At 65.6% G+C, this 57,354-nt stretch carries 46 protein-coding genes and 2 pseudogenes (2 of these 48 only partly in view); 22 read left to right on the top strand and 26 right to left on the bottom strand.

The genetic code is table 11. The features are described 5' to 3' along the window. The 3 genes from AC56DV_RS03355 to mdlC all read right to left on the bottom strand — a co-directional run. On the bottom strand, positions 1-1,304 hold the 5' portion of the coding sequence (locus AC56DV_RS03355) for a benzaldehyde dehydrogenase (protein ID WP_496312883.1). It extends 178 nt beyond the left edge of the window; 1,304 of the gene's 1,482 nt are visible here — the first part of the coding sequence; it begins with the start codon at positions 1,302-1,304; its stop codon lies off the left edge, out of view. Between the two features lie 45 nt (positions 1,305-1,349). Continuing rightward, a complete protein-coding gene (locus AC56DV_RS03350; protein ID WP_496312882.1) occupies positions 1,350-2,483 on the bottom strand; it encodes an alpha-hydroxy acid oxidase in 1,134 nt (377 codons plus the stop codon). 102 nt (positions 2,484-2,585) lie between these two features. Continuing rightward, positions 2,586-4,205 (bottom strand): benzoylformate decarboxylase, encoded by a 1,620-nt coding sequence (mdlC, locus tag AC56DV_RS03345; RefSeq protein ID WP_496312881.1) that lies wholly within the window; start codon positions 4,203-4,205, stop codon positions 2,586-2,588. Between the two features lie 112 nt (positions 4,206-4,317). Here mdlC and AC56DV_RS03340 point away from each other — a divergent pair, with 112 nt between their 5' ends. Next, a complete protein-coding gene (locus tag AC56DV_RS03340; protein ID WP_496312880.1) occupies positions 4,318-5,232 on the top strand; it encodes a LysR family transcriptional regulator in 915 nt (304 codons plus the stop codon). 35 nt (positions 5,233-5,267) lie between these two features. Here the strand turns inward: AC56DV_RS03340 and AC56DV_RS03335 are convergent. From AC56DV_RS03335 to AC56DV_RS03325, 3 genes and pseudogenes are all read right to left on the bottom strand, one after another. Beyond that, positions 5,268-6,053: pseudogene (locus AC56DV_RS03335) on the bottom strand (class II aldolase/adducin family protein). A 113-nt stretch (positions 6,054-6,166) separates the two neighbouring features. Beyond that, positions 6,167-7,561, bottom strand: coding sequence for an MFS transporter (locus AC56DV_RS03330; protein WP_496312879.1), 1,395 nt, complete (start codon positions 7,559-7,561; stop codon positions 6,167-6,169). Between the two features lie 678 nt (positions 7,562-8,239). After that, positions 8,240-8,398: pseudogene (locus tag AC56DV_RS03325) on the bottom strand (transposase); the annotation flags it as partial. Between the two features lie 371 nt (positions 8,399-8,769). Between AC56DV_RS03325 and AC56DV_RS03320 the strand changes: the two are divergent. From AC56DV_RS03320 to AC56DV_RS03305, 4 genes are all read left to right on the top strand, one after another. Continuing rightward, the gene (locus AC56DV_RS03320; RefSeq protein ID WP_496312878.1) at positions 8,770-9,309 is read left to right on the top strand and encodes a hypothetical protein; all 540 of its coding nucleotides are present in this window, start codon (positions 8,770-8,772) and stop codon (positions 9,307-9,309) included. A 154-nt stretch (positions 9,310-9,463) separates the two neighbouring features. Then, complete coding sequence (locus tag AC56DV_RS03315; RefSeq protein WP_496312877.1) at positions 9,464-10,219, top strand: SDR family NAD(P)-dependent oxidoreductase; 756 nt, start codon at positions 9,464-9,466, stop codon at positions 10,217-10,219. Between the two features lie 10 nt (positions 10,220-10,229). Next, complete coding sequence (locus AC56DV_RS03310; RefSeq protein WP_496312876.1) at positions 10,230-10,784, top strand: flavin reductase family protein; 555 nt, start codon at positions 10,230-10,232, stop codon at positions 10,782-10,784. 66 nt (positions 10,785-10,850) lie between these two features. Continuing rightward, positions 10,851-13,841 (top strand): sensor histidine kinase, encoded by a 2,991-nt coding sequence (locus tag AC56DV_RS03305; RefSeq protein ID WP_496312875.1) that lies wholly within the window; start codon positions 10,851-10,853, stop codon positions 13,839-13,841. Here the strand turns inward: AC56DV_RS03305 and AC56DV_RS03300 are convergent. Next, complete coding sequence (locus tag AC56DV_RS03300; protein WP_496312874.1) at positions 13,838-14,473, bottom strand: response regulator; 636 nt, start codon at positions 14,471-14,473, stop codon at positions 13,838-13,840. The genes AC56DV_RS03305 and AC56DV_RS03300 overlap by 4 nt on opposite strands. 146 nt (positions 14,474-14,619) lie before the next feature. Between AC56DV_RS03300 and AC56DV_RS03295 the strand changes: the two genes are divergently transcribed. From AC56DV_RS03295 to wrbA, 3 genes are all read left to right on the top strand, one after another. Continuing rightward, positions 14,620-16,011: an ester cyclase gene (locus tag AC56DV_RS03295; protein ID WP_496312873.1), complete on the top strand. Its 1,392-nt coding sequence runs from the start codon at positions 14,620-14,622 to the stop codon at positions 16,009-16,011. Positions 16,012-16,226: 215 nt separating this feature from the next. Beyond that, positions 16,227-16,997, top strand: coding sequence for an SDR family oxidoreductase (locus AC56DV_RS03290; RefSeq protein WP_496312872.1), 771 nt, complete (start codon positions 16,227-16,229; stop codon positions 16,995-16,997). A 43-nt stretch (positions 16,998-17,040) separates the two neighbouring features. Further along, positions 17,041-17,640, top strand: a complete 600-nt coding sequence (gene wrbA / locus AC56DV_RS03285) for an NAD(P)H:quinone oxidoreductase (protein WP_496312871.1) — start codon at positions 17,041-17,043, stop codon at positions 17,638-17,640. Here wrbA and AC56DV_RS03280 read toward each other — a convergent pair. From AC56DV_RS03280 to AC56DV_RS03265, 4 genes are all read right to left on the bottom strand, one after another. After that, entirely contained in the window at positions 17,637-18,590 is a 954-nt protein-coding gene (locus tag AC56DV_RS03280) for a LysR family transcriptional regulator (protein ID WP_496312870.1), read from the bottom strand. The genes wrbA and AC56DV_RS03280 overlap by 4 nt on opposite strands. Before the next feature lie 68 nt (positions 18,591-18,658). After that, a complete protein-coding gene (locus AC56DV_RS03275; RefSeq protein ID WP_496312869.1) occupies positions 18,659-19,405 on the bottom strand; it encodes an SDR family oxidoreductase in 747 nt (248 codons plus the stop codon). Positions 19,406-19,531: 126 nt separating this feature from the next. Next, on the bottom strand, positions 19,532-20,386 hold the full coding sequence (locus tag AC56DV_RS03270) for a helix-turn-helix domain-containing protein (RefSeq protein WP_496312868.1): 855 nt from the start codon (positions 20,384-20,386) through the stop codon (positions 19,532-19,534). A gap of 11 nt (positions 20,387-20,397) precedes the next feature. Continuing rightward, a complete protein-coding gene (locus AC56DV_RS03265) occupies positions 20,398-21,003 on the bottom strand; it encodes an NADPH-dependent F420 reductase (protein WP_496312867.1) in 606 nt (201 codons plus the stop codon). Positions 21,004-21,545: 542 nt separating this feature from the next. Between AC56DV_RS03265 and AC56DV_RS03260 the strand changes: the two genes are divergently transcribed. Further along, complete coding sequence (locus tag AC56DV_RS03260) at positions 21,546-22,472, top strand: AraC family transcriptional regulator (RefSeq protein WP_496312866.1); 927 nt, start codon at positions 21,546-21,548, stop codon at positions 22,470-22,472. Positions 22,473-22,478: 6 nt separating this feature from the next. Here the strand turns inward: AC56DV_RS03260 and AC56DV_RS03255 are convergent, their stop codons facing one another. The 4 genes from AC56DV_RS03255 to AC56DV_RS03240 form a co-directional block, all read right to left on the bottom strand. Then, entirely contained in the window at positions 22,479-22,727 is a 249-nt protein-coding gene (locus AC56DV_RS03255; protein ID WP_496312865.1) for an Atu4866 domain-containing protein, read from the bottom strand. Between the two features lie 24 nt (positions 22,728-22,751). After that, the gene (locus AC56DV_RS03250) at positions 22,752-23,621 is read right to left on the bottom strand and encodes an oxidoreductase (protein ID WP_496312864.1); all 870 of its coding nucleotides are present in this window, start codon (positions 23,619-23,621) and stop codon (positions 22,752-22,754) included. Between the two features lie 141 nt (positions 23,622-23,762). Continuing rightward, complete coding sequence (locus AC56DV_RS03245) at positions 23,763-24,509, bottom strand: substrate-binding periplasmic protein (protein ID WP_496312863.1); 747 nt, start codon at positions 24,507-24,509, stop codon at positions 23,763-23,765. A 66-nt stretch (positions 24,510-24,575) separates the two neighbouring features. Further along, on the bottom strand, positions 24,576-25,742 hold the full coding sequence (locus tag AC56DV_RS03240) for a diguanylate cyclase domain-containing protein (protein WP_496312862.1): 1,167 nt from the start codon (positions 25,740-25,742) through the stop codon (positions 24,576-24,578). An 88-nt stretch (positions 25,743-25,830) separates the two neighbouring features. Between AC56DV_RS03240 and AC56DV_RS03235 the strand changes: the two genes are divergently transcribed. The 8 genes from AC56DV_RS03235 to AC56DV_RS03200 all read left to right on the top strand — a co-directional run bounded on the left by AC56DV_RS03235 (position 25,831) and on the right by AC56DV_RS03200 (position 33,556). After that, positions 25,831-26,163: an ArsR/SmtB family transcription factor gene (locus AC56DV_RS03235; RefSeq protein WP_496312861.1), complete on the top strand. Its 333-nt coding sequence runs from the start codon at positions 25,831-25,833 to the stop codon at positions 26,161-26,163. Positions 26,164-26,171: 8 nt separating this feature from the next. Then, on the top strand, positions 26,172-26,429 hold the full coding sequence (locus tag AC56DV_RS03230; protein ID WP_496312860.1) for a hypothetical protein: 258 nt from the start codon (positions 26,172-26,174) through the stop codon (positions 26,427-26,429). 25 nt (positions 26,430-26,454) lie between these two features. Continuing rightward, positions 26,455-27,201, top strand: a complete 747-nt coding sequence (locus AC56DV_RS03225; protein ID WP_496312859.1) for a DUF4386 domain-containing protein — start codon at positions 26,455-26,457, stop codon at positions 27,199-27,201. Between the two features lie 21 nt (positions 27,202-27,222). Continuing rightward, a complete protein-coding gene (locus tag AC56DV_RS03220) occupies positions 27,223-27,504 on the top strand; it encodes a type II toxin-antitoxin system TacA family antitoxin (protein WP_496312858.1) in 282 nt (93 codons plus the stop codon). Beyond that, positions 27,501-28,013, top strand: coding sequence for a GNAT family N-acetyltransferase (locus AC56DV_RS03215; RefSeq protein ID WP_496312857.1), 513 nt, complete (start codon positions 27,501-27,503; stop codon positions 28,011-28,013). The genes AC56DV_RS03220 and AC56DV_RS03215 overlap by 4 nt, the downstream gene beginning before the upstream one ends. 132 nt (positions 28,014-28,145) lie before the next feature. Further along, positions 28,146-30,728, top strand: a complete 2,583-nt coding sequence (locus AC56DV_RS03210; protein WP_496312856.1) for an MXAN_6230/SCO0854 family RING domain-containing protein — start codon at positions 28,146-28,148, stop codon at positions 30,726-30,728. A 120-nt stretch (positions 30,729-30,848) separates the two neighbouring features. Next, complete coding sequence (locus AC56DV_RS03205; RefSeq protein ID WP_496312855.1) at positions 30,849-32,576, top strand: esterase/lipase family protein; 1,728 nt, start codon at positions 30,849-30,851, stop codon at positions 32,574-32,576. Between the two features lie 98 nt (positions 32,577-32,674). Beyond that, positions 32,675-33,556, top strand: a complete 882-nt coding sequence (locus AC56DV_RS03200) for a T6SS immunity protein Tli4 family protein (RefSeq protein WP_496312854.1) — start codon at positions 32,675-32,677, stop codon at positions 33,554-33,556. On the opposite strand, the gene AC56DV_RS03195 is transcribed toward AC56DV_RS03200, so the two are convergent. From AC56DV_RS03195 to AC56DV_RS03170, 6 genes are read right to left on the bottom strand one after another with little or no spacing between them, the layout of a single operon-like run. Then, entirely contained in the window at positions 33,553-35,460 is a 1,908-nt protein-coding gene (locus AC56DV_RS03195; RefSeq protein WP_496312853.1) for an MFS transporter, read from the bottom strand. The genes AC56DV_RS03200 and AC56DV_RS03195 overlap by 4 nt on opposite strands. Before the next feature lie 13 nt (positions 35,461-35,473). After that, positions 35,474-36,577: an N-acetylglucosamine-6-phosphate deacetylase gene (locus AC56DV_RS03190; protein WP_496312852.1), complete on the bottom strand. Its 1,104-nt coding sequence runs from the start codon at positions 36,575-36,577 to the stop codon at positions 35,474-35,476. A 3-nt stretch (positions 36,578-36,580) separates the two neighbouring features. Further along, positions 36,581-37,348, bottom strand: a complete 768-nt coding sequence (locus tag AC56DV_RS03185; RefSeq protein ID WP_496312851.1) for a DeoR family transcriptional regulator — start codon at positions 37,346-37,348, stop codon at positions 36,581-36,583. A gap of 35 nt (positions 37,349-37,383) precedes the next feature. Further along, complete coding sequence (locus tag AC56DV_RS03180; protein WP_496312850.1) at positions 37,384-38,751, bottom strand: D-tagatose-bisphosphate aldolase, class II, non-catalytic subunit; 1,368 nt, start codon at positions 38,749-38,751, stop codon at positions 37,384-37,386. Positions 38,752-38,756: 5 nt separating this feature from the next. After that, positions 38,757-39,740 (bottom strand): ROK family protein, encoded by a 984-nt coding sequence (locus AC56DV_RS03175; protein WP_496312849.1) that lies wholly within the window; start codon positions 39,738-39,740, stop codon positions 38,757-38,759. Further along, positions 39,727-40,875 (bottom strand): AgaS family sugar isomerase, encoded by a 1,149-nt coding sequence (locus AC56DV_RS03170; RefSeq protein WP_496312848.1) that lies wholly within the window; start codon positions 40,873-40,875, stop codon positions 39,727-39,729. Before AC56DV_RS03170 ends, AC56DV_RS03175 begins: the two co-directional genes overlap by 14 nt. A 329-nt stretch (positions 40,876-41,204) precedes the next feature. Between AC56DV_RS03170 and AC56DV_RS03165 the strand changes: the two genes are divergently transcribed. The 4 genes from AC56DV_RS03165 (at position 41,205) to AC56DV_RS03150 (ending at position 49,382) form a co-directional block, all read left to right on the top strand. Then, positions 41,205-44,516, top strand: coding sequence for a TIM-barrel domain-containing protein (locus AC56DV_RS03165; RefSeq protein ID WP_496312847.1), 3,312 nt, complete (start codon positions 41,205-41,207; stop codon positions 44,514-44,516). 97 nt (positions 44,517-44,613) lie between these two features. Next, complete coding sequence (locus AC56DV_RS03160) at positions 44,614-47,583, top strand: TonB-dependent receptor plug domain-containing protein (protein WP_496312846.1); 2,970 nt, start codon at positions 44,614-44,616, stop codon at positions 47,581-47,583. Between the two features lie 38 nt (positions 47,584-47,621). Continuing rightward, positions 47,622-48,986, top strand: coding sequence for a Gfo/Idh/MocA family protein (locus tag AC56DV_RS03155; protein ID WP_496312845.1), 1,365 nt, complete (start codon positions 47,622-47,624; stop codon positions 48,984-48,986). Between the two features lie 162 nt (positions 48,987-49,148). Beyond that, positions 49,149-49,382, top strand: coding sequence for a hypothetical protein (locus AC56DV_RS03150; RefSeq protein ID WP_496312844.1), 234 nt, complete (start codon positions 49,149-49,151; stop codon positions 49,380-49,382). Here the strand turns inward: AC56DV_RS03150 and AC56DV_RS03145 are convergent. After that, a complete protein-coding gene (locus AC56DV_RS03145; protein WP_496312843.1) occupies positions 49,379-50,539 on the bottom strand; it encodes a zinc-dependent alcohol dehydrogenase in 1,161 nt (386 codons plus the stop codon). The genes AC56DV_RS03150 and AC56DV_RS03145 overlap by 4 nt on opposite strands. A 204-nt stretch (positions 50,540-50,743) precedes the next feature. Between AC56DV_RS03145 and AC56DV_RS03140 the strand changes: the two genes are divergently transcribed. Continuing rightward, on the top strand, positions 50,744-50,968 hold the full coding sequence (locus tag AC56DV_RS03140; protein ID WP_496312842.1) for a hypothetical protein: 225 nt from the start codon (positions 50,744-50,746) through the stop codon (positions 50,966-50,968). Positions 50,969-51,028: 60 nt separating this feature from the next. On the opposite strand, the gene AC56DV_RS03135 is transcribed toward AC56DV_RS03140, so the two are convergent. The 4 genes from AC56DV_RS03135 to AC56DV_RS03120 form a co-directional block, all read right to left on the bottom strand. Next, positions 51,029-52,162 carry a branched-chain amino acid ABC transporter substrate-binding protein gene (locus AC56DV_RS03135; protein ID WP_496312841.1) on the bottom strand — a complete coding sequence of 378 codons (1,134 nt, stop codon included), beginning with the start codon at positions 52,160-52,162 and terminating at the stop codon, positions 51,029-51,031. A gap of 93 nt (positions 52,163-52,255) precedes the next feature. After that, positions 52,256-53,017 carry a substrate-binding periplasmic protein gene (locus tag AC56DV_RS03130; protein WP_496312840.1) on the bottom strand — a complete coding sequence of 254 codons (762 nt, stop codon included), beginning with the start codon at positions 53,015-53,017 and terminating at the stop codon, positions 52,256-52,258. A gap of 130 nt (positions 53,018-53,147) precedes the next feature. After that, positions 53,148-55,058 carry a hypothetical protein gene (locus AC56DV_RS03125; RefSeq protein ID WP_496312839.1) on the bottom strand — a complete coding sequence of 637 codons (1,911 nt, stop codon included), beginning with the start codon at positions 55,056-55,058 and terminating at the stop codon, positions 53,148-53,150. Between the two features lie 89 nt (positions 55,059-55,147). Continuing rightward, positions 55,148-57,354 carry the 3' portion of a glycoside hydrolase family 3 N-terminal domain-containing protein gene (locus AC56DV_RS03120; RefSeq protein WP_496312838.1) on the bottom strand. 181 nt of this gene lie beyond the right edge of the window, so the window shows 2,207 of its 2,388 coding nt (coding positions 182-2,388); its start codon lies off the right edge, out of view — the gene reads right to left on this strand; it ends in the stop codon at positions 55,148-55,150.

The raw sequence follows: 57,354 nt of genomic DNA, 5'->3' as shown, positions 1-57,354 counted from the left end.
AGGCGCTGCGCCATCGCGGTGGCGCGACCGATGGAACGGCTGTGGATGGCGGCGGCCAGTCCGTAGTCCGAGCTGTTGGCCAGGGCCACCGCCTCGTCGTCGTCGTCAAACACGGTGATCGGCGCAACCGGTCCGAATAGTTCCTCGCTGAAGGCCGGCATGTCCGGCGTGACGCCGGCCAGCACGGTGGGACGGTAGAACAGGCCTTGGTGGGTGCCGCCGCTGAGCAATTCCGCGCCGGCTTGCACGCTGGCCTGCACGATGCCGTCGATGCGCTCGCATTGCCTGCGGTTGATCAGCGGTCCCAAGTGCACTTGGGCGGTGTGCGGATCGCCGACCACCAGCCTGGCGGCGCGCGCGGCCAGCTTTTCCGCGTATTGTGCCGCCACCGAGCGGTGCACCAGGTGGCGCCCGGCCTGCATGCAAATCTGCCCCTGGTGCAGGAAGGCGCCCCAGGCGCCGCTGGAGCTGGCGGCGTCGACGTCGGCGTCGTCGAGCACGATGATGGCGTTGTTGCCTCCCAATTCCAGCGCCACCTTCTTCAGCAGTTGGCCGCAGGCCTGGCCGATGGCGCGGCCGACGGCGGTCGATCCGGTGAAGGAGATCATGCCGCTGTCCGGATGGCGCACCAGCGCGTCGCCCGTTTCCGGCCCGCCCGGCAGCACATGCAGCACGCCGGGAGGCAGGCCGGCATCCTCGAACAGCTGCGCCAGCAGCAAGCCGCCGCAGACGGCGCTTTGCTGGTCCGGCTTGAGCACCACGGCGTTGCCCAGCGCCAGTGCGGGCGCCACCGAGCGCAGCGCCAGCAGCAGCGGAAAGTTCCACGGCGCGATCACGCCCACCACGCCGATGGGCAGTTGGCGCCACATATTGCGCCGGCCCGGCATGGACGAGGGGAACAGCAGGCCGTCCGGCTGCATCGGCAGGGCCGCCGCCATCAGCAGCTGTTCGCAACTGGCGTCCAGTTCGAATTCGGCCTTGGCCGGGATAGAGCCGCACTCGCGGGTATTCCAGTTGTTGAATTCGGCTGAGCGCTGGCGCAGCAGGCGGGCCGCCTCGCGCATGATGTGGGCGCGCCGGTCGAAGGGGGTATCCGCCCAGGCTTCCTGGGCCAGTGCGGCGCTGTGCACGGCGCGGTCCACGTCCTGCGCCGAGGCGATGCCGCTTAGACCCAGCACTTGGCCGGTGGCCGGTTCCAGCACTGGCGCGACGCCGCCGCCCGGCTCCTGCCAGCCGTCCGAGTAAATTTTTCCGTCCCACGCCGGGGTGGCGTGGCTGCCGATGTTATCAAGTGCAGCATTCATCTGTATTGCTCCCTATGTCATGCGTGTTGAAGAATTTATGCTGCATCAGCGTCGATCTCTGGCCAGACCGTGCAGATCCGGGATCCGGGCGGCGCCCAGCAGCGTCATGGTGCGAACCAGTTCGTCGAGGAATGTGTCCAGCACCGCGTCGACGCCGGCGCGGCCGTCCGAAGCCAGTCCGAACAGCACGGGCCGGCCCAGGAACACCGCCGTGGCGCCGAGCGCGATGGCCTTGGCTATGTGGCTGCCTCGGCGGATGCCGCTGTCCATGAACACCGGTATCCGTCCGGCCACCGCCGCGGCCACGCCTGGCAATGCCGAGATCGCAGATGGCGCGGCGTCGAGCTGGCGGCCGCCGTGATTCGATACGATCAAGCCATCGATGCCGTGGTCGAGCGCACGGCGTGCGTCGTCCGCGTGCAGCAGTCCCTTCAGCAACAGCGGACCGCTCCAGTTGGCGCGCAGCCAGCCCAGCGTGTCCCAGACTAGGCTGCGATCCATCGCGCGCGCCAGTAGCGCGGCCTGCATGCCGGCCGATCCAGCATCGGCGCCGTCGGCCGTGAGGTTGGCGAAGTCTGGCGCGCCCGCGCTGGCCGCCCGCAGCGTCCAGCGCGGGTGCGTCAGCAGATCCCAGGCCAGCCCGGCGGTCGGTTTGAACGGCATGCGGAAGCCGTTGCGCAGGTCGAGCTCGCGCTTGCCGCTGACGGGCACGTCGACGGTCAGCACCAGCGCCTGGTAGCCGGCCGTTTGCGCGCGCCGGACGATACGCTCGGCCATGTCGCGCTGCATCACGTAGAGCTGCATCCATTGCACGCCATCGGGCGCGGCGGCGCGCACTGCCTCCAGCCGCATATTGGAGGCGGTCGACAGTGTGAACGCGGCGCCTATCCGCTGTGCCGCCTCCGCCAGCATGGCGTCGCCGCGCGGCCTGATGAGGCCGTTCAAACCGGTCGGGGCGATGCCGAACGGCACGCGCCAGCGTGCGCCGAACACGTCGACCGACGTGTCGACGACGGTGGTGTCGCGCAGCACCTGCGGCGTCAGCATCAGCGCGTCGAGATCGGCGCCGTTGTGCCACGCGCATTGGCCGTCTTCGGCCGCGCCGTCGATGTAGTCGAAGACGAAGCGGGGCAGGCGGCGGCGCGCCGCGCGCCGGACATCGTCGGCATTCAGCAGCATGGCGCAGGCCCCGCTGCGGCCGGCGCTACCGGCACGGCTATGGTTGTCATGGCAAGTCTCCGCAGGGTGAAGGGGATATGGAAGCTAAGAGGGCGGGGCGGCTCACTCGATCTCGATCTCGACCAGGGTCGGGCCGGTGCCGCGCAGCGCCTGCTGCAGCGCGTCTTTCAAGCTGCCCGCGTCGCTAACGCGTATCGCCTCGCAACCCATGCCCAGGGCGAGCGCGACGAAGTCCAGCTGCGGCAAGTCCGTGCCCTGCACCGTCTCGCCGGCGGCAAAGCCGAACACCGGCGCGAATTCTTGCAGCGCGGCGTAGCGGCGGTTGTTCAATATCAGGTAGGCGATCGGCAGCTTCAGTTGGGACGCGCTCCACAGTGCCTGGATCGAGTACATGCTGGAACCGTCGCCGATGATGCCGATGACGCGCCTGCCTGGCTGGGCCAGCGCGATGCCGACCGCGGCCGGCATGCCATAGCCGAGGCCGCCGCTATCCATCGTGTAGAAGCCAGCGCTGCGCGTGATCGGCAGATAGTCCTGCATCGCCTTGCGCGCACTGGGTGCCTCCTCGACGACGATGTCCGCTGCGTCGCGCACCTGCGCCAGCATTTGCATGACGCACGCGGCCGACAGGCGCGGCGTCGGCGGCACCGGCGGTCGTGCGGCGCGCGGTGCCGGCATTGGCCGTGCGGTGGGCGCCGGTCGCGCCAGCAAGTCTTGCAGCGTCAGCCGGCAGCTGCCCAGGGCAGTGATGCAGGCCGGGGACCAGGCGGCGGAATCGGGTTCGTCGATCAGCTGGCACAAGGTGGTGCCGGCCGGCACGTGGGGGCCGGTGCCCTCGATGTGGTAGGTGAACGCCGGCGCGCCGATGGCGACGATGACGTCGTGCCCGTCGAGCAGGGCGACGAGCTTTTCGCGGATGGCAGGCAGGAAGCCGGCAAACAGGCGATGGTCTTCGGGAAAGCTGCAGCGGCCCGACAACGGCGCGGCCCAGACACGGGCATTGTGCCGTTCGGCCAGCCGGATCACCGCGTCCCACGCTTCATCGCGGTCGACGGCGGCGCCGACCACGAATGCCGGACGACGGCTGGCGTCGAGCGCGGCGCCGATCCGATCGAGCAGCAAGGGATCAGGGCGCAGACGCTTGCTGACCAGCCGCTCGGCGACGCAGGAGGCGGGCTGGTCCCAGTCGTCGACCGGTACCGACACGAAGACCGGGCCCCGCGGTGGCATCATGGCGATGTAGTAGGCGCGGGCGATGGCCAGCGGCACGTCGGCGGCGCGCGCCGGTTCAATGCTCCACTTGACGTAGGGCTTGGGCAGTTCGGTCGCCTGCGCCGAAGACAGAAAGGGATCGAACGGCAGAATCGAGCGCGCCTGCTGTCCGGCGGTGATCACTAGTGGCGTCCTGTTTTTGTGGGCGGTGAAAATGTTGCCCATCGCATTGCCGACGCCGGCGGCCGAATGCAGGTTGACGAACGCGGCGTTGCGGCTGGCCTGGGCATAGCCGTCGGCCATGCCGACGACGACCGCCTCCTGCAAGCCCAGCACGTAGCGGAAGTCGGCGGGAAAGTCGCGGAACATCGGCAGTTCCGTCGATCCGGGGTTGGCGAAGACCGAGGTCATGCCGAAGCGGCGCAGCAGATCGAAAACGGCGTCGCGCACTGTCGTCGCGCCAGCCTGCGTTGTACCTGCTCGTGTTGAGAGTGGGGTGCTGCCGGTCATGTCGGGCCTCCTGGGCAATCGCGCTGCGCGCCGTGTTGTTGATGGGGACAGTATGGAAGCCTGGGCCTTGGCGGGAAATTGCTTTTTAGAGGGAAAGTCATTACATTTGGGTATGACATACGATCTGAAACAACTCCACGCTTTTGCCACCGTCGCCGAAACCGGCAGCTTGGGCCGCGCCGCGGCCGCCTTGAATGTGACCCAGCCGGCCCTCAGCCGTAACGTCAAGCGGCTGGAAGATCAGGTCGGCGCCGTGCTGTTCGAGCGCCACACCAAAGGCATGCAGCTCACCGACATCGGCCGCGCACTGCTGCCGCACGCGACGCTGCTGTTGCACGAGTCGCAGCATGCGATCGAGGAGATCAACGCCATGCGCGGCCTGGGCAAGGGCACGATACGGGTGGGTGCGGTGGGCAGCATCGCCTGCCTCACGCTGCCCCAGGCCATCGACAGCGTGCTGGTGAAGTGGCCGAACTTGCGCGTGAAGGTGGTCGAGGGGGTATGGGACCGCCTTGCCGATGCGCTGGTCAAGCACGAGGTGGATCTGGCGCTGGCGGTGGCGCTACCGGACACGGACGAGATCGTGGCGATCAAGGATTGCCGCTGGGAAGACCACAGCCATATCGTCGCTGCGCCGGACCACCCGCTGCGGGGCAAGGCCGGGCTGCAACTGGCCGATGTGATGGGGCAAAGATGGGCGACCGCACCTCGGGGCACGGCGCCCTATGCGCACATGGAAAGCGTGTTCGCCGCGAACGGCCTGGGCCTGCCCGACATCATGGTTGAGACGCGCTCCGTCATCGTCTTGAAGAGCCTGGTCACCCGCTCGGGTTTCCTCAGTTGGATGGCCGAACCGATGTACGAATCGGAAAGCAAGGCGGGGCTAATGGACACGCTGGCCATTCCCGGCGCCGATGGCGTGCGCCCCTTGACGGCATTCCGCCGGCGCATGGGCATCTTGCCAAATCCGGCTGTGAAACTGCTCGAGGAATTGCGTTTGCTTACGGCCGGCAAGGGAGGGCGATAAGCGCTTGCGCGGCGCGCTCGCGTCCCTCCTGCCGCCTAATCCCGGTAGGACGGATCGGTGCGGTCGAGTAGGCGCAGCAGGGCGCGCCAGTCGCGCCCCTGCAGGAAGGAGGCGTCGCCGTCGAATTGGCGCGCCGTGTGCTCGCGCACCGACAGCGGCGGCAGCGTTAAGGTCTGGCCGCCGGCCAGTGCGGCGACTTGAATCTAGCACGCGCGCTCGAGAAAGAACATTTCCTTGAACGCGTTGGCGACGCTCGTGCCCATCGTCAGCAAGCCGTGGTTTCGCAGGATTAAGACATTTCTGGCGCCGATGTCGCGCACTAGGCGGCGCTGCTCGTCAAGGTCGAGCGCGATACCCTCGAAGTCATGGTAGGCCACGCGGTCATGGAAGCGCAGGGCGTGCTGCGAGATGGGCAGCAAGCCCTGCCCCTGCGTCGACACGGCTACGCCGGCGGCGGTGTGCGTGTGCAGCACGCACATGGCGTCGGGGCGCGCTTCATGGATGGCGCCATGGATGATGAAAGCGGCCGGGTTGACTTCAAAGGGCTGGACGTCGACCAGGTTGCCGTGGACGTCGACCTTGACCAGGTTCGATGCCGACACCTCTTCATACAAGAGGCCGAAAGGGTTGATGAGATAGTGCCCGGGCGAACCCGGAATGGCTGCCGAGATGTGGTTGTAGACCCAGTCCGTCATGCAGAAATGCGCCACCAGGCGGTAGCAAGCGGCCAGTTCCACCCGCATGGCCCACTCGGCGGGGGCGATCGTGTGCGCGTTGCGGCGGCACTCGGCCAGCGCAAGCAGCAGTTCAGGGTTAGACATCGACATCTGTGTATTTTTCAATATTGGTTTAAAGGGAAGCTGAGGGATGTGCCGCAGCGTGGCGCTGCGGTGCGACCGGTGCCTGCAAGGCTGGCCGCATGCGGGAGCGCTGCTTACTCGTTCACGGCGGCAGCGACTGGCTCGGCCGGCGGCCCGGCCTTGGCCTGCCTTGGGATGTGGCGCCGGACGGCCAGCAGCGCGATACAGGCGAAGAACATGGCCGAACCCAACAGGGACAGGTAGGCCGACGCGCCGCCCGCATTGATGACGATCGCACCGGCGAAGGCGCTCAGGATGGCGCCCAGGCGGCCGAAGGACAGTCCTCCGGCGGTGCCAGTGGCTCGAATGCCGGTCGGATAGATATAGGCGCATAAGGCGTAAAGCGTGCACTGGACGGCATTGACGAACATGCCGAGCACGCCCAGCCCGAAAATCAGTAGATTCGTATTCTGACCGACGTCGATGCTTTTGAGCAGGAACGCCGTGGCGACGGCGCCGGCGCTGGCGGCGGCCATCGGCCAGCGCGAACCGGCGCGCGTGATGAGCGTGGCGCAAGCCAGTCCGCCAATGATGCCGCCGAGGTTCCAGGCGGTCAGGCCGGAGCCGGCGATGTGGGTTGGCAAACCCTCGGCGGAGAGCATGGTCGGCAGCCAACTGAAGGCGCTGTAGACCGTCAGCAGGGACATGAAGAACGCCGCCCAGAGCGCCAGCGTGTCGCGCGCCTGGCCGTTTTCGAATAGGGCGCCGAAGCCCGCGCGCTGTTCGACGGCCTGCTCCGTCAGGTCGGTGAAGGCCGTGTGTGCCGTGGTCGGACGATCCATCCGCGCCAGCAGTCGCCTGAGTTCCGGCCAGCGCGCGTCGTGGCGGGCGAGAAAGCGCGGCGACTCGGGCAACTTCAGCAGCAGCAGCACGCCCGCAAACATCGGGATCGCGCCGCCGATGAAGAAGAGGCCGCGCCATCCGTAGAGCGGCAATACGGCGCTGGCGAACAGGCCGGCCAGCATGCCGCCAAGGGGGACGCAGACAATCGTCGCCGTGACCGCCAAGGTGCGGCGACGCGCCGGCGTGAACTCTGCCGTCATTGTGGTCGAGGTCGGCAGTGCGCCGCCGATGCCCAGGCCCGCCAGGAAGCGCAGCGCGGCAATGGTGATCACGTTCGGCGCGAAGCCGATGGCGCAGGTGGCGGCGCCAAAGAGAAATACGCTGGCGACGACGGTCATGCGCCGGCCGAACCGGTCGGCGAACAGGCCGGCGCAGGCGCTGCCAATGCCCATGCCGATCAATCCGGCCGCGACCGTCGGCGCGAACGCGCTGCGGGTGATGCCCCATTCCTTGATCAGATCGGGGATCGCGTAGCCGATCAGTTGACCGTCGAAGCCGTCCAGAACGATGGCAAGCGACACCAGCAGTACCACGAACTTTTGAGTGCTCGTGAACGGACCTTCATCGAGTACATGGCCGATGTCGATGGATGTAGCCGCTTGCGTGGCGGCGGGCTTCATTGCCATCCCCCGTTTGCATGGCCTTGCGGGGTGGGGTGAGGGACGATGCTGCTGTCGCCCGGTATGGGCGCGGGGATGCCGCCAAGTGTGATGCCAATCATGATGATGTCTCCTTGGGTGAACGCTCGAATGAAAATACGGCGCTTGTCGGGGCTGCAACTCAGTATGAAATCTCGACCCTGAGATTGAAATTGCTTTTTTACGAAAATGCCATGTTCATTCGACATGACTTGCGATGAGTGAGGGCGTACGCGCTCAGGCCCGAGCGCCTGGTGAATCGCTACGTCCCGCCGTACCGGAATACTCCTCCATATCCCGATCCACCATATCGCGCGACTTACCCAAGGTCGGCCCCTGTGCGGTAGTGCCGCTCGTAGGGATCTGTGGGGCAGGTGACTTCCGTCCTTGCCGCGCCCCTGCCCAACTTGGATCCATGCGGGTTTGCGGGCTCCGCAGATCGAATACCTGGGCCTGACCGTGCCCGACCCGGATGCCAAGTTCAATCCGGAAACCGGCCACTACGACTGAGTTGGAAATGTAGTCTAGAACCGTTCCCCGCCGAGCCACCAGTACCGCCTTGTCGAGCCGCTCGGTGCGGCCGCTGTCGGTCACGACTGCGAAGTTGCGGTCTTTCAGCTTGGTTCCCACCAATTCGAGGCTGACGCCGACGCTTTACAGCGTGTGCATGAAATTGATGACGGTACGGAAGCCTCGGGCGGCGGTCTTGGTTCGATGAGGTAAGCCGTTCATGGCCTGGACGTGCGCATTGCTGCGGCCATCAAGCAGGCCGCGCACCACGCCGGGCAAGCGCTCCTTGATGGTCGGCGCCAGGTGTTTGAAGGGCGTAGGGATGCAGCTTGGCGGACCATCATGCACCATCGCGACAGGGTAAATTTAGTGCAAAAATCGCATGTGCCTAGCACTTTTTATTTTGGCGGTACTTTTGGCGGTACTTTTCAAAAAATGGCAGAAATCCCCCTCTGTAGTGCGGTTCCGGTCAGCGCCAGTAGGAAGAAAAAGGGTTGTATGCGCGAGCATGCAGCCCTTTTTTCATTTTCCCCTCCGTTTTCCTCCCCCAGTTTGCACCTCTAGAGGATTAGGCAAGAAGTATCCAGTATTCCATCACGCAACAGAATCAGGTTTTCCTATAGTTCTGTTCATGACTGATCGGAATTCATCGGCATATTTTTAACCCTATCCTAGCGAGGTAAAAAATGTTCAAAGTTGCCCTGGCCCTGGCTGCCGCCTTCCTCAGTGCTCCATCGTTCTCCGAGGAGCTCTCCACCAACTGCCCAACCAGCGGTAAAGACGGCGTCGCGGCGTTGCACCGCGACTGGCTGATGATCGGCTGGGAGCGCGATGCTGGCGATCCCGCCTTTAACTTCAAGCAAGACCTGGGGAAATATTATGACTTCACCCGCCAAGATCTGAACCTGTTCGACGATTTCGACCCGGCGCTGAAAGTCCGCCACACGGCCGAAGACTACGGCACGATCTGGTATGGATTGGTCCCCAACTTCAAAAGCGTTCATCATAAAATCACCGAAGGCCCTAACGTCGTCGCAGCCGGCCCATCTTACAGCCACTCGGTCATGGAGTTCGCGTTCGAGGTCACGGCAAATAACGGCACGGTGTCTCACCTGATCTCGCGCACTTCCGTGTTGTGGCGTTGCGGCCCGGATGGCTGGAAGATTTTCAAGGAACATAACTCTGCGCGCCCGCTGAGTGCCGCCGCTTATCGCGCGTATCGGTAGGCTGACCTGCCGACGCGCTGCGGCACTGGAGACTGGCGCTGCAGTCATAGCAATATCGCGCCAGAGACAGCAATCACGCGACGGACGGTATCACGCGGCTATTGCATCATGGACCCAGCTTCACAGCCCATTTAGCCCATGAAAGGAAATCAAAATGAACATTTCTCCCGTCAACGAAGTCGAAGGCAAAGTCGCGATTGTTACTGGTGCCGCCAGCGGCATCGGCCGCGCCACCGTAGAGCTGCTGCACGCGCGAGGTGCGCTCGTCATCGCCGAAGACATTGATCCACAGGTCAATACACTGGAGCGACCCGGCATCGTGCCGTTTGTCGCCGATGTCACTGTCGATGGTGTCGCGGAGCGCGCGGTTCAACTGGCGCTGCAGCACTTCGGCAAGCTGGATATCCTGGTCAACAGTGCCGGGCGCATCATCTACAAGGACCTGGTCGATATGACCCGCGAGGACTGGAACTGGCAGATGGAGACCAATGTCACCGGTGCGTTCCTGCATTCGCGCGAAGCGCAGAAAGCGATGATGCCGGCGCGCTCGGGCGCCATCGTGAACATCGCTTCCTATGCGTCCTACTTCGCGTTCCCGGGCATTGCGGCCTACACCGCGTCCAAGGGCGCGCTGGCGCAACTGACGCGCACCCAGGCCCTGGAGGCAATCGATCACGGCATTCGCGTGAACGCCATCGGCGTCGGCAACGTGGTGACCAACCTGCTCAATCACTTCCGTGACGACGGCCGCGAATTCCTGGCCGAGCATGGCAAGGCCGCGCCGATCAAGCGCGCCGCAACGCCCGAAGAAATTGCGGAGATCGTGCTGTTTCTCGCCTCCGAACGCGCCAGCTTCATCGTCGGTTCGGTGGTCATGGCGGATGGCGGCATGAGCGTGGCGATCGGCTAGGAGGACAGCAATGTTCAGCGAACTCGCGCCTGAGAAGGCGTATCGGCTGCTCGAATCGGGACCGGTCGTCATGCTCACGACCAATTCGGACCGGGGACCCAACGTGATGACCATGGGCTTTCATATGATGCTGCAGCACGAGCCGCCGCTGGTGGGCTGCGTGATCGGCCCTTGGGACTACAGCTACGCTGCCCTGGCCGATTCCGGCGAGTGCGTGCTCAGTCTCCCGACCGTGGAGATGGCGGAGCTGGTGACGAAGATCGGCAACTGTTCGGGGAGCGATGTCGACAAGTTTCACGCCTTCGGCCTGACAGCGCGCCGTGGCGCCACGGTGGATGCGCCCCTGGTGGCGGAATGCCTTGCCAACCTCGAATGCCGGGTGGTGGATCGTACGCTGGCTGCCCGGTACAACTTTTTTGTGCTCGAGGTGACCAGGATATGGGTCAACCAGGACAAGTCGGAGCGCCGCTTGATTCACCACGCAGGCGACGGGGTCTTCATCGCCGACGGGGAGACGGTCGACATGTCCAGGCATATGAGCCGCTGGCGTTACCTGATGGACTGACTGGCTCGAAATTGCTATAACGCAAGAAGTGCCAGCGCGACGCTGGCCTTTTTACAAAGGAGAACTATGCGTGGTCGTGGTCGTCCGGGCATTTGCCTGGTGTTGCTGGCATTGCTATTGGTTTGCCTGTGCGCGCGCAGCGCGGAACTGGTGTTGGCGCAGCTGCACCACAAAGCCTGGCGCGTGCATGACGGGACCCCGTCAGATGTGCGCATGCTGGCGCAAACAAGCGACGGCTACCTGTGGCTTGGGACGGCTGCAGGCTTGTATCGCTTCGATGGCGTCGGCTTTGAATCACTAGAGGCAGCGTATCAGGTCGCCACCGCGTCCAACGACATCAGCGCACTGATGGCCACGCCTGACGGAGGATTGTGGATCGGTTACCGGTTCGGCGGCGCAAGCTATCTGAAGGACGGCAGGATCACCCACTATCAGCGCGATTTGAAGGGCAACAACTGGTTTCCCGGCAGCGGCTCGACCCGGTGGTTCGCCCAGGAGCAGGACGGCACGGTGTGGAGCACCGGCGATAGCTTGAATGTGTTCCGCCATCAGAAATGGCAAGCGGCGGACGATAGTCTGCCCAAGGGGAGCACGTCAGGGGTGCTGGTGGACCGCCTGGGCGGCGTGTGGGCGGGCCTGCGCGACGGCCTGTACTGGCGCGCGCGCGATGCCAAGAAATTTATCAAAGTAAGCGATCGTTCAAGTCTGACCTTTTTTGCGGAGGGGCCGGACGGCTCGGTATGGGCCGTGTCCAACGGCATCGGCCTGTCGCGCTTTGATCCGCAGACCGGCTCGCCGCGCGAGATGCCCAAGGGCGTTGCGGAAGCCATCCACGAAGGCCGGATTAGCTTCGACCGGCAGGGCAATCTGTGGTCGGCGACCACCGACGCTCTCCTGGTGCGCCTGCCGGCCAAGGCACTTGCCGAAGGAACGGGGCCAGGGCATCACCCTGTTCAGTTATTTTCCGAAAAAGACGGGCTCACCGGCGGGGCGGTCTACGCCGTCCTGGAGGACAGGGAGGGCAGCGTCTGGGTCGGCACCACCAACGGGCTGGACCGCTTTCGCGAAAGCCGCGTGGTGCCGCAACTGCTGCCGACGGCGCAAGCGGGCGGCATGTTGGGCATGGCCGCCGCGGAAGGCGGCCAGGTCTGGTTGTCGGACTGGGCTGCGGGTGTTTTTCTTGCCGGCAGCAGCGTGGAAGCGGCGGACGCCGGTTTGCAGCACGTGACGATGGCTTACCGCGCGCCGTCCGGACGGGTCTGGATGGGCAACAAGGCGGCGCTGTGGCTGCGCGAAAACGGCCAGATGCGCCGCATCGCCTGGCCGGTGCGCTCGGCGCAGCTGGTGCCGCAGGCGGCGACCGAAGACCGCGAGGGCGGACTGTGGGTAGCGCTTGCTTTCGACGGCGTGTTCCGTTATCACGATGGCGCCTGGGTCGACAAGACGCCATTGTTCAAGCTGGGCCAGAAGACGGCCTACGCCATGGCCACAGATGCCAAGGGGGCGGTGTGGATAAGCTATGGGCGCAACACCCTGCTCAAGGCCGTCGGCGACAGCGTAGACCAGTATGGCGCCGCGCAGGGACTCGACCTGGGAACCATCCTGGCGATCGTGCCGTCCGGCGGACAGCTCTGGCTGGGCGGCATCAATTCGGTGATGCAGCACGATGGCGAGCGCTTCCGCCACCTTGTTGGCCGGGGCGCGCACCGCTTCAACGGGGTGTCGGGTATCGTCGCCACCGCGCAGGGCGATCTCTGGTTGAACGGCGACGATGGGATCATCCATATCGGCTCGGCGGAGCTGGCAAAATGGCGCGCCAGCCCGGATTACGGTGTTGCCTACACCACGCTGGATTTTCTCGATGGCGTTGAAGGAAAGCCCGCACATGCGCGCCCGCTGCCGACCGCATTGGAGGGCAGCGATGGCCGGCTCTGGTTCAGTTTTGAAAAGCGCATCGTCGCCGTGGACCCGTCCAGGGTGCTGTTCAATGCGCTTCCGCCGCAGGTGAAGATCACGCAAGTAAATATCGACGGTGTGAGGGTAAGGCCGGGAGCCCCGGTGGTGCTGGCGCCGGGCGCGCAGCGCATTGAAATCGACTTCGCGGGGCTGAGCCTGAAAATACCCGAGCGCAACCGCTACCGCTACCGGCTGCTCGGCGTCGACCGGGACTGGATAGTCGGGCGGCGGCAGCGTTCGGTGTCCTACACCAATCTGGCGCCCGGCAGTTATCGCTTTGAAGTCGACGCCGCCAACAACGACGGCGTATGGAGCACGGCTCCTGCGCAATTGTCCTTCGAGGTGCAGCCAGCCTTCTATCAGACGTGGTGGTTCCGTGGCGCCGTTGTGCTGCTGCTGATGGCGGCATTGTGGCTGGCATACCGGCTGCGCATGAAAGTGCTCACCCGGCGCATCTCCGAGCGCCTGCAGTCGCAGCAGATGGAACGGGTCCGCATCGCCCGCGAATTGCATGACACCCTGCTGCAAGGCGTGGGCAGCCTGTCGCTCATGGTGCATGGCGCGATGGCCAGGGTCGATCGCGAGCACCCGGTGGTGCCCTTCCTGGCGGATGGATTGAAGCAGGCCGAATCGGTGATCGCGGAGGGGCGCGAGCGCGTGGCGCGGCTGCGCGTGGCGGTCGAGGCGGGCGATGTTCTGATCGACGAACTGGGCATCCTTGGCCTGGAGCTGACTGCCGGCAGCGCAACCCGTTTTGCATTGTCAGTGCAGGGGCATACCCGATCGCTGGAGACCCGGGTGGCGGAGGAGTGCCGCGCTATCGCGCGCGAGGCCATCTGGAATGCGGTACAGCATGCCAACGCGGGCACCATCACGCTGGCGATCGACTTTGGCCGCCGCATGTTGACGCTGCAAGTGGGGGACGATGGCTGCGGACTGCCGCTGGAGGTGGTGGCCGGCGGCGGCAGGGAAGGGCATTGGGGCATGCCGGGCATGCGCGAGCGCGCCGGCCGCATTGGCGGGCATGTGGAGCTGCTGTCCGGCGCCGGCACCACCGTGCGGCTAAGCGTGCCGGCCAGTCTGGCCTACAAGAAGCGTTAATTGACCAGGATGCCGCGCCGGCGCGCCACGCGCACCGCCAGAATGCGGTCACCGACGCGCAGCTTGGACAGGATGTTCGCCACGTGGCTCTTGGCAGTCTCCATGCTGATGCCGAGCCGCGTGCCGATCTGCGTATTGCTGCAGCCATCGGACACCAGCTTGAGTACGTCCAGCTCGCGTTCGGTCAGCTCGGATTCGCCCATGTATTCCGCCAGCCTGGTGGCGACCGCCACCGGCAGGTAGCGCCGGCCATCGTGCACGGCGCGTATGGCGTGGGCGATGTCGTAGCCTATCATCGACTTCAGCAGATAGCCCTGGGCGCCGGCTTTCATGGCGCGCATGACCTGGGCGTCCCCGTCAAACGTCGACAGGATGAGTGTGCGGGTACGGGGCGAGCGGGCGCCTATCTCCAGCATCAATTCGATGCCGGACATATCGGGCAGGAACAGGTCCAGCACCGCGACGTCCGGCTTCCATCCGTCCTGCAGCAGCGCCAGGGCGTCCTGCCCATTGCCGGCCCGCCCATCGACACGGAAGCCCGGCTGCGCACCCGCCATGCCGCAGATGCCCTCCAACATCAGTGGGTGATCGTCAACTGCCAGTATCGAAATCAAGGGGGGCGATATGCTCATGCGCCTAGCATAGCAAAATAATAATCGTGAAATCAAGGCGGGCATTGTCCTCTTAAGAGGAACACTGCATCCCCCGGTCGGGCGTTTATCCGCTTCGGCGCAGCGCTTACGATGAAGCTCTCAACGATTCCATCCCAGGAGCTGCCATGAACAAGCGAGTGCGTATCTATGAACCCGGACCGGCGAGCGCCATGGTCCATGAAGACATCCCGGCGCTGCCCGCGCCCGCAGCCGGCGAAGTGCGCCTGCGCCACGAAGCGATCGGCGTAAACTTTGTCGACACCATGTTCCGGTCCGGCGCGTTCCGCGCGCAGCTGCCGCTGGACATGGGCGTGGAGGGCGCCGGCGTGGTCGAGCAGGTCGGCCCGGGCGTGACCGGGCTCGCGGCCGGCGACCGTGCCGCCTATTTCTTCTCGTTCGGCGCTTACGCGGACGAACGCCTGATCGAAGCGCGCCATCTGATCAAGCTGCCCGCCCATATCTCCGCCGAGACGGCCGCTGCCACCTTCACCAAGGGCCTGACGGCATGGATGATGCTGCACGGCGCCCACCAGCTGCGGCGTGGTGAAGCCGTGCTGGTGCACGGCGCCGCAGGCGGTGTCGGCTCCATTGTGGCGCGCTGGGCGAAGGCGCTGGGCGCCACGGTGATTGCCACGGTGGGCTCGGCGGGCAAGGCGGAGACCGTGCGGGCGCACGGCATTGAGCACGTGCTGGACGCCAATGACCCGCAACTGGCGCAGCACGTTCGTGCGCTGACCGGCGGCCGTGGCGTCGACGTCGTCTACGAGCTGATTGGCAAGCAGACCTTCGCCCATTCGCTGGCGGCCTTGCGTGACGGCGGCGCGCTGATCCACGTCGGCAACGCCTCGGGCGCGCCCGGTATCGACAAGGAAGCAATCGCCGCGCGCGGCATCCACTACGTGCAGCCGAGCACCGGCCAATACGTGGGTGAGCGCGCTGCGCTGGAACGCGCCAGCGCCGATGTGTTCCGGGCGATCGAGCAGGGCATCTTCGGCCGGGAGGCGCCGACCGTGTACGCCTTGCGGGACGCCGCCCGCGCGCACCAGGATCTGGCTGAGCGCAAGATCGTGGGCGCCGCGATTCTGCGGCCGGCGGAGCCGACCGTCGGCGACATCGCCAAGGCGGTGGTACGACGCAATACCGAACTGGTCCAGGGCGGCGGCGATTTCGCCTTGTTCGACCAGCTGTTTGCCGATGACTTCATCGACCACACGCCGCAGCCCAACTGCACGCCGGACAAGGCCGGCGCGCGGGCGCTGTATCAAAAGCTGCGCGAGGCGTTCCCCGATTTTCATGCCGTGATCCATTGGCAGGCGGCGGATGGCGACCGCGTCACCACCTACAAGACGTATTACGGCACGCACCGGGGCGAGTTCCTCGGCGTGGCCCCCACCGGCCGCAAGATCCACTTCGACACGGTTGACGCGATGCGGGTGCGCGACGGCCGGATCGTGGAGCACTGGGGCGTGGCCCACCTCTATTCCTTGATGCAGCAACTGGGCGCCATCGCGCAGTGACAGGAGCCGGCATGGAAAAGGCTTCGACGGAAAAGTGCTGCTGGTGACCGGGCCGGGCGGCATGAGCGCCTGCGCGGCCTCCAGGCACGGCGTGCGGGTCAACGCGATTGCCCCGGGCTGGACCGGGACGCCGATGGTGATTGCCATCAGATGGTGATCGATGGCGGACCATCGGCGGCTTCGAACTATAGACCCACCTGATAACGGAGAGTTTCATGAGCAATCTATTGAACGGCAAGGTCGTCATCGTTACCGGCGCCGCCAGCGGCATCGGCCGTGCCATCGCGATTTCGGCGGCGCAGCACGGCGCGCGCGCGGTCATTGTCTCGGACATCACCGAGGAGCCGCGCGAGGGCGGCGCCCCGACCACGGCGGAAATCGCCGCACTGGGCGCCACCGCGCGGTTTGTCAAAGCGGACGTCAGCAAGCGCGCCGAAGTGGACGCGCTGGTGCAGGCCGCGGAGGAATTTGGCGGCGTCGATGTCATGGTGGCCAACGCCGGCATTACGCTGCGTGCCGATGGCGCCGATGTCGATGAAGAACAGTATCACCGCCTGATGGCGGTCAATCTGGACGGTACTTTGTTCAGTGCGCAAGCGGCTGCAAAGCAGATGCGGGCGAACGGCAAGCATGGCTCGATTGTCTTGATGGCCAGCATGGGCGGCATTGCCGGCGCCGGCATGACGGTGGCGTATTCGACCAGCAAGGGCGGTGTCGTGCTGATGGCGAAGGCGCTGGCCGACGCACTGGGCCCGGAGGGCATCCGTGTGAATGCGGTCGCGCCCGGGACCATCGATACCCATCTGCTGCGCAACAGCCCCGGCATTGCGGAAGCCGCCGAGGGGTTCCGCCAGCGCACGCCGCTGCGCCGCCTGGGCAAACCGTCGGAAATCGGCGATGCGGTTGTGTGGCTGGGTTCGGACATGTCCAGCTACGTTACGGGCATCGCCTTGCTGGTGGATGGCGGCCTGCTGTCCGTGATTTGATGCATTTTTTGCTTGTTGTGTTTTTTACTTATTGGAGAGTGTGATGTCTAAAGTGCTGGTTCTGTATTATTCGTCGTATGGTCATATCGAAACGATGGCCGAGGCGGTCGCAAGCGGTGCGCGCAGCACCGGCGCGACGGTGGACGTCAAGCGGGTGCCGGAAACCGTTCCCGAAGAGATCGCCAAGGGCGCGCACTTCAAGCTGCAACAAGGCGCGCCGGTGGCAACGGTTGAAGAGCTGGCCGGCTATGACGCCATCATCATCGGCGCACCGACCCGCTTCGGCCGCATGCCGTCGCAGATGGCGGCTTTCCTCGACCAGGCCGGCGGCCTGTGGGCGCGCGGCGCGCTCAATGGCAAAGTGGGCGGCGCCTTTACCTCGACTGCCACCCAGCACGGCGGCCAGGAAGCCACGCTGTTTTCCATCATCACCAATCTGCTGCATTTCGGCATGACCATTGTCGGCCTGCCGTACAGCTATGCGGCGCAGATGTCGATCGACGAGGTGCTTGGCGGCAGCCCTTACGGCGCCACCACCATTGCAGGCGGCCAGGGCCAGCGCCAGCCGAGTGAAATCGACCTGGGCGGCGCACGCCACCAGGGCGAGCTGGTCGCCAGGACCGCCAACAAGCTGTTCGGCTAAACCCCGCCGTCTTCCCCGCGCACCGCCAGGCTGGGGCGTGGGGGCCTGATGTGCCGGTGGCTCCGGCTCAGTTCTATCATCCAGTCGACAAACACCCGGGTGCGGGTGTTCATGTGGCGGTTCGCCGGGTAGACGACATGCAGCGGCACCACCGGCGGTGACCATGCGGGCAGCAGCGCCACCAGTTCCCCGCTGTCGATGCGCGGCTGTAGCATGAAGCGCGGGCCGGCCACGATTCCCAGGCCTGCGAGGGCGGCGGCCAACAGCGCATTGCTCTCATTCACCGAGATAAAGTAGCTTCCCGTAATGCTGATTTCGTCATCCTGCGATTCAAGCAGAAATGGCAGTTGCCGCGTCGATCCGGCGTAGAAGTAGCGAACCAGGGTGTGCCCGCTTTGCAGTTCGCGCGGATGGGCAGGCGCCGGATGGACGGCGAGGTAGTCCGGCGCCGCGCAGAGAACGAACTCCAGGTCGCCAAGGTGCCGCGCAATCAGTGTCGGGTCCTTGATGTCGCCGGCGCGAATAACGCAGTCGATGCGGTCGCTGACCAAATCAAGCGGCCGATCGCTGACACCGATGTCCAGCTGCATGTCCGGATAGCGGCGGCGAAACTCGGGCAGCGCGGGAATCACCAGCTGCGACGCGATACTTGCCCCCATGTCGACGCGCAGGCGCCCGTGCGGCTTCTTCTGGCCGCTGGACAGTTCCGATTCGACCTCGTGCCATTCCTCCAGCAAGTGCACCATGCGCTCGAAGTACAGCGCGCCGTCATTGGTGGGCGATACCTTCCTGGTGGTCCGGTGCAGCAGCTTGACGCGCAAGTGCGCCTCCAGCGACTGAACGAGCTTGGTCACGGTGTTGCGCGGGAACTCCAGCGAGTCGGCAGCCTTGGCGAAGCTGCCGGTTTCCACGACTCTGACGAAGGCGCGCACGGCGGTGAAATAGTCCACGATAGTGTGTGTTCTCAAGGGTTGATTAAACGCAGGCCGGGCCTGCCGGCCCGGCCTGCTTCAGCCGATTACCACGGCTGCTCGGTGGGCATGATAAACAATTCCGCCACGTCCACGTGATCCGGCGCCTGCAAGGCGTAGACGATGGAGTCGGCGATATCTTCGGCCTTCAGGAACTTCATCTGCTCCTTCAGTTGCTCCATTTGCGCGCGGTAGTTTTCATCGGTGATGTGCTCGAACAGCTCGCTCTCCACCGCGCCCGGCTGCAGCGAGGTGACCCGGATATTGTATTTCGGCGCCAGCTCCATGCGCAGGATATCCGAGAACGCGGCCACCGCGTGCTTGGTCGCGCAGTACACGCCCAGGCCCGGGAAGGTCTTGCGGCCGGCAATGGAAGAGGTATTGATCAGGTGCCCCGACTTTTGCGCCTGCATGATCGGCAGCACGGCGGCAACCGTATTGAACAGGCCTTTGACGTTGACATCGACCATGCGGTGCCATTCTTCCAGCCTGAGGCTGGCGATATCGGAAATCGGCATCAGCCCCGCATTGTTGAAGGCGATGTCGATGCGGCCGTAGGTCTCGTGCAGCGTGGCCACCCCCTCGGACACCGCAGTCTGATCGGTGACATCCATTTGCAGCGCGATGGCTTCGCCGCCGGCAGCTTTGATTTCGTCCACCAGCGCCTGCAGGCGATCGGGACGGCGTGCGGCGAGGCCGACTTTGACCCCGTGCGCGGCCAGTTTTTTCGCTGTGGCGGCGCCGATGCCGCTCGACGCGCCGGTGACCAGGGCGACTTTATCCTTGAGTTCCATGATGATTCCTTTACGAGTATTCGCTTCGTGACGGGATGTCTGAAGCACGGAATCATGATGCCGCCCAGCGATTTTTCCGTCGCGCGGCGGCTTGCTCGAACTATCGCGATCTTGCTGCGCACACTGTCAGCGATAGGCGGAAGGGGCGACACCGGTGTGTTTGCGGAACACGGCAGAAAAATGGCTGGGGCTGCTGTACCCCACCGCGAGTCCGATATTGATGATGGAGTCGCCGGTCTCGGACAGCAGGCGCCGCGCTTCTTCCATGCGCAGGCGGATGAAGTAGCGGGAGGGGGACAGTCCGGTGGACTGCTTGAACACGCGGCTGAAATGGAATTCGCTCAGGCCCGCCAGGCCGGCGAGCTGCGCCAGGTCGAAGGGCCGGGCGAGGTGTGCGCGCATGGCCTGGAACACGCGGTGCAGCTTGAATGCCTGCAGTCCGCCGCGCGGCCGGGCCGCATCGCTGCGGTAGCTGCGCGCCAGGTGCACCGCCATCGCTTGCGCGATGCCCTGGATGAACGGCGCACTGGGCGGGCGCTGCTCCAGCAACTCGACGCGGATGTGTTCCAGCAGCGCCGACAGGGTGTCGTCGCGCTCCCCGGATACCTCGCGCAAGGCGACATTCGGCATCATCGATACGCCCACGTACACGTGCATGACGACGAAGGGGGCACCGGGCTCGGCGTGCCAGCGCATTTCGGTGGGCGTGGTGGCGGTGGTGAGGAAAAAGTCACCGGCGGCGACGCGGTTAGCCAGCCACTCGCCGCCCGGCGCGCGTTCCTGCACCACGGCGACGCCGGACAGTATCCAGACGATCAGCGGCTCCGGCACCGCCGGGATAATGATGTTGTCCTGCACCTGGCGGCGCGACAGGATTTGAACGAACACATCCCCGGAAGACTGCGCACGATGTTCCTTGAGCAGTTCTCCGGGGATGTACTCTTCGAACGCCTCTGCGGAAGTACGCGGAGTGGAGTTCATTGTCACCTCATTTATCCCAGCTTGACGAGATTGACGGCGGGTAGCGGACCGCCTGGAAATTGTTGCAGGTAGCCGCCGACTTCCAGCCCGCCCAGGTCGATGCTGGCGAAGCCGAGCTGGTCTATCAATTGTGCCACCTCGGCTTTCGCTTCGCCATCGTCTCCGGACATGAACACCACGCGGCGCCCGCCGGCTTGTGCCGGATCCTGGGCCAGTACGCCGGCCAACAGCGTGTTGAATGCTTTGACCACCCGGGCGCCCGGTGCCCACTCAGCGACAACCTGGCTGGAGTTCTTGTTTCCCAGTTCGGCCAGCTTGTAACCGGGCAGCAGTACCGGATTGGTGGCGTCGATCAGGATGCGCCGGCCCCAGTTGATGTTCCTGAGCGCAGTCTCGGTGCGGGACCAGTTGGTGCTCACAAATACGATGTCTGCTTCTGCCGCCTGTTGTACGGTACCAGCTTGTGCCTTTCCGCCCAGGCTGGCCACCACCGGTGCCAGCGTTTCCGGTCCACGGCTGTTGCTGAGGATGACGTTGATGCCTGCCTTAACCAGCTGTTTGGCAAATGCCTGGCCGATGGCGCCGGCGCCGATGATGCCTACGGTATTGGTTTTCATGACGAGTTCCTTTGAATGGATGGTTTAAAGTGAATGAAAGAAATGGCGGTGCTTACATCAAATTTGCGGCGCGCAGTTGTGCTGCCACCGGTGTGCAAGGCCCCGGTAGCGACTGCCACCCAGTTCACATCGTGTCCCTCTGGCGGCACATAGGTCCAGCGCTCGCCGTCGCGCAGTTTCACGTGCAAGTTGTTGATCGGGGCACGTGGGCGGATAGGGCGCCGGTGGGCAGTTGTTCGGCTGATTTCATGTTTTGTGCTCCGTTGTTTAAGTGCATGAGTGAATCTTATCGACGGCCGATCTATCCGAATAGCCTATATAATTAGATGTTTTCCATCTAAAAAGGCGATGGATGGTGGCGGCATCAAGCCCGGCTGGCTGCTGGCAGCATGAATGCGTTCAAGGCCAAAGCACAGCCGGCATTTCGCGCTTCTTGAGTAAGCTGAACCGCTGTGAAGCCAGTATCCTTGTCGAGCGGAAGAGGCGAAATATCGGATAATATTGCCGCGTTGCCTGATCCTCTACATCGACATCCGGAGCCTATGAACAACGAACATCAACATCGCTTGGTCGCCTTGCTAAACAGGCTGGCACCGTTCGAGGGGTATACCCTGTCGGCGCTGGAAGGTGTCAGGTTCATGCGCGCGAATCGCTCCTTGCCGCGCATCCCGGTGATGTACGAGCCATCCATTGTGATCGTCTGCCAGGGACGCAAGCGGGGCTACCTGGCCGACGAATCGTACGTCTACGACGCCAACCATTACCTCGTGCTGTCGGTGCCCTTGCCGTTCGAGTCGGAAACCGAGGCCAGCGAGATGGAGCCGATGCTGGCTGTCGCGCTGCGCATCGACTTGCAGGTGGCGGCCGAACTGGTGCTGGCACTGAGCAAGTCGCGCAAGGATAAGATGATGGCGCCGGCCGGCATCCATTCAACGCCGATGAGCGACGACATGAGCGATGCGCTGCTGCGGCTGTTGACCGCGCTGACCGTGCCCGATGATGCCGCCATCCTGGGGCCTGCGATCGTGAAGGAACTGCTGTACCGCGTGTTGACCGGTCCGCAGGGCGGGGCGGTGCTGGCCTCGCTGACCCAGCAAAGCCAGTTCGGCAAGATCGGCAAGGCACTGCGCAAAATCCATGAGCAGTATGGCAGCGACATCGACGTGAGCACGCTGGCCAGCGAAGCCGGCATGAGCGTGGCGGCGTTCCACGCCAATTTCAAGGCGGTGACACATACCACGCCGATCCAGTATTTGAAGAGCACCCGGCTGCACAAGGCACGCCTGCTGATGGTGCAGGACGGGGTGAGCGCGGCGACCGCGTCGAATATGGTGGGATATGAAAGCAGCTCTCAGTTCAGCCGCGAGTTCAAGCGCTTCTTCGGCCGCACGCCCTTGCAGGAAGCAGTCGAGATGAAGAGCGCTCTGATGCTGATGCAAGCGGAGCGCCCTGCTAGCTATGCGATGTAGCCGGGGTTAGTGGCGTTCGCGGTAGAGCACCATGCCAGCGTGATACAGCACGCCGTCGCGGAAATCGCCATCGGCGACGAAGCCGGTGTCGTCCTCGTAGTCGATGTGGTCGCCGGTAACCAGGTAGTCGCCCTGGTAGGCGCTTTGCTTGCCGCCCCTGGCCTCGTCGTAGCGGCCGTTGGGCAGCAATTCGTGACGGATGTAGCCGTCAGCCGTTACCCACATGCCTACATATTTGTTCTCTGTCCGGTTCATCTTGTTCACCTTGAAAAGTTGGGTTCAGTTGGCAGGGCGCCATTGCTGAGAGTCCGCGTATTGGCCATCCGTGGCGACCGAGCTGTCGCGCCAGGTTTCGATGTCGCTTCCCATGGCTTGCAGCTTTTGCAGGCCAATCTGGACTGCGGCACTGCCGGCCACAAAACGCAAGGGGGGCTCAGGATGGTTTGCGAGCAGTATCATTGCCGCCGCAAGCCTGGCCGGATCGCCCGCCTGCCTGCCATTGCGGGCCTCGAATGTCGCGCGGGTCTTGCCGCGCGCCGCAGTGTAGTCGTGCAGCAGTGCGCCGCCCACCTGCAGGGACTTCGCGGACAGGAAGTCGGTGCGGAAAGGTCCTGGCGCGACGATGGTGACGCGGATGCCAAACGGTCTCACTTCCTCGGCAAGCGCTTCGGAAAACCCTTCGACAGCGAACTTGCTCGCGCAATACAGCGAGCTGAAAGCTGACCCCCTCATGCCGGCGAGCGAGGAGAGATTGAAGATATGCCCGGAGCGCCCGGCCCGCATCACCGGCAGCACTGCACGCGTGACGTTCATCAGCCCGAACACATTGCTGTCGAATTGCGCCTGGGCCTCGCCGGCCGTGGTTTCCTCAAAAAAGCCGAGGTGGCCGTAACCGGCGTTATTCACCAGGACGTCGATGCCGCCGAAGCGTGCAATGGCGGCGCTCACGGCACCGCTGATTGAGGCTGCGTCGGTCACGTCCAGCTGATAAGTGAGCAGGTGGTCGTGCTTGCCGCGCAGCGCCGCGGCGACCTGCTCTGGATCGCGTCCGGTTGCGACCACCTTGTCGCCGCTGGCCAGCGCAGCCTTCGCCATTTCCAGCCCAAGGCCACGGCTTGCACCTGTTATTAGCCAAGTCTTTTGCATCATGATCTCCTTTCAAGTGAGTCCATGATACGGGCGGGGTCCGGTGCATGAAATGCGCAATTCTCGCTGTTGATTGCCTGTTTCTATAATTAGTCGCCGCGCGCCTTGGAGGGCAATACCTGATATCGGCATGGAGCCCTGTTTTCATTCCCCCGCGCCGCGCTCTTGCTCGAGCGCCGTGGCGATATGGCGGCCGATGGCGCCGTTTGATTTCATTTTCGATAATGTTTCAGCCAGGCGCGGCGCCAGTGCCTCGTGCCGCTTGTGCAGGTAGATGTAGACCGGCGTATCCTGCACCAGCCCGGCGTTGTAGACGTCGTGATAGCGCTTGTGCAGCCTGGCCAGTTGCCGCTGGCCAAACTCCTCCAAATCGACAAAGATGTCCGTCTGGCCCAGCGCCACGTTCTGCAGCCCGGTCTGGCTGTCGACCACGGAGGAAATCTGCTGCAGGGGCAGCACCTGCTCGAGGCGCGTCTTGAAGGTGATGTAACCGCTGCGGTATTCCACCCTGTAAGCCGTGCCTTTCAGGCTGTCCCAGCCGGTGATCTTCAGGCCGGGGAGGCGGGTAAAGGCGGCCACACGGAACGAGAGCAGGGGTTCTTCCACCCGCACCAGGTTGGGATGGCTGTCGGCGTAGGCGTAAGCCCGTCCTACCTCGCCGTCGATCTTGCCTGCGTGGGCTTCAATGCTGCCGCGCAGCGGCGGGAACATGCGCACTTCCACCGCCATGCCCAGCTGCTGGAAGGCGTCCGCGCAGATCAGCGACAGCACCCCTGGGGCAAAGCTGGCTTCCTTGGGGAATGGGTGGGCCAGCACCATGGTCTCGCCCGCACTGGCCCCGCCCCCAAGCAGCAAGCTTGCGCACAGCGTCGAGAAGACGGCGGATCTCACGATTGCTCCTGGTGGGAAGATGGGGATGCAGGTCTTGCCCCATTCTACTCCGTAGTGGATTGCTAGTTACGTGGCCGCTGCCTGCATTCCCTTATAAATCTCGCATCCGCTCTTGCCGTTGCGCTTCACGTGGTACATGGCCTGGTCGGCGCACTGGATCAGCTCGGAGAGGCTGTTGCCGTGCTTGGGGTACAGGCCGATGCCGATACTGGCGCCCAGCGTGTGGCTTTGCCCGTTGACCTGCACCGGCATGGTGAGCTGGGCCAGCAGCTTCCTGGCGATCTCCGCCGCCTGGTCCTCGCTGTCCAGCTGGGTGCCGATGACGACGAACTCGTCGCCGCCCACGCGCGCGCAGATGTCGGTGCTGCGGGTGTTGCCCTTGAGGCGGGCGGCCACGGTTTTCAGCACCTCGTCGCCGGCCGCGTGGCCGGCCGTATCGTTGATGGGCTTGAAGTTGTCCAGGTCGATGTAGAACACGGCGACCACCTGGTGCGGACGGGTGGCGAGTACCAGCGCCTGGTCGAACAGCGTGTTCATGTAGCGCTTGTTGTTGAGCCCTGTCAGCGGGTCGAGGAAGGCCAGGTCCAGCGCCTTGGCCTCGGCCTCGAGCAGGCGCGCCTGGAACTGCGCCAGGACGGCGGCCAGCAGCGACAGGTACTGCACCAGCACCAGCACCGTTCCCAGCACAAAGCCGTTCCGGAACCAGCTGGGGAACAAGTACAGTATCAGCGGCGCCGCCAGCCAGTGCGCGGCCAGCGCGACGCAGGCTGCCGCCGTGATGGCCAGCGGCAAGCCGGGGAACTCGGCGCGTTTTTTCAGGATGAAGCCGGCCATGCACAGCATGAAGCCGGCATTGACCAGCGCATAGCCGAGCGTGCGCGCCCAGGAGGGAAAGTCGGCGGCCAGCGCAAGGAACAGCCAGGCTTCGGCCGCCAGCGCGGCGGTCCAGAACCAGCGCATGCCGGTGTCCAGGTTCAGGAAGCGCACCAGTCCCGTCATCAGGAAGGGCTTTTCCAGCACGTTGAACACCACGTACACGGCGATGGCCAGGCGCTGGTCCGCCACTGCCAGCAGGACGAACAGGCTCAAGCGGGCCATCAGCGCGCAGGAGATGGAAATGGCCCACCAGCCGGCCCCGGAATTGGTGCGGGGCACGCGGCTTACCCAGAGAAACAGCAGGATAAAGATGAAGTAGGTGGTGCTGCCGAATGTATGCACAATTTCGTAGGACATCGCCGATCCCTCCCGATGACTTGCATAACTGAATCTTACCTCATTGAATTTGCTTGACCTTATGTCATGTGTCAGATATTGTTGACAGGTGAGCGCAAACAACACATCCCTCGAAGGCGACCAGCTGCTGGCGGTACTGGCGGCGCTGGCCAATCCGCACCGGCTGCGCATTATTGCGGCGCTGGTGGCGGGCGGGCGCAATTACGTCAGCCAGCTGGCGCGCGAGCTCGGCATCAGCCGTCCCTTGCTGCATCTGCATTTGCAAAAGCTGGAGGAAGCCGGCCTGGTGGTCAGCCAGATGGAATTGTCGAAGGATGGCAAGGCGCTCAATTATTTTGAGCCCAGCAGCTTTTGCATCGAGCTGTCGCCCGCGTCCATCGCGGAGATGGCGAAAACGCTCAAAGTCCACAACGAACAGTAGGGGTTGCCATGTCTGAAAGCATATACCTGTTGACGATCTGCCTGCCGCTGGGAGCGGCCGTGATCATCTTCGGCATGAAGTACTTCTCGGCGGCATTCGCCGCCCGCGCCCGCGCCGAGAGCGACGCGGCCTACAGCGCGCTGGCCGAAAAGGCGGTGCAGGCGCAGGCGGCCCAGCAAGCCACCTTGGCGGCCATGCAGGCGGAAGTGGCCAAGCTGTCTTCCAGCCTGGCGTCGGTGGAAAAAATCCTCAAGCAAGTCGAATAATCCTCAGCCTCTCACCGGAGCAGATATGGACGGCAGCAATCTCATTCACCCGCCGCGCGCAGCGCTGCAAACCACTGCGCGGCTGGGCGGCGTGCTGTACCTGGTGGTGATCGTCATCGGCCTGCTGGGCGAGACGCTGATACGCGGCACCCTGGTGGTGGGCGGCGATCCGGCCGCCACCGTGCGCCGCATCCAGGAGTCGGAATGGCTGTGGCGGCTGGGCGTGGCGGGGCAGATCGTGCTGCTGGTGTGCGCGGTGGCGCTGACGTGGGTCTTCTACGTGCTGCTGCGGCCAGTGAGCAAGAATCTGAGCCTGCTGCTGGTGCTGTTCGCCATCACGTCGCTGGCGGTGGAAAGCGTCAGCGCGCTGCAGCTGCAGGCCATGCTCGACACGCTGGCGATGGCGAAATACCTGAAGCCGGAGGATTTGCATCAGCTGCACACGATGGCCTACCTGACGGTGGTCTCGCACGCGCAGGCGTTCGGCCTGGCGCTGGTCTTCTTCGGCGTCGAAATCCTCATCGTCGGCTACCTGATCTGGAAGTCCGGCTTCATCCCGAAGAGCATCGGCGTGCTGATGCAGGTGGCCGGCGTGTGCTACCTGATCAACAGCTTCAGCATGGTGCTCAGCCCATCCCTGGCCAGCATGCTGTTCCCCGCCATCCTGCTGCCTGCCTTGGTGGGGGAGAGCGCGTTCTGCCTGTGGCTGCTGATTAAGGGCGCGGGGCTTCCATTGAGTTTGGTCAGCGAAGCTTCGCGCGAACTGCCGTAAAATGAGGCAGGAGGATACGCCATGGCCGCCGATAACCCGACAATACGCTTCGAAGCGTTGATCAGCACGGAACTGAACGATTTGCTGCGGCTTGCGGCAGAACTTCAGGGCCGCTCCATTTCAGAATTCGTTGTCGCTGCTGCACAAGAGGCGGCGAAGCAGGCGATAGCGCAGACCGAAACGATTCATCTTTCCGCACGCGACCAGGAAATCTTTGCGCGCGCCTTGATAGAACCCTCACCGTTGACGCCTGCCATGAAGCGCGCGATTGTGAATCACAGCAAGCTGATACGCTCGGAATGAGTCCCCTGGCGCTTCGAGTCGTGCCGCTGGAAAAGCACCACGACCGCCGCCGCTTCCAGTCTGGTTCGCCATTGTTGGACCAATACTTCAAAAAACAGGCTACCCAAGACGTACGCCGTCGCGCAGCCACTTGCTTTGTTGCGCTGTGCGATGATGATCAGATCGCGGGCTTTTACACGCTTTCCGCCAGCAGCGTTCCATTGGTGTCATTGCCGGCCCAACTGGCTAAGAAATTGCCGCTCTATCCGCGTGTTCCTGTTGCCCATATGGGACGGCTTGCAGTTGATGAAAAGTTTCAGCGACTTGGGGTTGGTGGCAGTTTGCTGGTGGATGCGTTAGCGCGGACGTTACGCTCTGAAATTGCGATGTTCGCTCTGCATGTTGATGCAAAGGATGAGGTCGCGGCGTCCTTCTATCGTCAACACGGTTTTCTGCCACTACAGGATCGGCCGCTACAGCTATTTTTTCCAATGTCTCAGTTCAGGCAGCACTTTGCAAAGGGCGCTTGATAGCTCTGCTGGGTGCAAAAAGTTTGAAGCGCTGCGCAGGATCAGTTACGATGCCAGTTGAGAAGGCTTAGGCCGGACTTCCTTCTACATCCGATTCAGTCTGGCCGCTTCCCTTCTCAACTTTTTCGCACGATGACAACTGGGTATTCCGCGACCGATTCCTTACTGCTGCGGCGGCATGCCCAGGTCTTCGTTTCCCCGGGGACGGCGAGCGTTCCGGATTCTTATCTGGACGCGTTCGAAGTCAACCTGGCCGGGGCTGGATACGCCATCTCTTCATCGCTGCGCGAGCGTTTGCGCACGCGCACGCCGTTGGAACTGGGCGCGCTGCAAGCGCATCTGTTTGAAACCTTGTTGACCAAGGTGGGCGGCCAGCACAAGCACGTGCCGCTATTCCGGCATTTTCCCGACGGCGTGCCGGATGACACTTTCGACTTGTGGTGCCGCAAGGTCCTGAGCCATTTCATGCAGGCCGAAGGCCAGCCATGCCTCCACTGCGGCCAGACCAATACGACGCACGTGCTCAACCCCTGCCGCCATGTGGTGTGCGACGCCTGCTTCGATGGGAGCAATTATTCCGCTTGCCCGGTATGCGAGCACCATGTCGACCCGTCCTCGCCTTTCTTCAAACCGCCGCCGGAACGGGCGGGAGGAAGCGCACCCGCCACCTTGAAGCTGCTTTCGCTGGGCGAGTCGCTGGACGCATCGGCACAGGAGCTGTTTGTGTCCTTGTGCGCGCGCAAGCAAGTCCTGTCGCCGGTGGACAAGGATGATTTTGCCGCGCTGATACGGGATCGCGGTGAAACTATTTTGGCCTGGCTGCCCGCCGGGATCCCGGTGCGTGAGAATGTGGCCACCTTGTTTGGCGAGCTGCTGAAACGGATGCCTGCCGAGCCCGTGCTGGCGGCGGCGCGGCGTTACTTCAACAGCGCCACCGACGTCGCGCGCCTGATCGCCGCCTATTCGGGTGCGGATGTGGCCCTGCAAGGGCAAACCGTGTACCGGGCACGCAAGACCGCCGATTTGCGCGGCCTGGCGAAGTACAAGCATATGTTTGCGGCCTGGTCCCACTGGCAGCACCAGCAGTCAATTCAGCTGCCTGTACTGGTCAAACGGTTCAAGGTGGCGAAGCTGGGCCGTCCGCTGCGCCGCGCCCTGCTTGCCTGCCTGGAGGGGATGGACCCGGATGCATTGATCGAAGATATGCTGCGCCACCGTTCGTACTGGGTCTGGCTGGGGGAGTTTTTGCATCCGCATGAGTACCACGCGCGCTTCCCCAACACGGCGCGGGCATTCGAAGTGGTGCGCAAGAAGGCGCCCGACGGCACCCGCGCTGCGGCGTTCACAGGCTACTATTCGAAGCTTGAAAGCGCGGCCATCCGGAAAGATGCGAGGGGCATGACCGCCTTGCTGGCGCAGCGTCCTGGAGAGCTGGCGCGCCGCTTCGACCATGCGCTGCGCGTGGCGGGCAGCGACGCCGGCGCAGTCGATCAACTGCTGGCAGCGTTCTCCGCTGCCGCACCGCGCCTGGCGACGCCGGTACTACTGACGCTGTCTTCGCTGCTGCCTGCCCGCGCGGTAGCGGGGAAGACCCGCGTCTACTGGCCCAAAGGCAAGGTCACCAAGGGCGTGTTCGCGCCGGACGAGCGGCCTGCGCTGCCTGCGCTGGCGATTGAACGGTCGCTGGCCGTGCTGGAAAGCGAGCTGCTGCGCCGCTTTGCGGAGAAAAAGCGGTTTCCTGTGTTCCTGATCGATACCCGCCTGAAGGAAGTCATGGTTCCCTTCAATGAACGTACGGCGAGCCGCTCGGCTATCCAGCTGCCCAGAGGGTCGACCATGGACGTGGCGCTGGCGGGCACCATGCGCCTGTTCCTGCACTGGTGCGAGCCGCAGTCGGGCGGCGACGTCACCGACCTGGATCTCTCGGTTGCCTTTTATGACAAGGACTGGCGGTTCTGCGGCACTTGTTCGTACTACCAGCTGAAGTTCGAGTCCGCCCAAGGCGGGGAGATTGCCCGCAGCGCGGGCGATCTGCGCAGCGCACCTTACCCGAACGGCGCCACCGAATTCATTGATATCGACTGCGAGCGCGCGCTGGCCGGCGGCATCCGCTATGCCGTGGCTGTGCTGAACAACTATGCCGGCATGCCGTTCGAGCAGCTGGAACACGCTTACGCGGGTTTGATGCAGCTTGACGATGTTCATGGCGCCCACTTCGACCCGAGAGCGGTCAAGCTGAAATTCGATCTGCAGGGCGAGAACGGCATATTCATGCCGCTGGTGCTGGATTTATCGGCCGGCCGGCTGCACTGGCTGGACGTTTACTCGAAAGGCGAACTGGCTTTCAACAATGCAGACAGCTCGAATGCGGCCATCACCGCCATTTGCCCCACGCTGATCGGCTATTTCGCCAGCGGCATCCGGCCCTCGCTTTACGAGCTGGTGTTGCTGCATGCTGCCGCCCGGGCGGACAGCGTCGTGTTGCGGGGCGAGGAAGATGTCGTCTTTGAGCGGCACGGCGATGAGGACAGCATGGCGTTCCTCAAGCGGATACGGTCCGGCGGCGGTGCAGCCCTGGCCGTCGTGCCCGGCGACAGCCCGGTCTGCGCCGCCTTGCTGGAGGGCGACGTATCGCTTCCGGCGGATAGCCAGGCCTACATACTCCAAGCAGGCATCAGCGCCGGGACCATTTCGCCGGCCGATTTCCTGTCCTGAGCCGGTTGCGCACGCTAGCTCAGCCGCGCGGCACGCTTTTTTTGAATCGCGTAAATTATGTAGAATTAAACAACTACGCGAGCGGGGCGTGAATAGCATGATGAGAGCGAGGCGGGTGTGATGGCCAGCGTGCCTGACGATACTGAGCGCGGCCAGCAATCGATACCGGATGCCAAGGGCATGCCGACGTTCGCCTGGCAGACCACCAGCTCGCTGCTGGCGGACGCCGTCAAGCTCACCATGCCGCCATCGCATATCCTGCCCATCATCTTCGTGCCCGGCATCATGGGCTCCAACCTGTCCAGCACCGACGGCGACGAGGTCTGGGTGCTGAACAAGACCGCCGGCGCGCCGCTCGGCCTGGCCATGATGTGGGCCAAGCGCGGCTCGGGCACGCGCCAGAAGGTGCTGCATCCGAAACGTACCCGGGTCTACCGCGAAGGCGCGGTGCCCAAGAAGGGCGTGGGCAGCATCCGCGACAAGGCGCATTTCATCCAGCGCGGCTGGGGCGAGGTGTCCGAAGCCAGCTATCACAAGTTCCTGCTGTGGCTCGAGCAGAAGATGAACGCTGAAGGCTACGACCCGGCCTACTGGGACGACTTCTCCTACACGTCCGTGAGCGCCACGCCCAAGCCGGGCGAAAAGCCGCCGCCGCGCAAGCTGCCGCCGGGGATCACAATGGACATGAGCGGCCTGCCGCGCATGGCCGAGGACGACCACGTCACCACGCCCATCCTGTCGGACGATCTGCTCAAGCGCGCCAAGTGCCGCTTCCCGGTGTACGCCTGCGGCTACAACTGGCTGGCCTCCAACACCGAGGCGGCGGACGCGCTGAAGGCGCGCGTGGCCGAAGTCATCGCCGAGAACAACAAGGGTTCCTACAAGTGCGAACAGGTGATCCTGGTGACGCATTCCATGGGCGGCCTGGTGGCGCGCTGCTGCGCGCAGCTGGACGGCATGGCCGACAAGATCGCCGGCATCGTGCACGGCGTGATGCCGGCGGTGGGCGCGGCGGTGGCGTACCGGCGCTGCAAGGTCGGCATGCGCGAGGAGAGCTTCGCGGCCGGCCTGGTCATCGGCTCCAACGGGCGCGAAGTGACGGCGGTGTTTGCGCAGGCGCCGGGAGCGTTGCAGCTGCTGCCCTCGGTCGAATACGGCCCGCACTGGCTCAACATCAAGGACGACAAGGGCCACCCGGCCGAACCGCTGCCGAAAGCCGATCCGTACGCGGAAATCTATTTGCAGCGCAGCGCGTGGTGGGGGCTGGTGCGCGAGGAATGGCTGTCGCCCAAGGACGGGCTGGCGATCAAGTGGAACGAGTTCGCCAAGAACGTCAAGCTGGCCAAGGCCTTCCACGACGAGCTGGCGGGCCAGTACCATGCGCAGACCTATGTGTTCTACGGCGGGAAGGTGGGCAACGGGGATGGCTTCGACAGCTTCGAGAAGATACACTGGAACATGAAGCGCGGCATGTCGCCGGGCGGGAAGGCGCCGGACTTGGCCGCCGCGCTGGACTACGGCCACGACCAGGTGCGCACAGACGGCAGCAACAAGCTTTACATGGGCGGCCAGACGGAATACATGCCGGACTATTCCGGCTACGGCGCTGGCGGTCATGTGTATGAAACCAGTTTCTACGAAATCTCCTGCGGCATGCAGGACGGGCATGGCGACGGCACGGTGCCGGCCAGTTCCGGCAGGGCGCCGCGCAAGTCGGGCGGCGGCAATATCAAGCAGCAGTTCAGGCTGAGCGGGTTTGAACACGAACCGGCCTACGGCGACGCCGTCGCGCAAAAGGTCACGCACTACGCGATCACCAAGATCGCGGCTATCGCAAGGCTGGCATGAAGAAGATACTTTTATCGGGCATGGCCGTCGTGCTGGCGGCATGCTCTTTGGTGGAGGCTAAACCCGTGGCTATCAGCAAGGAGACCCGTGCCGTGTGCATGGGACGGCATCAAATGGAACTGCCCAAGGATTTCGAGCAGGCGATGGGATCGTCGTCGATCTTCACGCCGCCCGGCCTGACCGATGCGGGCGCGCCGATCGATGTGATGGTGAAGGCCGCCGCCATCGACGCGGCCGAGTTCCAGCGCCAGGTCGAGCTGCGCCGCGGCGCCTTGCTGGCGGCGCAGCGCAAGACCACCAATGTGCTGAAGGAGGTGGTCCGCGTCAGCAAGGAAGCCACCATTTTCCGCGTGATGGAGATCGACGACGCGTACAACGACGAGCTGCATTTGCTGCGCGACGGCGTGTACATCGTGGCGTCCACCGACTCGTACGAGAACAGCTACCTGAAAGCCGAGGCGCGGCTGCTGGAGTTCGCCGGCCATGTGGCGAAGGCCGGCGACGGGCCCAACGCGCCCAAGGGCTTTTGCCTGGGACCGGTGGTGGTGAACGGGCGTTACGCGGGCGAGTACGGCAAGCTCAGTTTCCGCAGCAAGGCGGCGCCGGACGTGCAGGTGTCGGTGGTGGTGGACACGTACGCGCCGGACGAAAGCAAGTCGCTGCTGCAGCGCGTGAGCGGCGGCGATTCGCTGCTGACGCGCATGGGCGCCCATCCCAAGGTGCTGCGCAAGGGCGAGCTGCAGGTGGCGGGCATGAACGCGCAGGAGTGGCTGGCGTGGATACAGCCGGAGGAGGACAGCGCGCGCAAGCAGTACAGCTTTGCGCTGGAAACGCGGCGCCCCGCGCCCGGCCCGCTGCAGCCGTCGCTGCACCTGGAATTCGACGCGGGCAAGCGCGGCGACAGCGGCTTGAGCCAGGAGCAGGCGGTGGCGCTGTGGGACAGCGTCAGCCGTAGCATCCGCCCGCGCGCGGGGAACTAGGCTGCGCGCTTGCGGTCGAAGTGCGCTTCGATCGCTTCCAGGGTTTTCCCTTTCGTTTCCGGCAGCAGGAAGGCGGCGGTCAGGAAGTACAGCACCGCGCAGCCGGCGCCGTAGAAGAACATGGTGGCGTAGCCGTGCTGGCCCACGGTCGGCAGGAACACGGCCGCAATCACCGTCGACACAAACTGGTTGATCAGCAGGGCGATGCTCATGCCATTCGAGCGTATGCGCGTGGGCATCAGCTCGGACAACGCCAGCCACACGCACACGCCGGGGCCGACCGCGAAGCTGGCCACGAACAGGAAGATGGCCAGCGCCACCTGCCAGCCGTGCGAGGCGGGCGGCACCTGCGCCAGGTAGGCCTTCTCGATGCGCAGCGGCGCATTGACGGCGTCGGCCGGATCGGCGAAGGGGTTCAGATGCAGGCGGCGGAAGAAGGCGCCGATCACGCTGTCCGGCTGCACCGTGTCCTCGCGCGTCATGCGCAGTTCCGGCAAGGCCGGGTCGTCGCTGCGGCGGGTCTGCACGTTGGTGAACGGGCCATACGCATACGCCACCACCAGCTGCTGTGCCGCGCACTGGCGAGCTGAGCCGCATTCGGGGTCAGACCCCGAATGCGGCTCAGCCTGCTTGGGGGCGGCCAGGGCGGCGAGGGTGGTGCTGTCGAGGCGCAAGGCGAGGCTGTTGTTCTGGATGCGGGTTTCGACGGCGGGGCGCACGTCGCGCTGGCCGGATTCGGCGCTGCGGAACAGCAGGCCTGCCGCCAGCAGGGCGACCACGATGCCGCCGCTGCCCAGCATCAGCAGGAATTTGCGGCCTTTGCGGTCCACCAGCACCACGGCCACCACGGTCATCACCGCGTTCACCACCTTCAGGCCCACGTCGGCCATGTTGGCGGTGGAGCCGGGCAGGCCGGCCTGGTTCAGGATGTTGACCACGTAGGCCAGGATGGAGTTGATGCCGGTCGCTTGCGTCAGCGCGAGCACGAGGCAGGCCAGCAGGAAGGGGAGCAGGTAGCGGCGGCTGAGCAGCGGGTCGCTGGCGGAGGCTGCGCCGGCCGGGTCCACCCCGGGCGCGGCGGCGGACCCGGTAGCCGGTGCGGCCTGGGCTTGCAGGATGTCGCGCAGCTCGGCTTGCGCTTCGGCGGCGGGGCGGGTGCGCAGCAGGGCGGCCAGCGCCGCTTCGGTTTGGCCGCGGCGGGCCAGCCAGCGCGGCGATTCGGCCAGCAGCAGCGCGCCGGCGGTGAACACGATGCCCGGCGTGAGGCACATCCAGAAGATGCTGCGCCACGCGTTGTCCTTGGCGGCAAACACGGTGGCGGCGCGCTCCGCTTCGGGCAGCGCCTGCGCGGCGGCGGTAACGGCGTCCACCGAATGCGCTTGCGCCAGGCCGATCACGGCGGCGGCCACCAGGCCTATGGTCAGCAGCAGCTGGAACAGCGCGGCGCCGCGTCCGCGCTGCGAGGCGTGCAGGCATTCGGCCAGGTAGAGCGGCACCACCACGCCGATCAAGCCGCCGCTGACGCCTTGCAGCAGGCGGCCCAGCAGCAGCGGCGTGTAGCCGTCCGCCAGCGCGATCAGCGGGATGCTGAGCGTGAACAGCAGGCCGGACAGGGCCATTGCCCAGCGCCGCCCGATCAGGTCCGCCAGCGCGCCCGCGAACAGCGAGGACAGCACGGAACCCAGCAGCACCGCCGCCACGATAAAGCTGAGCTGCTGCGCGCTGAGCTTCCACGCCAGCGAGGCGGTCGATTCGAGGTAAGGCAGCGCGCCCGCGATGATGCCGACGTCGATCCCGTACAGCAGCCCTCCCATGCCGGCGATGAACAGCATGAAGCGCTTGGCGCGCGTTGGCGCCGCAGGTGCTGCGGATGCGGGGACGGCGGCTTGCTGGGCGTTGGACATCGTGGCTCCGTGACTAGTTTGGGGAAAGGTCGATGGCTTCGCCTTCGACATAGACGGCAACAGGCTGCAGCTCGGCGTTGAGCACCACCATGTCGGCCCAGGCGCCCGGCGCCAGGCGTCCGCGTCCGGTTTCGCCGAGGTAGTCGGCGGGGTAGAGCGACAGGCGGTTGGATGCGTCGGCCAGGTCGAGGCCGAGGCTGACGAAGTTGCGCAGCGCCTGGTCCATGGTCAGCACGCTGCCCGCCAGCGAGCCGGTGGCCAGCCGCACGCAGCCCAGGCACTTGAACACGCGCTGCGTGCCGAGCGCGTATTCGCCGTCCGGCATGCCGGTGGCGCTGGTGGCGTCGGTCACGCCGTACAGGCGCGGTATGGTGCGCAAAGCACTCCGCAGCGCGCCCTGGCTCACGTGCATCAGGTCCGGTATCACTTCGGCGTATTCGGCATGCGCCAGCGCGGCGCCCACCATGCCGGGGTTGTAGTGGTCCATGCCCGTCATGCCGTTGAACAGGTGCGTGAAGCCGGCCACGCCCGCGTTCAGCGCGGCCACGCCGTCCTCGTAGGTGCCGGCGCTGTGGCCGATCTGCACGCGGATGCCCATGGCCTTCATTTGCGGGATCAGTTCCAGGTGGCCGTCCACTTCCGGCGCCAGCGTCAGCACGCGGATCGGCGCGACGGCGTTCAGGCTGCGCACCAGTTCCATGCTGGCCACCATCACGTCCGGCGGCTGGGCGCCCAGGCGGTGCAGGTTGAGGAAGGGGCCTTCCAGGTGCACGCCCAGCATGCGCGCGCCGCCCGCGGGGCGCTCGGCGATCACGCCGGCCAGCCCGGCCAGCGCGCGCCGTATCGAGGGTTCCTTGGCGGTGAGCGTGGTGCCCAGCAGCGAGGTGGTGCCGTGGCGGGCGTGGGTGCGGGCCACGGTGGCGCCGGCGTCGCCGCCCTGCATGATGTCGACGCCGGAGGCGCCGTGCACGTGCAGGTCGACGAAACCGGGCAGTATCGTCAGGCCGCCATGACTGCGTGCTGCGGCAGGATCCTCCTGTATTTGCTGGATGCGCTGGCCGAAGCCGATGCTGCCTGTGATCCAACCTGTGGGGGTAAGTATTCTGCCGTGTAGCACGCTCTATTCCGCTATAAGTAATTCGACGCCAAGCTCGCGCAGTCCCTGGCTGTACTCGGGGCTGATGCTGGCGTCGGTGATGACAGTATGGACCCGGTTCAGCTGCACGATGCGGTGCAGGCTGACGCGCCCAAACTTGGAGGCGTCCGTGAGGACGATGACTTTTTTCGCGCGCTCCACCATCTTCTGGTTCAGGCTCGCTTCCGCTTCGTGGTGCGTGGTCACGCCGAACTGCAGGTCGAAGCCGTCCACGCCGAGGAACAGCTTGTCGAAGCTGTAGGCCTGCAGGCAGGCTTCGGCCTGTGCGCCCTGGATCGATAGCGACTGCTTGCGCAGCAGGCCGCCGGTCATGATCAGGTCCACGCCAGGCGCGCCGGCCAGTTCCCACGCGATGTTCAGGCCGTTGGTCAGCACCGTCACGTCCCGCGCGTCGTGCAGGTGGCGCGCCAGCGAGATGGTGGTGGTGCCGGAGTCGATGATGATGTTCTCGCCCGGCTGCACCAGCGTGGCCGCCAGTTCGCCGATGCGGTCTTTCTGCAGCTGGTTCAGCGCGTCCTTCTGGTGGATGGTCTGCTCTGCGACCGCCGTGCGGGTGAGGATGGCGCCGCCGTGGCTGCGGGTGGCCACGCCCTGGCTTTCCAGTGCGCTCAGGTCGCTGCGGATGGTCACCGCCGACACGCCGAACTGCTCCACCAGCGGCGTCACCTGGACGGAGCCGTGTTGGGTCAGCATTTGCAGGATGGAAGCGCGGCGTTGGCTGGTATTTCGCATGGTGGCGTCTCGGTCGACTTTAAAAAACGTCGAGCTTACCAGATCGATGCGGTGCCGGTGGAGGCCTCGGCCGCCATTGTTGCCGTTGTCGCTGCAGCCGCATCGGCCGCGTTGCGGTTGCAGGCGCGCGCATACTGCGCCAGCAGGCGGCCGATCCTGTGCTGCACCAGTGCGCTGGCGCTGGCGGCCAGCTGGCCTTGCAGCACCTCCAGGTACTGCTCCGGCAGGTGCTGGCTGAGCAGGGACAATGGAATCTCAAGCGCGTCCAGGTTGGCGAACAGTTTGTCCACGGCGGCCAGCACCGGCGCTTCGCCCCAGTAGTAGCGGCAACGGTCGCTCAGGCCGTAGCGGCGCAGCAGGCGCTGCTCGGCGCTGCTGCCCGGATAGTGCTTGCTCCAGTGGCGCGGCTGCGCCAGCATCACTTCGTCCAGCACCTGCATCAGGCGCGAGCACTGGCCGGCCGGCACCAGCTCCTCTTCGATGCGGCACAGCGACAGCATGGCTTCGCGCAGCGCAAACGTGGCGGCGGGGCCGACCTTCAGGATGGCGAAATGGTCGCGCACCATGTCGTGCAGGGCCGTCTCGCGCTGATAGTCGGTGGAGTGGGCTTCGAACACCAGGCCGGGCTGGTCGGCCACGAAGTCCGACAGCGCCGCCGCCCGTGCCGCGTCGTAGTGCTGGATGTGGCTGTGGTCGAAGTCCACGCCGGGCTGCACCACCATGGCCACCACGCGGCGCCAGGCCGCATGCAGGCCGGCGTCCAGGAAGGCTTTGCGGTGCACGTCCAGCGTGCGCGCCGCCGCTGCGGGCGAGGTGACTTCGCCGGCTTTGGCCAGCTCCGCTTCGCCGCCGGGGATGGGCACCTCGGTGCCGATCACGTACACCGGCGGCGGCAGGCCCGCCTGTTCGGCGGCCGCTTCGGCAATGACGGCCAGGCGCACCGAGCGCGCGGCGATGGTTTCGTCGCTCAGGATGGCCGGGTCGTCGGCGCAGCGCATGCTGCAGTCCAGGTGGATCTTGTGAAAGCCCGCTGCGGCGTAGGCGGCGATCAGCGTGTCCGCGTTCCGCATGGCGGTGGCGGCGTCCAGGTGCTGCCAGGCGTTGGGGCCGAGGTGGTCGCCGCCCAGCACCAGCATCTCCTGCGGGAAGCCTTCCTCGCGCGCCATGGCCTTCACGTAGTCGTGGAACACGGCGGGCGTCATGCCGGTGTAGCCGCCGAACTGGTCCACCTGGTTGGAGGTCGCTTCCACCAGCAGCAGCGTGCCGTAGGCGGCGGCCACCTTCATGGCAGCGCGCAGCACCAGCGGGTGGCTGCAGCAGACGCTGTACAAGCCGGCCGCAGCGCCGCGCCGGTGGGCGGCGATCACTTGCTGGATGGGGGACGAGGGGGCAGGAGCGGTCATGGTATTCACGCAGTCGGTTGAGGATGAAGTGATTGCTTGGCCAATGCCTGTTTAGCCAACAAGGCCGCGCCGCGCGCGCCGCCGGCGTCGCCGAAGCGGGGCGGCAGGATGGGCGGCACCTGCACGCCGGCGAACAGATGGCGGCGCACGGCGGCAGGCAGGCGTTCGTACAGGTGCGCCAGCTGGGACAGCCCGCCGCCCAGCACGATGGCGTGCGGGTCGAGCGTGATCACCAGCGTGGCCAGCGCGTGGCCCAGCAGGTCCAGGTGCACGGCCAGCGTGTGTTCGGCAATCTTGTCGCCGGCCCGGGCGCGCGCGGCGATGGCCAGGGGCGCGTCGCCCGCGCCGTCGCTGCCGCCGCCGAAGTGGGCGTGCAGCTTGCTCATGCCGGGGCCGGACACATAGCGCTCCATGCAGCCGCTGCGGCCGCAGGGACAATCGAGTATCGGCACCGCGTGCTGGATCAGCAGCGGCGCGGGCACCGGCCAGTGACCCCATTCGCCGGCGATGCCGTTCATGCCGCGCAGCAGGCGGCCTTCCACGCAGTAGCCGCCGCCCGCGCCGGTGCCGATGATGGCGCCGAACATGCTGGGCAGGCCTTGCGCCGCGCCGCCCTGCGCTTCGGACAGGGCGAAGCACTGGCAGTCGTTGCCGATGGCGATGGGGCGCTGCAGGGCGTCCTGCAAGGCCGAGACCACCAGGCGCCCGTTCAGCGCGGGCACGTTGGAGCTGACCTGGCGCCCGGTGGCGCTGTCGATAATGCCGGGCAGGCCGATGCCGGTCGGCGCGCGCATGCCGAGCGCCGCGTCGCCGCGCTCGAGCAGTGCGGCCATGGCCTGCACGAAGGCGTCGAAGTCTGTGCCGGGCGTGGCGATGCGTTCGCGGTGGACTTCGGCCAGGCCGGAGCCGCTGTCCTTGAACGCCACCAGCTCGATCTTGCTGCCGCCGATATCGATGCCGTGGTAGCCGCGTTGTTCAGAAGTCGTCATGGCGGTAAATGGTGACGCCCTGGACGACACGGTTGACCGTGCCGCCGGTGAATGGATTGTCGGGACGCAGTTGCAGCAGCGCCGATTGATGCAGCGCGTACTGCTGCGCCATCAGCAGCCACAAAGGCGCCAGCCAGGAGTCGGGCCACGCCGGCGTATCGATGCCGATGTGCGCGCCGGCGCCCACCGTCAGGCAGCGGCCCGCCACTTTTTCGCGCTGCAGTTCCTGCAGCAGGTCCTGCTCATACTGGCGCGCCAGCGGTTTGGCGCTGCGGAACATCACCACCAGCGTTTCCGCGTCCAGCATGGCTTTCGGGCCGTGGCGGAAACCGAGCGGGCTGTTGGCGACGGCCAGCACGCGGCCGCCGGTCAGCTCCAGGATCTTCAGCGCGGCTTCCTTCGCGAGCGCTTCCAGCGGGCCGCTGCCGAGGTAGACCACGCGCGACACCGGCTGCGCACCCAGCGTGGCCAGCGGCGCGGCCCAGTCGCGCAGCGCTTCCTCGCCCAGCGCGGCCAGTTGTCCGATGCGCTCGCGCTGCGGCTCGCGGCCCAGCACGGACAGCGCGGCCAGCAGCATGCAGGTGAAGCTGCTGGTCATGGCGAAGCCACGGTCGCAGCTCGCGGTGGGCATCAGCAGGTTGCAGACGGCGGGATCCTGCACACCTTCGTGCGCGCCTTGCTTGGCCAGGTGGCCATCGGCATTGCAGGTGATGTTCAGGAAGCGCGCGCCGGGCACAAGCTCGCGCAGCAGGCTCACAGCCGCCGTGCTTTCAGGGCTGTTGCCGCTGCGCGCGAAGGAAACCAGCAGCGTCGGCGCGTCCGTTTCCAGATACAGCTCCGGGTGCGTGAGCAGGCTGGTGGTGGCGACGGCGCGCACTTGCGCAGGCCACGCGGCGTTCAATTCGTCGGCGATGATTTCGCCTGCATAGGCGGAGCTGCCCGCGCCGGTGAGGATGACGCGCTGGCGCGGGTCGCCCAGGCAGCCGCCCAGGAAGGCCGCCACGCGCGCCTGTTCGGCGGCGAGGCCGGCGGCCAGTTCGCGCCACATGGCTGGCTGGTGGGCGATTTCTTCGGCGGTGTCGAGGCCGCCGATGTCACGCCAGTCTTGAGGGGCACGCTGCAGTAGGGTAGTCATCGAAAGAAAGAATAGGTTGGAGTCGAAGAAATCATAAGGTGTAAATTTCGAACTGTCAAATACGAAAGATAAAAGAAAGTTTTAACGTGGCTAAATTCGCTGCCGATCGTGCTGCATGTGTCTGATTTACTACGAAAACGAAAGTGTGCGGCGCAATAAAACTGCGATACGAAAGAAAGTGAGGCGACTATTCGGCCGTTTCTGCCATTTTTTCGTGTTTTCGCTTTCTTTTTGTTGACCTTGTTTGTTTTTATTTCTAGAGTGATCGCATCAGACACACAAAAACTTTCGATATGAAACGTCTTTCACCTGTTCTCGGTTTGGTTTGCATGATCGCCAGCACCCCGCCGCTGGCGGCGCCCATCGGCAATCTGCGCACCATCGCCGCCGCCGCTGGCAGCGGCCAGCAATGGGAGCTGCTCACCGACACCGGCGCTGTAGTACAGCTTAGCCTGCCGCGCGCGGATGTGGTGCGCATCTGGGCCGGACCGAAAGGCGCGGGGCTGACCGGCGCGGGCGACCAGGCCGCCGCCATCGTGGTGGCCGCGCCGGCCGCGCCGGTCAAACATAGCGTGAGCGAGCAGCCCGGCCATATCCTGATCAGCACCGACGCGCTGTCCCTGCGCATCGACCGCAAGCCGCTGCGCTTCACCCTGTACCGCGCCGGCGACAGCGTGCCGCTGTGGAGCGAAGTGCAGCCGCTGGAACTGGGCGCGAAACAGGCGGTGCAAACCCTGTCGAGCGACAAGTCGGAACGCTTCTTCGGCGGCGGCCAGCAGAACGGCCGCTACGAATTCAAGGGCAAGCAGCTGCAGGTGTCGTATTCGGGCGGCTGGGAAGAGGGCGACCGGCCCAGCCCCGCGCCTTTCCTCATGAGCTCACGCGGCTGGGGCGTGCTGCGCAACACCTGGTCGGACGGCAGCTATGACTTGCGCCAGAACGAGCAGATCTCGCTGGAGCATGCGGAAGCGCGTTTCGACGCTTACTACTTCGTCGGCACGAACCTGCGCGACGTGCTGGCGCGCTACACCGAATGGACCGGCCGCGCGCGCATGCTGCCGCGCTGGGCGCTGGAATACGGCGATGCCGATTGCTATAACGACGGCGACAACGTGAAGAAGCCGGGCACGGCGCCCAAGGACTGGTCGGACGGCCCTACCGGCAAAACGCCGGACGTGGTGGAATCGGTGGCGCGCCGCTACCGCGAGCACGACATGCCGGGCGGCTGGATACTGCCGAACGACGGCTACGGCTGCGGCTATACCAGTCTGCCGGAAACGGTGCAGGGGCTGGCCAAGTACGGCTTCCGTACCGGCCTGTGGACCGAAAACGGCGTGGAAAAAATGGCGTGGGAGGTCGGCACCGCCGGCAGCCGCGCGCAGAAGCTGGACGTGGCGTGGACCGGCAAGGGCTACCAGTTCTCGCTGGACGCGAACAAGTCAGCCTACGATGGCATTCTGAACCACTCCGACGGCCGTCCGTTCATCTGGACCGTGATGGGCTGGGCCGGCACGCAGCGCTACGCCGTCACCTGGACTGGCGACCAGAGCGCGAGCTGGGACTACATCCGCTGGCATATACCAACGCTGATCGGCTCCGGCCTGTCCGGCCAGGCCTATGCGACCGGCGACGTGGACGCCATCTTCGGCGGCAGCCCGGAAACCTACACGCGCGACTTGCAGTGGAAGGCCTTCACGCCGGTGCTGATGGGGATGTCCGGCTGGGCGGCGGCGGAGCGCAAGCATCCGTGGTGGTTCGGCGAGCCGTACCGCAGCATCAACCGCCGCTACCTGAAGCTCAAGCTGCGCCTCACGCCGTACATGTACACGCTGATGCGCGAGGCCGAGCAAAGCGGCGCGCCGCTGGTGCGGGGGCTGATGTGGGACAACGCGAATGATCCTGCGGCCTACACCGAGGCGTATAAATATCAGTACCTGCTGGGGCGCGACCTGCTGGTGGCGCCGGTGTACCGCAGCCAGGCGGTGAGCGCGGGCTGGCGCAAAGCCATCCATCTGCCGCAAGGGCAGTGGTTCGACTATTGGGACGGCCGCCAGGCCACGGCCGGCGCGGGCGGACGCGATATCGATCTGCAGGTAACGCTGGACAAGCTGCCGGTGTTCGTCCGCGCCGGCGCCATCCTGCCGATGTATCCGGAAGTGCTGTTCGACGGCGAGAAGCCGAAGGACCAACTGACCCTGGACCTGTACCCGCAAGGCGAGTCGGCGTTCACGCTGTATGAGGACGACGGCAACAGCCGCAAATACCAGGAGGGCGCGTTCAGCGAGCAGGAGATCCGCATGCACGCTGCCGCCGGCGAGGTACGCGTCGAGGTGGGAGCCGTCAAGGGCAGCTACGCGGGACAGGAAGCGCGCCGCAGCTATGCGCTGCGCGTCCTGGCGCGGCAGAAGCCGGCGGGCGTGCAGATTGCCGCTGGGACTGCGACTGCAGGCACTGCGCCGGCGCGGGCATTGCCCGCACTGGCGGACCGCGCCGCCTTCGACGCCGCCGCCGAGGGCTGGTACTTCGACGCCGCCGACCGGCTTGGCACGCTGCACGTCAAGACTGCCAGGCAGGACATCCGCCAGCCGCTGGTCTTCAGCGTGCAGGCAGCGCCTGCCCTGGCCCAAGTTGACGACGAGTTCCCCACCGCGCCGGCCACCGGCCGCGCATTGACGGCGGACGCCATGATGGTGCTGAACCGCCCGGCGGAGGAAAGCGGCCACCCGATGGAGAACGCCTTCGACGGCAAGCCCGAAACCTGGTTCCGCACGCCGCGCAGCCCGGCCATGCAAGGCGGCCCGCATGAATGGGTGATCGGCTTCACCGAGCGTCGCCTGGTCGACGGCATCGAACTGGCGCCGCGCACCGGCGAGCACTGGAAGCACGGCCAGATCCGCGACTATGAAATCTACATCGGCGACAACAACGGCGACTGGGGCGCGCCCATCAAGCGCGGCCAGCTGAAACTTCAGCAGGGCGTGCAAGCCATCAGCTTCCCTCCCGCAGCCGGCCGTCTGTTGCGCTTCCGCGTCTTCAGCACCCAGAACCCCGAGGGCGATGCGGCAGCGAGCACCGATCCGATGGTGACCGCCGTGCAGCCGGGCGCTGCAGCCCCGGCGCGCGCCTTCAACGCCGCCGTGCCGAGCGAGGTGTCGCCCATCACGCTGTCCGAGTTCCGCGTGATGGAGCACCAGCTGCCGGAAGGCCCGGAACTGCAGCACTACCTGTCCGACCTGGCGCTGCCGAAGAGCGTCAGCCGCGACAAGGCTGCAAGCAAGGCGAACGAAATGCGCATGAACGGCCTGCGGTTCCGCAAAGGCCTCGGCGTCGGCCCGTCCAGCCGTATCGACCTTCAGCTGAACGGCAGCTGGAAGCTGCTGCGCGCCGACCTGGGCGTGGACGACAGCTGCCGCAGCGCGGGCGGCTTGCAGTTCCAGGTCTGGAGCGGCGAGCGCCTGCTGTACGACAGTGGCCTGATCAACGCGCCGGCCGTGGTCAAGCCGGAAATCGACGTGCGCGGACTAAGCCGGGTCAGCCTGCGCACATTGGGCGCGCGCGGGAGCAAGCCGGCGCAGGTCTGCGGCAACTGGGCCAACGCCGTGCTGATAGGCACAGAGGGCGCCACCGTCCAGCCGCGCTGACCGCAACCCATCTTTACCAGAAACGAGCCCCTCTGCGGACCGGGGAGGGACGCTTGCAGCCTCACGATAACAAACCACTTATAAAAGGGAGAGAACCATGCAATTGAAAAAAATGATGGCCGCGATGGTGGCGGTGGGACTGGCTTCTTCGGCGATTGCAGCCGACGAGGCGGAAGACAAGGCCGGCAAGGCAGAAAAAATTACACGGGTTGAAGTCACCGGCTCCAGCCTGAAACGCATCAACGCCGAAACCGCCTCGCCGGTGCAGGTGATCGACGCCAAGCAGATCGAGAACATGGGCGCGCGCACCTTGCTGCAGGTGCTGGACAACCTGCCTGCGGCCCGTCCGGCCCAGCAGGACTTCCGCTCCATGTTCACCGGCTCCGACGGCGGCTCGCAGGCCAACCTGCGCGGCCTGGGCGCGCAAGGCACGCTGGTGCTGCTGAACGGCCGCCGCCTGTCCTTCTACGGTGCGCCTGCCGGTTTCCAGACCATGTTCGTCAATATCGACGCCATCCCCGCCGCCGCCATCGAGCGCATGGAAGTGCTGACCGACGGCGCCTCGGCCGTCTACGGCTCGGACGCGGTGGCCGGCGTGATCAACGTCATCACCAAGAAAAACTACCAGGGCCTGGAAGCGCGCGCCAACGCCGACTTCTCGCGGGACGTGAAATCCTACGGCGAGCGCCAGGCCAGCCTGATCTACGGCAAAGGCGATTTGAACACCGACGGCTACAACGTCTACGGCTCGGTGAACGTGTACCAGCGCGACCGCATCTCGCTGGCCGACACCTACCTGAAGCGTCCCGACTACTTCTACGTCAACAACCCCAACTTCGTGCCCAACTTCCGCATCGGCACCGGCAGCGAGCCGGGCGTGATGAACCCCGGCACCTTCTTCGTGTTTGACAAAGCCAACAACAACGCCCGCACCCAGCGCGCGGTGACCGGTTGCACCAACACGCTGACCGAAGCCTCCGGCACGCGCTGCATCTGGAACAACCTGCCTTACGCGCTGGACACCGGTCCCACCTCGGACCGCGCCACCGCGTTCGTCAGCGGCCGCGTGAAGCTGGGCGGCGACCTGGAAGGTTTCGCCGAAGCGGCCTACACCCACATCAAGCTGCGCGGCGAAAACGGCCCGCGCAGCTTCAACAGCGGCAGCACCAACAACTGGTTCGCGCGCAATACCGGCACCAAGCTCAATACCTTCGCTTATCCCTACCTGAGCCCGACCAACAGCTACCTGCAAGGCAAGCTGGGGGCGGACATGGCGGCCAAGATGGGCGGCGCCGCAGGCCTGAACTACCTGATGCAGGATGCGCCCGGCCACTTCGGCCAGAAGAACGAGGACGCCAACTACCGCGCGCTGGCCGGCCTGCGCGGCAGCGTCGGCGGCGGCTGGGACTTCGAGACCGCGCTGAGCGTGGCAGGCAGCCACTCCACGCTGTTCCAGACCATCAACGTCAACACCAGGGGTTTTGAGAAGGCATTCGGCCCGTTCACCAAAGACCCTGCCACCGGCCGCACCTACATCTCCGACAACCCGGCCTACAAGTTCGGCCAGATCAACGAAGCCAACGCCGCGCTGCTGCGCGAAGCCTATCCCACCTTCGACATCCAGTCCTGGACCAAGCTGATTACCTGGGACGGCAAGGTGGAAGGCACGCTGTTCAAGCTGGGCGAGCGTGAAGTGCGCGCCGCCTTCGGCGCCAGCCTGATGCGCGAAAGCTTCCTCACGCCGGGCAACGCGGATGCGGCCAATGGCCTCATCACGCAGCAGGGCGGCTCCTGGTTCGACGGCGCGCGCACCATCGGCGCGGTGTTCGGCGAGGTGGTAGTGCCGGTGACCGACAAGCTGGAACTGAACGCCGCCGCGCGCCTGGACAAGTACCCGAACTTCTCGGCCAACCTGGCGCCGAAGCTGGGCGTGCAATGGCGCGCGCGGCCGGAGCTGCTGCTGCGCGGTACCTACTCGGAAGGCTTCCGCGCGCCCAACCTGGCCGAATCCGGCACCGGCGGCGTGTTCGCGCAGGTGGGCGGCATCCGCGACACCGTGCGCTGCGACGAAACCAACGCCATCGCGCGCATGCTGATGAAGTCCGTCACGCCGACCGATGTCGATCTGGGCAAGACCCTGCTGAACTCCAACTGCTCCACCACGGTGGGCGGCCTGACCCCGCCCAACCCGGAGCTGCGCCCGGAAAAGGCCAAGATCTCCACGCTGGGCCTGGTGCTGCAGCCGGCCAAGGACGTGAGCATCTCGGTGGACTACTGGTTCGTGTACCGCCGCAACGAGATCGTGCGCCAGGACTTCAATGAGCTGTTCACCCAGCTGGTGGAAAAACACGGCCCGACCCTGGCCGGCACCGACCAGGCGATCCGCAGCGACCTGACAGACGCGGACCGCGGCAACATGGCGGCGGTGGCGGCCATGTGCGCCAACCCGGCCAACGCGGCATCCTGCTCGGGCGGCGTGCCGCGCTACTCGGTGGGCAACCTGGGCGGCCTGATCAACTCCTATTCGAACCGTGGCCGCACGCTGATCGACGGCGTGGACATCGACGCCCGCACCCGCTTCTCGCTGGGCGACATGGGCAAGCTGGGCACCGGCATCTCGGCCACCATCCGCAAGCGCGAAACCGTCAGCAGCGACAATGGCGAAGGCTTCAACGGCAACAGCGTGGGCTACTACGATTCGCCGCGCTTCCGCGCCACCGTCAACGCCGACTGGAGCTACCGCAACTTCGTCACCAGCGTGTTCGTCAACTACTCGGGCAAAACCAAGTGGGCCTACGGTCCATGGGACGAGGACAACGCGCCGGGCAAATGCACCGCCGCTTCGGTGGCGTTGCCTGAAACGCTGTGCGACGGCGCGCCGTCGTACACCACGGTGAACCTGGCGCTGAGCTGGAAGCCGGTGAAGAACCTGGACCTGGGCCTGAACATTAAGAACGTGCTGGACAAGAAGCCCTACTACGACCCGAACGGCTGGGAAGGCTACAACCACAGCCAGAACCTGTTCGGCCGCCAGTTTGCCGTTTCGGCCAGCTACAAGTTCTGGTGACCCGCTACAATCAACGCATAACACTCGAGGCAGAACAGATGGACAAGAAATTAGACCGACGACATTTCCTCGCCGCCGGCGCCGCGCTGGCGGGCAGCCTGCTGCTGCCGCGCGCTTTCGCGGCGGGCGGTGGCGAAAAGCAGCGCATCGCCATGATAGGCACCGGCATGCGCGGCCAGGTGCTGCTCAAGGAACTGCTGCGCCGCGACGACGTGGACGTGGTGGCCCTGTGCGACATCGACCCGGTGATGCTGGGGCGCGCGCTGAAGCAGGTGGAAAAGGAAGGCAAGGCCAAACCGGCCACCTTCGGCGAGGACCGCGACCCGCAGGCCTACCGCCGTCTTCTTGATAGCGGCAGGGCGGGCAAGCTCGATGGCGTCATCATCGCCACGCCATGGGAATGGCACGCCGAGATGTCCATCGCCGCCATGCAGGCCAAGGTGGCGGTGGGCTGCGAAGTGGTGGCCGGCGTGACCCTGCAGGACCACTGGGACGTGCTGAACACCCAGCTCAAGACCGGCACGCCCTACATGCTGCTGGAGAACGTGTGCTACCGGCGCGACGTGATGGCGGTGCTGCAGATGGTGCGCGCCGGCCTGTTCGGCGAGCTGGTGCACCTGCAGGGCGGCTACCAGCACGACCTGCGCGCCGTGAAGTTCAACAGCGGCGACCCGGCCAAGCCTTACGGCAGCGGGCTGGAATACGGCGCCAAGGGCTTCTCCGAAGCGCGCTGGCGCACCGAGCACTCGGTGCAGCGCAACGGCGAGCTGTATCCCAGCCACGGCATCGGCCCGTGCGCGATGTACACCAACATCAACCGGGGCAACCGCTTCGCGCGCATCAACGCCTTCGCCAGCAAGGCGCGCGGGCTGCACGACTACATCGTCAAGCAGCCGGGCGGCGCGCAGCATCCGAGCGCGAAGACGCAGTTCAAGCTGGGCGACATCGTCACCACCACGCTGGCCTGCGAGAACGGCGAGACGATTTTGCTGCAGCACGACACCTCGCTGCCGCGCCCGTATTCGCTGGGCTTCCGCGTGCAGGGTACGGACGGGCTGTGGATGGATATCAACCGCTCGATCCATATCGAAGGCAAGAGCAAGCCGCACCAGTGGGAGGACTTCCAGGCCTACCAGGACAAGTACGACCATCCGCTGTGGCGCAAGTACGCGGCGCGGGCGGAAGGGGCGGGCCATGGCGGCATGGACTTCTTCGTGGTCCACGCCTTCATTGAAGCGCTGAAGGCGAAGGCGCCGATGCCGATCGATATCTACGACGCGGTGGCGTGGAGCGCCATCACGCCGCTGTCCGAGATGTCCATCGCGCAGAACTTCCAGACCCTGGACTTCCCGGACTTCACCAACGGCTTGTGGAAAACCCGCAAGCCCATCTTCGCCCTGTAAGGCTTGACGGAACGCGTAGCTGGCGCTGGCGCAGAAGCGCCGGCCGCGCGGGCGGTGGCTTGCAGATCTGTAGTCATCGGCTCTCCCGGGTATGTTTGCCATTGTTGGCTGGTCCGCGCCTATCATGCGCCAGCGACGGGGCCGCTGTTCTAGACTGTTGCCATGAGCCGACGTGTTGATGGAATGACAGCTGAAAGGGTCTCCGTTGCCTTGTTGACGCGGGCCGCCTTTGGTGTCGGCACTGCGCTCACCTATGCCGAGCTGTCCGGCATTCCCAAGCGCTTGATCTGCGAGGTCATGTCACGCCCGTTGGCGCAGGTGCGCAGCTACACGGCCCTGCTGGTGCCGGATGCGGACCGCCGCGCCGCGCCGCGCGCGGAACAGGACCCGTTTTAGGGCCGCAGCACGATCTTGCGGCAGTTGTCTTCCTTCTTGTCGAACATGCGGTAGCCTTCGGCGGCCTGCTCCAGCCGCATGCGGTGCGAGATGACCACTTCCGGGTGCAGCTTGCCTTCCTCGATGAAGCGCAGCAGCTCGGGCATGTGCTGTTGCACGTGGGTCTGTCCGGCGCGCACGCCGATGCCTTTTTCGAAGATGTCGCCGAACAGGAAGCCGTGGATGAAGCCGGAGTACAAGCCCGGCGCGCTGACGGTGCCGCCGCGCCGCACGGCCGCGATGCACTGGCGCAGTGCGCTGCCGCTGCTGCCTTCCAGTTTCAGATTGGTGAGCGCGGTCTCCACTGCGCTGCCCTTGGCCTCGAAACCCACCGCGTCGATCACGGCGTCCACGCCACGGCAGCTGGTGGCCTCGATGATGGCCTCCGCCGCGTCCACCTCGTCGAAATTGAACGGGATCACGCCATAGGTGGCGCGCGCGAATTCCAGCCGGTAGGGATGGTGGTCCACCATGAAGATGCGCTCGGCGCCCAGCATGCGCGCGCACGCGGCCGACATCTGGCCGACCGGCCCGGCGCCGAAGATGGCCACCGTGGAGCCGCGCGTGACGCCGGCGTTCAGCACCGCCTGGTAGCCTGTGGGCAAGATGTCGCTGAGGAACAGCACTTTCTCATCGGCCAGCGTGTCGGGGATCTTGAGGGGGCCGACGTTGGCCTTGGGCACGCGCACGTATTCGGCCTGGCCGCCGGGCACGCCGCCGTACAGGTGGCTGAAGCCGAACAGCGCGGCGCCGGGGCGCAAGTCTTTCTTGTTCATGATGGCGCCGCGGTCGGGGTTGGTGGTTTCGCAGGCCGAGTACAAGTGCCTGTCGCAGAAGAAACAGTTGCCGCAGGCGATCACGAAGGGTACCACCACGCGGTCGCCCTTGCGCAGCGCGGTGACGCCGGGGCCGGCGTCCACCACGATGCCCATGAATTCATGGCCCATGATGTCGCCTTCCTTCATGCCGGGAACCTTGCCCCGGTACAGGTGCAGGTCGGAGCCGCAGATGGCGGTGGCGGTGATTTTGAGGATGACGTCGTCCGCTTCCTGGATGATGGGGTCGGGGACGGTGTCGACCAGGACGTCGTGGGCGGAGTGGTAGACGAGCGCGCGCATGGCAGCCTCCTATGCAGGTTAGGCGTTCAGGGTAGTGCCGGCGGGGGCGGCGTGGCAGGGGCGTTCCGCTGAATAAGAGGTAGGAATAGTCCTACATTTCGCTTGCCCGCGCGCCTATGCGAGCCCCGCTGCTGCGGGTCTACCATGATTCCACCTTGCCGTAAGGCTTGGCGAGGCATCCAGAAAATCATCAAGGAGATGAACATGGCTAGCAAGCAAAGCGATATCGATAAAGACCGCGACCTGAACCAGGGCAGCCGGCAAGGCGGCCAGCAAGGTAGCAAACAAAGCGGTCTGCCAGACCAGCAGAACCAGCAGAGCGGCAGCCGCCCGGGGCAGGGCCAGCAAGGCGGCCAGAAGGGTACTACGCAGGGTGGGCGCGTGGACGATCAGGACATGAACCGGGAAACCGGCAGCAAGAACCGCTAACGCATCCGCGTAGTAGCGCATTGGCGGGTTAGCACGCGCAAACGCGTAACCCGCCATCTCTCAATAGCTGGTGATCGGCGCCGGCTGGCCGTTTTTGAAGGTGAAGATGGTCACCGGCGATTCCTTCATATCGCCCTTGGCGTCAAAGGCATAGGTGCCGGCCACGCCCTTGTAGGCGGTGGACGAGATCACCGCGCCCACCTTGGCCGGATCGGTCGAATTGGCCTTCTGCATCGCTTGCGCGTACATCATGGTGGCGTCGTAATAGGACGCGGCGTAGACGTCGGCATCGCGGTTGTAGCGCTTCTTGAACGCGGCCTTGAACTGCGGGCCGCTGGCGGCCTTGTCCAGGATGGCGCCGCCCTGCGAGCACAGCACGTTGTCGGCCACGGCGTCGCCGCCCAGCTTGCCCATTTCAGCGGTGCAGATGGTGTCGCCGCCCAGCAGCTTGGCGTTGATGCCCAGCTGTTTCATCTGGCGCGCCATCGGTGCGCCCTGCGGCGCGTAGCCGCCGAAGAAGATCGCTTCCACCTTCTTGGCTTTGAGCTTGGTCAGGATGGAGGTGAAGTCGAACGCCTTGTCGGTGGTGAATTCGTGGCCGGCCACGGTCATGCCGGACGCCTTGGCCTGCTTCTTGAATTCCTCCGCCACGCCCTGGCCGAATGCCGTGCGGTCGTCGATCACGGCCACCGTCTTCAGCTTCAATTCCTGCGCCGCGTACCGGGCCATTTTCGAGCCGAGCTGGGTGTCGCTGGCGTTCACGCGGTACAGGCCCTTGTAGCCCTGCTGCGTGATTTTCGGATTGGTGGCCACGGTGGCGAAGATCACGCCGGCATCGTTGTAGGCGCGCGAGGCGGGGATGGCCACGCCGGAGTTGTACGGGCCGACCACGTAGCGGATGCCGCTGTCGATGAATTTCTGCGCCACCTGCACGCCCGCCTTCGGATCGCCCTGGTCGTCCTCGGATTGCAGTTCGAATTTGAGCTTCTTGCCGGCCACGGTGATCGGCTTGGCATTCAGTTCCTCCACCGCCAGGCGGGCGCCGTTTTCATTGTCCTTGCCGGAAAAGGCCTGCGGGCCGGACAGCGGGCCGCTGTGGCCGATTTTGACGATGGTGTCCTGCGCCGCTGCGCTGTTCATGGCGCTGATGGCGCCCAGCAGGGCCAGTGCGCCCGTGGTCAGTTTCAAATTCATTAGGTCTCCTTGTGGGTCGATATGCGGATGCATTATCGCCAAGTGGAGGGGGCAGGGCAACTGAAAACTGGTGGGAGCGCTCCCTGGCGCCGGTTATCTCTGCGCCAGTTTGCGCTGGCGGGCCAGGGCCGCGTTGATGCGGTCGATCAGGCCGTCGTCATGGCTGCGGGCGACGGCGAAGTGCATGCCGTTTTCCACCTGCAGCGGCTTGGGCAGCACGGTCAGGTGCACGCCGGGCGGCAGGGCCAGGTCTTTCAGGTGGGGCTGGATCAGCTGCTGCAGCGACGTTTCGACGTCGGCCGGGCTGTCGCCGGACGGCTGGTACAGCAGCAGCGCGTCCACCCGCTTCAGCAGCAGGCGCTGCAGGCGCGTGGCGCGCGAGGCGATGTCTTCATCCACCCGGAACAGCTTGTTGCGGCCGCGTTCGAATTCGTCGCCGTAGCTGTAGCCGCGCACTGCGCCTATGGTCTTGCCGCGCAGGTCGTCGATGGTGCGGAAGGGGAAAGTGGTGTCGCTGCGGGTTACCAGCCATAGCGTGTTGCTGGAGGCGGGGTCGGAAAAGCGCAGCTCGCGCAGGCGATCGGCGCTTTTCGGCAGGCCGAAGATCAGTCCCGCGCCGTCGCGCACGCGGCGTTCGGCGCGCGGCCAGGGGTAGGCTTTGATGTCGAAATTGACGTTCAGCTCTTGTTCCAGGTAGTCGAACAGCTTGCGGCGCGCGGCTTTTGGGGGCTGCTGTTTGCCGGTCAGGTCCAGGGTGTCGCCCAGCAGCAGCGTGACCGTCTGTGGCTGTGGGGGCGGCTGCGGCTGAGGGCCGGGGCGCGCGGCGGGTTGGGCCACGGCTCTGGCGGCTAGCATGACGCAAGCAAACAGGGAGCCAGTAAGCAGGAGAGTGCGCTTGCTGAGGTTCGGCATGCGGAAGGGCTCTTGTGTTTCGTCGATGCCTGATTATTGCAGAAATTTGCAGCAATCAGTGGCCAGGTGAGGGTCAGCGCTGGGTCCTTGTGGTGTCGCCGCCACCGCTGCCCACCGGCTGCGCGGGTGTGACGGCGGTGACCGGTGCTACCGGGCGAATGCGCTCGGCGGCGGGCGGCGGGACTGCAGGGCGGGCCCCGGAGGCGGCGGCGATGGCGGCGGAATTGTAAGCGGCGATGGCGGCGGCCAGCGCGGGGTCGGCGGCGTTGGGGGCTGGCTGGCGGTTGGCATCGCGGGCGGCTTCGGCGCGCTGGGCTTCGGCCGCTTGCACGGCGGCCTGGGTGGCTGCATCGGCCGCGTCGGCTGCTGCCGCGGCATCGGCGGCTGCCGCGGCGGCTGCGGCAGCGGTGCCGGACATGGTGCTGGCGGCGGCCGTGGCGGCGTTGCGTGCGGCTTGCTGTTCGGCGGCTACGCGCTGTTCGGCAGCGAGGCGCTGGTCGGCCGCCACGCGCTGGTCGGCAATGCGCTGGTCGGCAACGCGCTGGGTGTCTGCCAGGCGCAGGTCGGCGGCACGCTGCCCGGCGGCGCGCTGGGCGGCTGGCGAAGCGGGGTTGGCCGGGTTATCGGCCTGTTGCGCGGTGCGCAGCTGGAGCTGGCGGTCCGCTTCGCGGTCGGCGTCGGTGCGCTGGGTTTCGATGCGTTGCGCGTCGGTGCGCTGGGCCTCGGCCTGTTGCGCCGTTTCGCGGCGTTCCGTGGCGCGCAAGTCGGCAGCACGCTGGTCGGCCAGGCGCTGCTCTGCGGTGCGCTGAGCGGTGATGCGCTGCTCCGCCGGGCGCTGGCCGGCCACGCGTTGCTCACCTGTCTGCTGGTCTGCCAGGCGCTGCTCTGCGCTGCGCTGCGCGGTGATGCGCTGCTCGGCGGTGGTTTGCGCGGTGCGCGCTTCGAGCGTCTGGCGGGCGGCGACAGCGTCGGCGCTTTGCTGGCGCTGGACGGCGGTGCGTTCGTTTTCCAGGCGGTCGGCAAGGATGGCCTGGGCGGTGGCGTCCTGCCGCTGGGCGGCGAGCCGCTCGTTCTCGAGCCGGTCCGCCAGCGCGGTGGCGGCCAGGTCCTGCTCGCGGGTGCTGGTGAGCTGGCGTTCCTCCGCCGCGCGGTTGGCCGCCAGGCGGTCGGCCTGCGTCTCGGCCATTACGTTGCCGGCCTGCTCGGCGAGTGCCTGGCGCGCCACTTCAAGCTGCTGCTGGCGCACGATCTCCGCCTGCGTGAGCGCGGGCGCGCTTTCGGCGATGGCGTCGCGCAGCGCCTGGTCCGACAGCTGCAGCTGCGATGCCGTGGTCTCGGCTTGCAGTGCGGCCGGCACGGGCTCCTCCAGCGCAGTGTTGGCGCTGACCTGGCGCGCCAGCGCGCTGCCCAGCGCGCTGAACTCGTCGCTGGTTTGCGCCAGCACGTTCAGCGTGCCTTCGCGGTCGATCTGGAACGCTGCCTCCAGCACGCGCGTGTTCAGGTTCAGGGTGTCGCTGGTGGATTCCGGCGCGAGCGGGTCCAGTGTGAGGCCGATATCCGCCAGTGTCCTGGCGGCCAGCTGGGAGCCCGGCAGGCCCGTGGCGCCTTGCTGGCGCAGCGTGTCCGCCAGCCGCTCGGCCAGCGTGCTGCTGCCGTTATCGTCCGTCAGCAGCGGCGTCAGGTCGGTGGAGGCGGGCGGCAACTGGTTAAAGGACAGGCGCAGCGCGTCGGCCGCGTCGTTCAGCAGCCGCAGTTGCGCTTCGCTGGGCTGCGGCGTATCGGGCGTGCCTTGCAGCTCCAGCAATTGCCTGCGCGTGAGCGCCACCGTGGACAGGAACTGCGCCAGATCGGAAAACTCGACAGTGGCAGCGGCGGCCAGCACCGCGGGCGCGGGGTCTGCGGCTGAGCTGGCGGAGGGCGCGCCGATGGGCTGGACGGGAGGAATGGCTGCGGCGTCGGCCGCGTTGGAGATCGGGGGCAGCATGGCATCACCTTGCGGGCAAGTCTATCCCGCGAGGATGCGCCCTTGTACCGCCGCCGTCTGTGGGCTGGCGAACACAAGGGCGGCTTGCCCTAGTTCACCATCAGTTTCACGGACTTCAACTCCACGCTGTTCGGGCCAGCATGAATGGTGAACGACCCCGGCTCGACCACGCGCTTCATGTCCATGTTGAAGAACCACAGGTCGGACGGCTTGATGTCGAAGGTGAGCGTGCGCGACTCGCCCGGCGCCAGCGTCACGCGCTTGAAGGCCTTCAGCTCCAGCAGCGGGCGCGTGACGGAACTCACGTCGTCGCGGATGTAGATCTGCACCACCTCGTCGCCCAGCAGCGCGCCGGTGTTGCGCACGTCCACCGACACCTGGGTGGACTCGCCCACGCGGATCGACGCCTTGGCCAGGCGCGGTTCGGAAATCGCGAACGTGGTATAGCTGAGGCCAAAGCCGAACGGATACAGCGGCTTGGTGGAGCCGTCGATATAGCCGCGCCGCGCGGACGGCTTGTGGTTGTAGAAGATGGGCAGCTGGCCCACGCTGCGCGCGATCGACACCGGCAGCTTGCCGCCCGGGTTGGCGCGGCCGAACAGCAGGTCGGCCGCCGCGTGGCCGGTTTCCTGCCCCAGATACCAGCCCTCGATCAGCGCCGGCGCGCGCTCGGCCAGCAGGTTCACCGACAGCGGACGGCCGTTCAGCAGGAACACCACGGTAGGCTTGCCCAGGTCGAAGATGGCTTTCGCCAGCTCGTTCTGCTGGCCCAGCATGTCCAGCGTTTCGCGGTCGCCCAGGTGGTTGTCGGCCCACGCTTCGCGCGCGGTCTGCTCGTTGTCGCCCAGGACCATGATGATGGTGTCGGCCGTCTTCGCCGCCTCCAGCGCAGCGGCGATCAGCTGATCGTTCTTTGCCTTGGGCGTGAACACGATTTCGTCCGCGCCCCACACGCGGCTCTCGGTGATGCGCACGCCCTCGGACCAGGCCAGCTGGAAGCCGTGCTTCTCGCTCTCGGCCTTCAAGCCCTCGTAGATCGACACCACGTGGCGCGGCACGTCCGAATAGCCGCCGATCGGCGTGTCCTTGGCGTGGGTGCCCAGCAGCAGCACCTTGCCCACTTTTTTCGGGTCCAGCGGCAGGATGCCCTTGTCGTTCTTCAGCAGCACGGCCGAACGGCAGGCCGTCTCGCGCGCCAGCGCCACCGCGTCCGGCGTCGCGGTCAGGCTGTCGGCGGCGTTCGCGTCCACATAGGGATTTTCGAACAGGCCGGCGTTGAACTTCAGCTCCAGGATGCGCGCCACCATGGCGTCGATCTCGGCCACCGAGACGCGCTTTTCCTTCACCAGCGCGGCCAGCTCCTTGTAGCCGAAGCCGTCCGGCGTTTCGATGTCCACGCCGGCCTTGATGGCGCGCAGCGCCGCCTCCTTGGGCGTGGCCGCCAGCTTGTGGCGCGTGATCAGCTCCTTGATGCCGAAGTAGTCCGACACCATCACGCCCTTGAAGCCCCATTCCTCGCGCGTTACCTTGTGCAGCAGCCAGCGGTTGGCGTGCGAAGGCACGCCGCCGATCTCGTTATACGAAGGCATGATGGCGGCCACATTGGTCTCCTTCACGATCTTCTCGAACGGCGGGAAGAACTCCTCGCGCAGGGTGCGCTCGGTCACTTCGGCCGGGCCGATATTGGTGCCGCTCTCCGGCTGGCCGTGGCCGGTCATGTGCTTGAGGGTGGTGTAGACCTTGTCCCTGGCCAGCTGCTTGCCCTCGCCCTGGAAGCCCAGCACGGCGGCCTTGCCGATTTCGCCCGCCAGGTGCGGGTCTTCGCCGTAGGTCTCCTCGATGCGGCCCCAGCGCGGTTCGCGCGCCACGTCCACCACCGGCGCCAGCGCGAAGTTCGAGCCGCGCACGCGCATCTCGCGCGCCGCCACGGCGTACACCTTGCGCACCATGTCCGGATCGAAGGACGAAGCCAGCGCGATCGACTGCGGGAAGCTGGTGGCGTCGCGCGCCGCGTAGCCGTGCAGCGCCTCCTCGTGCGTGAACATCGGGATGCCCAGGCGGGTCTGCTCCACGGCCCACTTCTGCGCCGCGTTCACATAGGTCGCCGTTTCCAGCGCGTTGCGGTTGACGCGGCGGCCGCTGTCGCCGGCGGCGCCGCCCGGCGCAGCCTGGCCCTGGCGGTCGGACGGGCGGCCCAGCATGCCGATGCCGTGCGGGTGCAGCTGGCTGGCCTTCTCGGGCGAGAAATTGCCGCTGCTGTCCTCAATCTTCTTCTTGTCCTGCCACACGCACTGCA

This window comes from Massilia sp. BGA-UO-ETr-WB1, assembly GCF_059567845.1.
Note: the sequence above shows the minus strand (reverse complement) of the source record. Positions and strands in the feature narration are given on the sequence as shown.

What these genes read in the sequence shown, in the direction of transcription:
- AC56DV_RS03320 (WP_496312878.1), top strand. Translation starts at nt 8,770, where the DNA reads ATGTTCAAAGTTGCCCTGGCCCTGGCTGCCGCCTTCCTCAGTGCTCCA.
- AC56DV_RS03265 (WP_496312867.1), bottom strand. Translation starts at nt 21,003, where the DNA reads ATGAAAACCAATACCGTAGGCATCATCGGCGCCGGCGCCATCGGCCAG.
- AC56DV_RS03310 (WP_496312876.1), top strand. Translation starts at nt 10,230, where the DNA reads ATGTTCAGCGAACTCGCGCCTGAGAAGGCGTATCGGCTGCTCGAATCG.
- AC56DV_RS03125 (WP_496312839.1), bottom strand. Translation starts at nt 55,058, where the DNA reads ATGCTGCCCCCGATCTCCAACGCGGCCGACGCCGCAGCCATTCCTCCC.
- AC56DV_RS03260 (WP_496312866.1), top strand. Translation starts at nt 21,546, where the DNA reads ATGAACAACGAACATCAACATCGCTTGGTCGCCTTGCTAAACAGGCTG.
- AC56DV_RS03195 (WP_496312853.1), bottom strand. Translation starts at nt 35,460, where the DNA reads ATGTCCAACGCCCAGCAAGCCGCCGTCCCCGCATCCGCAGCACCTGCG.
- AC56DV_RS03170 (WP_496312848.1), bottom strand. Translation starts at nt 40,875, where the DNA reads ATGACTACCCTACTGCAGCGTGCCCCTCAAGACTGGCGTGACATCGGC.
- AC56DV_RS03145 (WP_496312843.1), bottom strand. Translation starts at nt 50,539, where the DNA reads ATGCGCGCGCTCGTCTACCACTCCGCCCACGACGTCCTGGTCGACACC.
- AC56DV_RS03215 (WP_496312857.1), top strand. Translation starts at nt 27,501, where the DNA reads ATGAGTCCCCTGGCGCTTCGAGTCGTGCCGCTGGAAAAGCACCACGAC.
- AC56DV_RS03340 (WP_496312880.1), top strand. Translation starts at nt 4,318, where the DNA reads ATGACATACGATCTGAAACAACTCCACGCTTTTGCCACCGTCGCCGAA.
- mdlC (WP_496312881.1), bottom strand. Translation starts at nt 4,205, where the DNA reads ATGACCGGCAGCACCCCACTCTCAACACGAGCAGGTACAACGCAGGCT.
- AC56DV_RS03140 (WP_496312842.1), top strand. Translation starts at nt 50,744, where the DNA reads ATGGCTAGCAAGCAAAGCGATATCGATAAAGACCGCGACCTGAACCAG.
- AC56DV_RS03165 (WP_496312847.1), top strand. Translation starts at nt 41,205, where the DNA reads ATGATCGCCAGCACCCCGCCGCTGGCGGCGCCCATCGGCAATCTGCGC.
- AC56DV_RS03160 (WP_496312846.1), top strand. Translation starts at nt 44,614, where the DNA reads ATGCAATTGAAAAAAATGATGGCCGCGATGGTGGCGGTGGGACTGGCT.
- AC56DV_RS03295 (WP_496312873.1), top strand. Translation starts at nt 14,620, where the DNA reads ATGAACAAGCGAGTGCGTATCTATGAACCCGGACCGGCGAGCGCCATG.
- AC56DV_RS03155 (WP_496312845.1), top strand. Translation starts at nt 47,622, where the DNA reads ATGGACAAGAAATTAGACCGACGACATTTCCTCGCCGCCGGCGCCGCG.
- AC56DV_RS03275 (WP_496312869.1), bottom strand. Translation starts at nt 19,405, where the DNA reads ATGGAACTCAAGGATAAAGTCGCCCTGGTCACCGGCGCGTCGAGCGGC.
- AC56DV_RS03300 (WP_496312874.1), bottom strand. Translation starts at nt 14,473, where the DNA reads ATGAGCATATCGCCCCCCTTGATTTCGATACTGGCAGTTGACGATCAC.
- AC56DV_RS03240 (WP_496312862.1), bottom strand. Translation starts at nt 25,742, where the DNA reads ATGTCCTACGAAATTGTGCATACATTCGGCAGCACCACCTACTTCATC.
- AC56DV_RS03180 (WP_496312850.1), bottom strand. Translation starts at nt 38,751, where the DNA reads ATGACCGCTCCTGCCCCCTCGTCCCCCATCCAGCAAGTGATCGCCGCC.
- AC56DV_RS03200 (WP_496312854.1), top strand. Translation starts at nt 32,675, where the DNA reads ATGGGACGGCATCAAATGGAACTGCCCAAGGATTTCGAGCAGGCGATG.
- AC56DV_RS03255 (WP_496312865.1), bottom strand. Translation starts at nt 22,727, where the DNA reads ATGAACCGGACAGAGAACAAATATGTAGGCATGTGGGTAACGGCTGAC.
- AC56DV_RS03315 (WP_496312877.1), top strand. Translation starts at nt 9,464, where the DNA reads ATGAACATTTCTCCCGTCAACGAAGTCGAAGGCAAAGTCGCGATTGTT.
- AC56DV_RS03305 (WP_496312875.1), top strand. Translation starts at nt 10,851, where the DNA reads ATGCGTGGTCGTGGTCGTCCGGGCATTTGCCTGGTGTTGCTGGCATTG.
- wrbA (WP_496312871.1), top strand. Translation starts at nt 17,041, where the DNA reads ATGTCTAAAGTGCTGGTTCTGTATTATTCGTCGTATGGTCATATCGAA.
- AC56DV_RS03350 (WP_496312882.1), bottom strand. Translation starts at nt 2,483, where the DNA reads ATGCTGCTGAATGCCGACGATGTCCGGCGCGCGGCGCGCCGCCGCCTG.
- AC56DV_RS03210 (WP_496312856.1), top strand. Translation starts at nt 28,146, where the DNA reads ATGACAACTGGGTATTCCGCGACCGATTCCTTACTGCTGCGGCGGCAT.
- AC56DV_RS03150 (WP_496312844.1), top strand. Translation starts at nt 49,149, where the DNA reads ATGAGCCGACGTGTTGATGGAATGACAGCTGAAAGGGTCTCCGTTGCC.
- AC56DV_RS03205 (WP_496312855.1), top strand. Translation starts at nt 30,849, where the DNA reads ATGGCCAGCGTGCCTGACGATACTGAGCGCGGCCAGCAATCGATACCG.
- AC56DV_RS03220 (WP_496312858.1), top strand. Translation starts at nt 27,223, where the DNA reads ATGGCCGCCGATAACCCGACAATACGCTTCGAAGCGTTGATCAGCACG.
- AC56DV_RS03270 (WP_496312868.1), bottom strand. Translation starts at nt 20,386, where the DNA reads ATGAACTCCACTCCGCGTACTTCCGCAGAGGCGTTCGAAGAGTACATC.
- AC56DV_RS03175 (WP_496312849.1), bottom strand. Translation starts at nt 39,740, where the DNA reads ATGACGACTTCTGAACAACGCGGCTACCACGGCATCGATATCGGCGGC.
- AC56DV_RS03290 (WP_496312872.1), top strand. Translation starts at nt 16,227, where the DNA reads ATGAGCAATCTATTGAACGGCAAGGTCGTCATCGTTACCGGCGCCGCC.
- AC56DV_RS03185 (WP_496312851.1), bottom strand. Translation starts at nt 37,348, where the DNA reads ATGCGAAATACCAGCCAACGCCGCGCTTCCATCCTGCAAATGCTGACC.
- AC56DV_RS03130 (WP_496312840.1), bottom strand. Translation starts at nt 53,017, where the DNA reads ATGCTAGCCGCCAGAGCCGTGGCCCAACCCGCCGCGCGCCCCGGCCCT.
- AC56DV_RS03250 (WP_496312864.1), bottom strand. Translation starts at nt 23,621, where the DNA reads ATGATGCAAAAGACTTGGCTAATAACAGGTGCAAGCCGTGGCCTTGGG.
- AC56DV_RS03230 (WP_496312860.1), top strand. Translation starts at nt 26,172, where the DNA reads ATGTCTGAAAGCATATACCTGTTGACGATCTGCCTGCCGCTGGGAGCG.
- AC56DV_RS03225 (WP_496312859.1), top strand. Translation starts at nt 26,455, where the DNA reads ATGGACGGCAGCAATCTCATTCACCCGCCGCGCGCAGCGCTGCAAACC.
- AC56DV_RS03330 (WP_496312879.1), bottom strand. Translation starts at nt 7,561, where the DNA reads ATGGCAATGAAGCCCGCCGCCACGCAAGCGGCTACATCCATCGACATC.
- AC56DV_RS03135 (WP_496312841.1), bottom strand. Translation starts at nt 52,162, where the DNA reads ATGAATTTGAAACTGACCACGGGCGCACTGGCCCTGCTGGGCGCCATC.